Origin of the sequence: Mycobacterium sp. 48b (assembly GCF_048282725.1) — a bacterium.
Classification (GTDB): domain Bacteria; phylum Actinomycetota; class Actinomycetes; order Mycobacteriales; family Mycobacteriaceae; genus Mycobacterium.
Genome location: NZ_JBLVUL010000001.1, coordinates 7,096,068 through 7,153,738, shown reverse-complemented (window position 1 = coordinate 7,153,738; position 57,671 = coordinate 7,096,068). Strand labels below are relative to the sequence as shown.

The 57,671-nt window shown below is 61.9% G+C and carries 48 protein-coding genes (1 of these 48 only partly in view); 22 read left to right on the top strand and 26 right to left on the bottom strand.

The window, feature by feature from the left end; translation table 11 throughout:
- The 5 genes in view from ACNQR1_RS34960 to ACNQR1_RS34940 are tightly spaced (at most 58 nt apart) and all read left to right on the top strand, a layout consistent with a single transcriptional unit that may run on beyond the window.
- Positions 1–319, top strand: the final stretch of a protein-coding gene (locus ACNQR1_RS34960) for an amidohydrolase family protein (protein ID WP_418050067.1). It extends 530 nt beyond the left edge of the window; 319 of the gene's 849 nt are visible here — the last part of the coding sequence; its start codon lies off the left edge, out of view; the stop codon is at positions 317–319.
- A 43-nt stretch (positions 320–362) separates the two neighbouring features.
- Complete coding sequence (locus tag ACNQR1_RS34955; protein WP_418050066.1) at positions 363–2,957, top strand: CoA transferase; 2,595 nt, start codon at positions 363–365, stop codon at positions 2,955–2,957.
- 28 nt (positions 2,958–2,985) lie between these two features.
- Entirely contained in the window at positions 2,986–4,110 is a 1,125-nt protein-coding gene (locus tag ACNQR1_RS34950; protein WP_418050065.1) for a thiolase family protein, read from the top strand.
- Positions 4,107–4,508 (top strand): Zn-ribbon domain-containing OB-fold protein, encoded by a 402-nt coding sequence (locus tag ACNQR1_RS34945; RefSeq protein WP_418050064.1) that lies wholly within the window; start codon positions 4,107–4,109, stop codon positions 4,506–4,508. Before ACNQR1_RS34950 ends, ACNQR1_RS34945 begins: the two co-directional genes overlap by 4 nt.
- 58 nt (positions 4,509–4,566) lie before the next feature.
- Positions 4,567–5,109 carry a nuclear transport factor 2 family protein gene (locus ACNQR1_RS34940; protein ID WP_418050063.1) on the top strand — a complete coding sequence of 181 codons (543 nt, stop codon included), beginning with the start codon at positions 4,567–4,569 and terminating at the stop codon, positions 5,107–5,109.
- Positions 5,110–5,113: 4 nt separating this feature from the next.
- Here ACNQR1_RS34940 and ACNQR1_RS34935 read toward each other — a convergent pair whose 3' ends face one another.
- Genes ACNQR1_RS34935 through ACNQR1_RS34925 form a run of 3 tightly spaced genes read right to left on the bottom strand, consistent with a single transcriptional unit; the run spans position 5,114 to position 8,050 of the window.
- Entirely contained in the window at positions 5,114–5,641 is a 528-nt protein-coding gene (locus tag ACNQR1_RS34935) for an HtaA domain-containing protein (RefSeq protein WP_418050062.1), read from the bottom strand.
- Positions 5,642–5,646: 5 nt separating this feature from the next.
- Positions 5,647–6,840: an acyl-CoA dehydrogenase family protein gene (locus tag ACNQR1_RS34930; RefSeq protein WP_418050061.1), complete on the bottom strand. Its 1,194-nt coding sequence runs from the start codon at positions 6,838–6,840 to the stop codon at positions 5,647–5,649.
- A 7-nt stretch (positions 6,841–6,847) separates the two neighbouring features.
- Complete coding sequence (locus ACNQR1_RS34925) at positions 6,848–8,050, bottom strand: acyl-CoA dehydrogenase family protein (RefSeq protein WP_418050060.1); 1,203 nt, start codon at positions 8,048–8,050, stop codon at positions 6,848–6,850.
- A gap of 234 nt (positions 8,051–8,284) precedes the next feature.
- On the opposite strand from ACNQR1_RS34925, the gene ACNQR1_RS34920 reads away from it, so the two are divergent.
- From ACNQR1_RS34920 to ACNQR1_RS34910, 3 genes are read left to right on the top strand one after another with little or no spacing between them, the layout of a single operon-like run.
- On the top strand, positions 8,285–9,211 hold the full coding sequence (locus ACNQR1_RS34920; protein WP_418050059.1) for a cyclase family protein: 927 nt from the start codon (positions 8,285–8,287) through the stop codon (positions 9,209–9,211).
- A 60-nt stretch (positions 9,212–9,271) separates the two neighbouring features.
- A complete protein-coding gene (locus tag ACNQR1_RS34915; protein ID WP_418050058.1) occupies positions 9,272–10,192 on the top strand; it encodes an enoyl-CoA hydratase in 921 nt (306 codons plus the stop codon).
- Positions 10,182–10,994 carry an SDR family NAD(P)-dependent oxidoreductase gene (locus tag ACNQR1_RS34910; protein WP_418050057.1) on the top strand — a complete coding sequence of 271 codons (813 nt, stop codon included), beginning with the start codon at positions 10,182–10,184 and terminating at the stop codon, positions 10,992–10,994. The genes ACNQR1_RS34915 and ACNQR1_RS34910 overlap by 11 nt, the downstream gene beginning before the upstream one ends.
- Positions 10,995–11,099: 105 nt before the next feature.
- Here the strand turns inward: ACNQR1_RS34910 and ACNQR1_RS34905 are convergent, their stop codons facing one another.
- The 7 genes from ACNQR1_RS34905 to ACNQR1_RS34875 form a co-directional block, all read right to left on the bottom strand.
- Complete coding sequence (locus ACNQR1_RS34905) at positions 11,100–13,562, bottom strand: CaiB/BaiF CoA transferase family protein (RefSeq protein ID WP_418050056.1); 2,463 nt, start codon at positions 13,560–13,562, stop codon at positions 11,100–11,102.
- 243 nt (positions 13,563–13,805) lie between these two features.
- Positions 13,806–15,527 (bottom strand): flavin-containing monooxygenase, encoded by a 1,722-nt coding sequence (locus ACNQR1_RS34900; protein WP_418050055.1) that lies wholly within the window; start codon positions 15,525–15,527, stop codon positions 13,806–13,808.
- Positions 15,528–15,654: 127 nt separating this feature from the next.
- Positions 15,655–17,358, bottom strand: a complete 1,704-nt coding sequence (locus ACNQR1_RS34895; protein WP_418050054.1) for a class I adenylate-forming enzyme family protein — start codon at positions 17,356–17,358, stop codon at positions 15,655–15,657.
- Between the two features lie 98 nt (positions 17,359–17,456).
- Positions 17,457–18,611, bottom strand: a complete 1,155-nt coding sequence (locus ACNQR1_RS34890; RefSeq protein WP_418050053.1) for an acyl-CoA dehydrogenase family protein — start codon at positions 18,609–18,611, stop codon at positions 17,457–17,459.
- A 66-nt stretch (positions 18,612–18,677) separates the two neighbouring features.
- A complete protein-coding gene (locus ACNQR1_RS34885) occupies positions 18,678–19,490 on the bottom strand; it encodes an HpcH/HpaI aldolase/citrate lyase family protein (RefSeq protein WP_418050052.1) in 813 nt (270 codons plus the stop codon).
- Positions 19,487–20,362, bottom strand: coding sequence for a MaoC/PaaZ C-terminal domain-containing protein (locus ACNQR1_RS34880; RefSeq protein WP_418050051.1), 876 nt, complete (start codon positions 20,360–20,362; stop codon positions 19,487–19,489). Before ACNQR1_RS34880 ends, ACNQR1_RS34885 begins: the two co-directional genes overlap by 4 nt.
- 2 nt (positions 20,363–20,364) lie before the next feature.
- Positions 20,365–21,531, bottom strand: coding sequence for a CaiB/BaiF CoA transferase family protein (locus tag ACNQR1_RS34875; RefSeq protein WP_418050050.1), 1,167 nt, complete (start codon positions 21,529–21,531; stop codon positions 20,365–20,367).
- A gap of 117 nt (positions 21,532–21,648) precedes the next feature.
- Here ACNQR1_RS34875 and ACNQR1_RS34870 point away from each other — a divergent pair, with 117 nt between their 5' ends.
- On the top strand, positions 21,649–22,179 hold the full coding sequence (locus tag ACNQR1_RS34870; RefSeq protein ID WP_418050049.1) for an HtaA domain-containing protein: 531 nt from the start codon (positions 21,649–21,651) through the stop codon (positions 22,177–22,179).
- A gap of 2 nt (positions 22,180–22,181) precedes the next feature.
- Here the strand turns inward: ACNQR1_RS34870 and ACNQR1_RS34865 are convergent, their stop codons facing one another.
- On the bottom strand, positions 22,182–23,390 hold the full coding sequence (locus ACNQR1_RS34865) for a cytochrome P450 (protein ID WP_418050048.1): 1,209 nt from the start codon (positions 23,388–23,390) through the stop codon (positions 22,182–22,184).
- 257 nt (positions 23,391–23,647) lie between these two features.
- On the opposite strand from ACNQR1_RS34865, the gene ACNQR1_RS34860 reads away from it, so the two are divergent.
- From ACNQR1_RS34860 to ACNQR1_RS34850, 3 genes are read left to right on the top strand one after another with little or no spacing between them, the layout of a single operon-like run.
- Positions 23,648–25,117, top strand: coding sequence for a carboxylesterase/lipase family protein (locus ACNQR1_RS34860; protein WP_418050047.1), 1,470 nt, complete (start codon positions 23,648–23,650; stop codon positions 25,115–25,117).
- Positions 25,117–26,175 carry an NADP-dependent oxidoreductase gene (locus ACNQR1_RS34855; protein WP_418050046.1) on the top strand — a complete coding sequence of 353 codons (1,059 nt, stop codon included), beginning with the start codon at positions 25,117–25,119 and terminating at the stop codon, positions 26,173–26,175. The genes ACNQR1_RS34860 and ACNQR1_RS34855 overlap by 1 nt, the downstream gene beginning before the upstream one ends.
- Positions 26,175–26,714 carry a nuclear transport factor 2 family protein gene (locus ACNQR1_RS34850; protein ID WP_418050045.1) on the top strand — a complete coding sequence of 180 codons (540 nt, stop codon included), beginning with the start codon at positions 26,175–26,177 and terminating at the stop codon, positions 26,712–26,714. The genes ACNQR1_RS34855 and ACNQR1_RS34850 overlap by 1 nt, the downstream gene beginning before the upstream one ends.
- Positions 26,715–26,730: 16 nt before the next feature.
- Here ACNQR1_RS34850 and ACNQR1_RS34845 read toward each other — a convergent pair whose 3' ends face one another.
- From ACNQR1_RS34845 to ACNQR1_RS34835, 3 genes are all read right to left on the bottom strand, one after another.
- Positions 26,731–26,934, bottom strand: a complete 204-nt coding sequence (locus tag ACNQR1_RS34845) for a ferredoxin (RefSeq protein WP_418050044.1) — start codon at positions 26,932–26,934, stop codon at positions 26,731–26,733.
- Positions 26,931–27,995 carry a cytochrome P450 gene (locus ACNQR1_RS34840; protein ID WP_418050043.1) on the bottom strand — a complete coding sequence of 355 codons (1,065 nt, stop codon included), beginning with the start codon at positions 27,993–27,995 and terminating at the stop codon, positions 26,931–26,933. The genes ACNQR1_RS34845 and ACNQR1_RS34840 overlap by 4 nt, the downstream gene beginning before the upstream one ends.
- 177 nt (positions 27,996–28,172) lie before the next feature.
- The gene (locus tag ACNQR1_RS34835; protein WP_418050042.1) at positions 28,173–29,000 is read right to left on the bottom strand and encodes a mycofactocin-coupled SDR family oxidoreductase; all 828 of its coding nucleotides are present in this window, start codon (positions 28,998–29,000) and stop codon (positions 28,173–28,175) included.
- A 187-nt stretch (positions 29,001–29,187) separates the two neighbouring features.
- Between ACNQR1_RS34835 and ACNQR1_RS34830 the strand changes: the two genes are divergently transcribed.
- Positions 29,188–30,171: an alpha/beta hydrolase gene (locus ACNQR1_RS34830; RefSeq protein ID WP_418050041.1), complete on the top strand. Its 984-nt coding sequence runs from the start codon at positions 29,188–29,190 to the stop codon at positions 30,169–30,171.
- An 18-nt stretch (positions 30,172–30,189) separates the two neighbouring features.
- Here the strand turns inward: ACNQR1_RS34830 and ACNQR1_RS34825 are convergent, their stop codons facing one another.
- From ACNQR1_RS34825 to ACNQR1_RS34815, 3 genes are all read right to left on the bottom strand, one after another.
- Positions 30,190–31,161 carry a PDR/VanB family oxidoreductase gene (locus tag ACNQR1_RS34825; protein ID WP_418050040.1) on the bottom strand — a complete coding sequence of 324 codons (972 nt, stop codon included), beginning with the start codon at positions 31,159–31,161 and terminating at the stop codon, positions 30,190–30,192.
- Positions 31,162–31,248: 87 nt separating this feature from the next.
- Entirely contained in the window at positions 31,249–32,013 is a 765-nt protein-coding gene (locus tag ACNQR1_RS34820; protein ID WP_418050039.1) for an SDR family NAD(P)-dependent oxidoreductase, read from the bottom strand.
- Complete coding sequence (locus tag ACNQR1_RS34815; protein WP_418050038.1) at positions 32,010–33,851, bottom strand: flavin-containing monooxygenase; 1,842 nt, start codon at positions 33,849–33,851, stop codon at positions 32,010–32,012. Before ACNQR1_RS34815 ends, ACNQR1_RS34820 begins: the two co-directional genes overlap by 4 nt.
- A 570-nt stretch (positions 33,852–34,421) precedes the next feature.
- Between ACNQR1_RS34815 and ACNQR1_RS34810 the strand changes: the two genes are divergently transcribed.
- The 4 genes from ACNQR1_RS34810 to ACNQR1_RS34795 are packed head-to-tail and all read left to right on the top strand — an operon-like array spanning position 34,422 to position 37,957.
- Positions 34,422–35,651: a cytochrome P450 gene (locus ACNQR1_RS34810; protein ID WP_418050037.1), complete on the top strand. Its 1,230-nt coding sequence runs from the start codon at positions 34,422–34,424 to the stop codon at positions 35,649–35,651.
- Positions 35,652–35,694: 43 nt separating this feature from the next.
- Positions 35,695–36,579, top strand: a complete 885-nt coding sequence (locus ACNQR1_RS34805; protein WP_418050036.1) for an alpha/beta hydrolase-fold protein — start codon at positions 35,695–35,697, stop codon at positions 36,577–36,579.
- A 59-nt stretch (positions 36,580–36,638) separates the two neighbouring features.
- On the top strand, positions 36,639–36,824 hold the full coding sequence (locus ACNQR1_RS34800) for a fibronectin-binding protein (RefSeq protein ID WP_418050035.1): 186 nt from the start codon (positions 36,639–36,641) through the stop codon (positions 36,822–36,824).
- 35 nt (positions 36,825–36,859) lie between these two features.
- A complete protein-coding gene (locus tag ACNQR1_RS34795; RefSeq protein WP_418050034.1) occupies positions 36,860–37,957 on the top strand; it encodes an ABC transporter ATP-binding protein in 1,098 nt (365 codons plus the stop codon).
- A gap of 552 nt (positions 37,958–38,509) precedes the next feature.
- Here ACNQR1_RS34795 and ACNQR1_RS34790 read toward each other — a convergent pair.
- The 3 genes from ACNQR1_RS34790 to ACNQR1_RS34780 all read right to left on the bottom strand — a co-directional run bounded on the left by ACNQR1_RS34790 (position 38,510) and on the right by ACNQR1_RS34780 (position 41,850).
- Positions 38,510–39,613, bottom strand: coding sequence for an epoxide hydrolase family protein (locus ACNQR1_RS34790; RefSeq protein WP_418050033.1), 1,104 nt, complete (start codon positions 39,611–39,613; stop codon positions 38,510–38,512).
- Between the two features lie 89 nt (positions 39,614–39,702).
- Positions 39,703–40,185: a nuclear transport factor 2 family protein gene (locus ACNQR1_RS34785; RefSeq protein WP_418050032.1), complete on the bottom strand. Its 483-nt coding sequence runs from the start codon at positions 40,183–40,185 to the stop codon at positions 39,703–39,705.
- 48 nt (positions 40,186–40,233) lie between these two features.
- Positions 40,234–41,850 carry a flavin-containing monooxygenase gene (locus ACNQR1_RS34780; protein WP_418050031.1) on the bottom strand — a complete coding sequence of 539 codons (1,617 nt, stop codon included), beginning with the start codon at positions 41,848–41,850 and terminating at the stop codon, positions 40,234–40,236.
- Between the two features lie 199 nt (positions 41,851–42,049).
- On the opposite strand from ACNQR1_RS34780, the gene ACNQR1_RS34775 reads away from it, so the two are divergent.
- Complete coding sequence (locus ACNQR1_RS34775) at positions 42,050–43,687, top strand: GMC family oxidoreductase (RefSeq protein ID WP_418050030.1); 1,638 nt, start codon at positions 42,050–42,052, stop codon at positions 43,685–43,687.
- A 151-nt stretch (positions 43,688–43,838) separates the two neighbouring features.
- Here the strand turns inward: ACNQR1_RS34775 and ACNQR1_RS34770 are convergent, their stop codons facing one another.
- Complete coding sequence (locus ACNQR1_RS34770) at positions 43,839–45,290, bottom strand: NAD-dependent succinate-semialdehyde dehydrogenase (protein ID WP_418050029.1); 1,452 nt, start codon at positions 45,288–45,290, stop codon at positions 43,839–43,841.
- Positions 45,291–45,987: 697 nt separating this feature from the next.
- Here ACNQR1_RS34770 and ACNQR1_RS34765 point away from each other — a divergent pair.
- Together ACNQR1_RS34765 and ACNQR1_RS34760 are read left to right on the top strand one after the other, a co-directional pair.
- Complete coding sequence (locus ACNQR1_RS34765) at positions 45,988–48,999, top strand: protein kinase domain-containing protein (RefSeq protein ID WP_418050618.1); 3,012 nt, start codon at positions 45,988–45,990, stop codon at positions 48,997–48,999.
- Positions 49,000–50,039: 1,040 nt separating this feature from the next.
- Positions 50,040–50,219 (top strand): YegP family protein, encoded by a 180-nt coding sequence (locus ACNQR1_RS34760; protein ID WP_418050028.1) that lies wholly within the window; start codon positions 50,040–50,042, stop codon positions 50,217–50,219.
- Between the two features lie 49 nt (positions 50,220–50,268).
- On the opposite strand, the gene ACNQR1_RS34755 is transcribed toward ACNQR1_RS34760, so the two are convergent.
- Together ACNQR1_RS34755 and ACNQR1_RS34750 are read right to left on the bottom strand one after the other, a co-directional pair.
- Entirely contained in the window at positions 50,269–50,601 is a 333-nt protein-coding gene (locus ACNQR1_RS34755) for a DUF732 domain-containing protein (protein WP_418050027.1), read from the bottom strand.
- Complete coding sequence (locus ACNQR1_RS34750) at positions 50,602–51,039, bottom strand: excalibur calcium-binding domain-containing protein (protein ID WP_418050026.1); 438 nt, start codon at positions 51,037–51,039, stop codon at positions 50,602–50,604. It lies immediately after the preceding gene.
- A 602-nt stretch (positions 51,040–51,641) separates the two neighbouring features.
- Between ACNQR1_RS34750 and ACNQR1_RS34745 the strand changes: the two genes are divergently transcribed.
- Positions 51,642–52,406 (top strand): PASTA domain-containing protein, encoded by a 765-nt coding sequence (locus ACNQR1_RS34745; RefSeq protein ID WP_418050025.1) that lies wholly within the window; start codon positions 51,642–51,644, stop codon positions 52,404–52,406.
- Positions 52,407–52,485: 79 nt separating this feature from the next.
- Here the strand turns inward: ACNQR1_RS34745 and ACNQR1_RS34740 are convergent, their stop codons facing one another.
- The 3 genes from ACNQR1_RS34740 to ACNQR1_RS34730 form a co-directional block, all read right to left on the bottom strand.
- On the bottom strand, positions 52,486–54,294 hold the full coding sequence (locus ACNQR1_RS34740; protein WP_418050024.1) for a serine/threonine-protein kinase PknH/PknJ: 1,809 nt from the start codon (positions 54,292–54,294) through the stop codon (positions 52,486–52,488).
- A 277-nt stretch (positions 54,295–54,571) separates the two neighbouring features.
- Positions 54,572–55,459, bottom strand: a complete 888-nt coding sequence (locus ACNQR1_RS34735) for a hypothetical protein (protein WP_418050023.1) — start codon at positions 55,457–55,459, stop codon at positions 54,572–54,574.
- Positions 55,443–56,951: a serine/threonine-protein kinase gene (locus ACNQR1_RS34730; RefSeq protein ID WP_418050022.1), complete on the bottom strand. Its 1,509-nt coding sequence runs from the start codon at positions 56,949–56,951 to the stop codon at positions 55,443–55,445. The genes ACNQR1_RS34735 and ACNQR1_RS34730 overlap by 17 nt, the downstream gene beginning before the upstream one ends.
- A 382-nt stretch (positions 56,952–57,333) precedes the next feature.
- Between ACNQR1_RS34730 and ACNQR1_RS34725 the strand changes: the two genes are divergently transcribed.
- Positions 57,334–57,633 carry a WXG100 family type VII secretion target gene (locus ACNQR1_RS34725; protein WP_418050021.1) on the top strand — a complete coding sequence of 100 codons (300 nt, stop codon included), beginning with the start codon at positions 57,334–57,336 and terminating at the stop codon, positions 57,631–57,633.
- Positions 57,634–57,671: the final 38 nt, after the last annotated feature.

Genomic DNA, 57,671 nt, shown 5'->3' with positions numbered 1-57,671 from the left:
GAGCGAAGCGATCGCCCCGCTGCTGGCTTTGGCGAAGCATCCTGGGATCGCGGTGAAGGCATCGGCGCTTCCTTGTTTCGTGGATGAGTCGTATCCCTTCCCGTCGATCTCGGAGGCGGTGTACCGACTGGTGGAGGCTTTCGGTGCGCAACGAGTCTTCTGGGGATCGGACCTGTCTCGGCTGCCGATCCCATATCGGCAACTTGTGGACATATTCGTCAACCACACAACAGAACTCACCGATGAGGAACGAAGGCTGGTGCTCGGCGAGGGCCTCGCGCGATGGCTCGGCTGGACCGCGGTCCTTGACGCCGAATGAAGCCATCGCAATCCAGCGACGTAATGAAGGACATGGAGGCGAAATGACGTCGAGCGAAGTCATCGAGGAACGGCAAGGCTCGTTGGCCGGTGTACGTGTCATCGAGATCGGCGACCAGCAGGGCGAATACTGTGGGCTGGCTTTGGCGGGGTTGGGAGCCGAGGTCATCAAGGTGGAGCCGCCCGGCGGGTGCGACAGCCGCCGGCTGGGGCCGTTCGTCGATGACATCCCCGACCCGGAGAAGTCACTGCACTTCTGGGCCTACAACCGTGGCAAGCGCTCGATCGTCGTCGACTTGGATGCCGATGCGGGCCAAGCGGAGTTCGCTGAACTACTCAAGACCGCGGACGTTCTGCTCGATTCGACACCGCTGGACTACTTGCGGGAGCGTGGATTCGTTGCCGATGCACTCCGGCAGGCAGACTCCCGGTTGATCATCGCGCGGATCACCCCGTTCGGCGAGCAGGGTCCTTATCGGGATTTCAAGGCCTCCGATCTGGTACACCTGGCGCTCGGCGGTGTCGTCATGAATAACGGCTACGACCCGGATCCGAAACTACGCTACGACACTCCGCCGGTGGCACCGCAACTCGGGCACTCCTATGCCATCGCCGGTGAGCAGGTGGCCTTCACGATCGTGGCCGCACTGAGTACTCGCAACCGGACGGGTTGCGGACAGTACCTATCGTGTGCGATCCACGAAGCGGTGGCGAAGAACACCGAGGGCGACCTGATGTCGTGGGTCGCGCTGCGTACACCGTTCAACCGCCAAACCTGCCGGCACTCGGCGCCCAATGTGTCGCGGCATAGGTCGATCTTCAACTCGAAAGACGGCCGTTGGTACCTGGCCATGACGAGGAATGCCAAGCTGCTGGGCCCCTTCCTCGATGAGTGGGGAATCGGTGGTCGCATCAGCGACGGCAGCGACGAGTTGGAGAAGGACTCACGCGTGCTGCCGGGCATGGAGGGTGGCGCGGCCAGCAACATGGACGTCGTCGAACAAACGATGCGCCGGTACTTGTTCGACGATGTACCGTGGCGGGAGGCACAGGAAGCCGGTTTGATGTGGGTGCCGGTGCGCAAGCCCCACGAGAATGCCGATGACGAGCACTGGCTGCGCCGGGGCTCCTACACCGATGTCGAGCACCCAGAACTCGACCGCAGCTTGCGCTACCCGACTAGTAAATGGATCACCCAGGGCGCCGAGAGCAGCGGCGGAACTCAGTGGCTCAAGGGCCGGCGGGCACCGTTGCTCGATGAAGACCGCGACGCTGTCCGCAAGGCGATCTCCCCTCGCGCTGTTGAGACTCCGGTGTACCTGCCGCAGACCAGCACCGAGCGGCTGACGCCCTTCGGGACACCATTCCCGCTGCAAGGTGTCCGCATTCTCGACTTCACTTGGATGCTGGCTTCTGCCGGCGCGACGCGGTTCCTTGCGGCGCTGGGCGCTGACGTGATCAAGGTCGAGTGGCACAAGAATCTCGACCCTCGCCGTGGTGGCGCTCCCGTTGGCGGCCGGGAGGCTCGTGAACTCGCGACCGGACCGGTGCCATCGCGATGGCCTGCTGACCAGGGCGGACCTGTTGGCGCGCAATACAACAACAAGAATCCCGGAAAGCGCGGCATCTCGCTCAACGTGAAGGATCCCCGGGGTCTGGAACTGGCCAAGCAGATGGTGGCACAGTCCTCATTGGTCACCGAAGGATTCTCGCCCGGCGTGATGGAGGCATGGGGGCTGGGTTATGACGTGCTGCGCGAGATCAACCCCCAAATCATCTACGCCAAGCAATCGGGGATGGGCAGCCAGGGGATATACGGACGCTTTCGCACCGTCGGCCCGGTGGCGCAAGCATTCTCCGGCCTGTCTGAGATGAGCGGACTTGCCGAGCCGTTCCCGCCGGCCGGTTGGGGCTACTCCTACCTCGACTGGTACGGCGCATATAGCTTCGCTCTGGCTCTACTGGCAGCTATCTACCACCGCGAGATGACCGGCGAAGGTCAGTGGATCGACGCATCGCAGAGCGAGGTGGGTCTCTACCTCACGGCGGTGCCGCTGCTGGACCACCAGGTCAACGGCCGGGTGTTCCAGCGTGCTGGGAACCGTTCACCGTATTCTGCGGCCGCGCCCGAGGGCATCTATCGTTGCGACGGCGACGATCGATGGATCGCCATCACCTGCCGCAGCGACCACGAATGGGCGATGCTGGCCAAGGCCGCCGGCCATCCAGAGTGGTTGGATCGGCCAGAGTTCGCCACCGAGTCGGCACGAGGAGCCCATCGTGGCGAACTGGACCGCCTGGTGGAGTCGTGGACATCCGGCTGCGAACCATTCGCCCTGATGCAGAGACTGCAGGAGGCGGGCGTCGCGGCGGGTGTCGCGCAGACCGCACAGGACCGCTTCGAGTTCGATCCACAGCTCAAAGAGCGCAACTGGCTGACTGAACTCGAAGCCACCGACTTCGGGCGCTGGCCGGTGGCGGCACCCTCGGTGACCATGAGCGAGACGCCACAGTTCGCGGGCGGTCTCGTGGGCCGCGCAGCACCTACCTACGGTGAGCACAACCATGAGGTCTACCGAGAAGTGCTCGGCTTGAGCGCCGACGAGGTGGACGCGCTGGCCGAGGAAGGGGTGATCTGAGGTGGGGAGCTCGCAGAAACTCGGCTCCGTGGATGGCAAGGTTGCGATCGCTGCCGTCGGAAACACGCTTCAGGGCGAGATCCCCGGCATTTCGGCAGACGAACTTGCCGTCGAGGCACTGCGCGTGACCTTGGCCGAGTCGCACATCGACAAGAGCCAGATTGACGGCCTGATCACGTGTAAATCATTCGGCGGGTTCGGAATTGACACCGAGATCGGTCGCCTGGCCGGTCTGAATCCCGCCTACAGCGCCACCCTCGATTACGGCACCTGCAATTTCTCGTTGCACCTCGCCTGCGCGGCGATTCAGGCCGGTCTGGCAAGCGTCGTCGCAATCACCTACGGGACGGTGCAGCGCAGTGCCGGCAACCGGTTCACCGCGCCGCTGGGCCGACAGGACGAAGCGTCGGTCTACGGCTTTCTCAACGTTGCCGGCCCGGCGGGAATGGCGTTTCGCAGGCACCAGAAGCTTTACGGCACCACCGAGGCCGACCTCGGGGAAATTGCCGTATCGCAGCGCAAGTACGCGATGTCCAACCCGCTGGCCATCTTCCAGAAGCCCTTGACGATCGAGGATTATTTGAATGCCCCCTACCTGGTGGAGCCGCTCCGCCGGGCTGACCTGTGCATGATTTCCGATGGCGGGGCATGCCTGATCGTCGCTGATGCGGAAAAGGCGCGCGAGTTGTCCGATCGTCCGGTCTATGTGAGAGGGATTGCGCAGCAGACCGGCCTTCGCGACCGGCAGAACGCAGATCAATGGTTGCGGCCTTGGATCGAACGTGTCGCCCAACGGATTTATCCCGCCGCAGGTATCGAGCGTGACGCCATCGATGCGCTCTACATCCAGGACCCCACCAGCGTGTGGGTGCTGCAGATGCTCGAGTGGTACGGGTTCGTCCAACACGGTGGGGTGGGGGAGGCATTCCGCAATGGTGATATCGGGTACGGCGGGCGGCTGCCACTGAACACCAATGGCGGTCAACTGTCGGAGGCCTACATGTGGGGATTCCTGCACCTGTGTGAGCTGGTCCGGCAGATGCGTGGTGAGGCGGGGGACCGGCAGCTCGACAAGATTGAAACAGCACAGTACTGCTCGACATTCGGCATGATGAAGGCCGCCAGCACGATTTTCACCGCGGAGGCAGCATGACCGCGACCTTCCCCTATGGCGAGACCCAAGGTGACGAGCACTTCTGGGACGGCGCGCGAGCGGGATCCTTGACCTTCCAGAAATGCGACGATTGCGAATTCATCCGATGGCCGGCGGCCGGAGTGTGCCCCGAGTGTCTGTCGCGCTCTTCCACATGGGTTCCGGCCGAGGGGCGTGGGACGTTGTGGAGCAATGTGGTGTACCACCGGGCATATTCATCCTCGCTCAAAGGTGAGATTCCCTACCCGGTCGGATTGGTTGAACTCGATTGCGGGGTGCGGCTACTCACCCGTCTGGTGGATGTTCAGACGGGTGTTGACGCCGTCGGCGCACGAGTCTCGGTGCGGTTCATCGAACTCGGGGAACACGGGACTGTGCCCGCCTTTGGCCCCGCATGACGAATACGCGTAGAGGACGGGCAGGCTGAGCAGATGACGAAGGGATGAAGTTCACACGATGACGACAACCACGACCGGCACGCTGCAATTGCTGAGTGACAAACAGGAATTGACCGAACTTGTCGCGCGCATCGCGCGAGCCGTAGACCGCAAAGACCGAGAAGGTATTCTCGCTTGTTACGCGGAGCGATCGTTCGACGATCACGGCAGGTTTCGGGGCTCGGGTGCCGAGTTCGCCGACTTCATCTGCGATCCAGAGGGGTTCACCTCGGTCTCTCCGTTCGTCTTCCATCTGATGGGACAGTCGTTGTTCGACGTCGACGGCGATGAAGCGTTCGGGGAGACCTACTTCGCGTTCTGGATGCAGGCCAAGCCGGACAAGCTGAACGAGTCGATCGGACGGTACGCCGACTATTTCGAGCGGATCGATGGTGCCTGGCGCCTTGTGTATCGACGCGTCGTGATCGATTGGGATGGAACGGTTCCGGCTGACAACGCGGCTCCGGGGGGTCACTTCCGTGGCTCCCGTGACGAGCTGGATCCCACGCTCCGGCGCCTCAAATGGCCGGAGCACCCCGAGCACAAGACGTCGATCGGGTGAAGCCTCAGCGAGGTGGCGGTATCTGGATGTGCAGCGGTGCCATGAGTTCTCCGGCTGAATAGACGTCCCCGAACACCGCCACCCCGTCGGCCGATAGTCGGACATCAGTGGCTTCCCAAGTGGTGTCGGGTGCGCCGGGCTCGCGTGCACCCACGGTGAAGGTGACCAGTTCGACGCGAGCTGGCTGACCATCGTCATCTGTGGTGGTGATCGTGACGTTCCCCGCATCACCGACGACCGTGACGACGGGATCGGTGATGGCGACATGAAGGAGTCCACCGTGGGCGATGTATCGCACCTCGCCGCGAAACCCGTATACGCGCTGGCCGGTTTGCGCGTGGTCCTCTGAATACTCGCCGGCCGGAGGGAATATCACCTCGCTGGCCGCGTTCGCGGTGACACCGCCGGCGACGTAGGCTCGGCCGTCCGGCGTACGGGCGACGTATTCCAGAAAGCTCCGCTTCACCGCCCAGCGAAGGCCAACGGCCGAGGTGTCGCGAGGGCTTGATGTATCTTCCTGCGGCTCACTCATGGTCATCAGCCTTGGCCGTCGTTGTCGATGGCCACCGCGGCGACCAACTCGACGTGGTCCTCGACGGTTCCGAGGATCAATCCGTCTGTGGTTGCCCGCTTGAAATACAGATGCGGCAGACCTTCCCAGGTGAACCCGAGTCCGCCGTGCAACTGGATAGCGCTGGTGCTGATCCAGAGGTAAGCCTCGGATGCCACCACACGAGCGAGGCTGGTGGCCAGTTGCGGGTCGTCGGTGCCATCATCTAACGCCCACGCCGCGTGGTAGGCCGCCGAGCGGGCTTGTTCGAGCGCGACGAGCATGTTTGCGCAGCGGTGTTTGACCGCTTGGAAGGCCCCGACCGGCTGGCCGAACTGAAGCCGCGATCCCACATGCTCGACAGTGGCCTCGAGCATCTTTTGCGATCCACCGACCTGTTCGGCTGCCAGCAGCGTGCACGCGGTCAATAGCGCGCGTGTGCACACCTGGGGTGCCTCTGGCTCCGGGGCCAGCAGGTCGGCGCGGCATTCCTTGAAGGAGACTCGGGCTTGTCGGCGCGTGAGATCGAGCGTCGACAGCGGAGTCCGTTCGAGCCCATCGGCGCCGCGGTCGACAGCGAAGAGCGCGGTCCCCGCCGCGGTCCTGGCCGCGACCAGAACGATGTCTGCGGCGGCACCGTCGACGACCTGCTCCACCGTGCCGTCCAGCACCCACCCCGTGTCGGTTGGTCGGGCAGATACCGTGAGCTTGTCGGCGTCGAAGGTGCCGTTGGACGTGGTGATCGCCAGCGTGGCCACGCGTTCACCGCTGATCAGACTCGGCAGGTACCGATCACGTACGTCGGCGTCTGGCAGCGCAGTCAAGGCGGGGATGGCAAGGCACAGCGTGCCCAGTACCGGTCCGCACAGCAGCGCAGCGCCGAGTTCTTCGACGACAGCCGCGGTGAACACCAATCCGGCTCCCTCACCGCCGTATTCGGCAGGAACGGCCAATCCGAGCACGCCGAGCTCCGTGCCCAGCCGCTGCCACAGTCCCCTGTCGTAACCCTCGGGGGAGGTCATGGTGTTGCGGATGACCTCTTCTGGCGAGACGTCGGCGCAGAAATCCTTCAACATCGCCTTCAGTTCGAGAAAGTCATCGGTGAACGCGAATTCTTGCGACACAGTGGGCAACTGCCTCTCGATTTCGTCCTGCGTGGATCTCGTGGGTGCGATGGTCATGGGCGGTTCACCGCGGAATCTCGCGCCAGGGCACGTTTTTGTCCCTGCGCAGCTCTTGCGGGAGCTTGAGGACGCGCTCGCCGATCACATTTCGCTGAATCTCTGACGTACCGCCCTCGATCGTCGTTGCACGTGAGCGCAGATACTTCCGTTGGATGGCGGTCGGCCCGCTCGTGTCGTCAGGGGCGTCCGGCGAGTAGGTGTCGATGAGGGTCCCCTCGGCACCCAGTAATTCCATGCAGAACTCATAGACGTTCTGGGTGAGCTCGGATCCGACGAGCTTGGTGATCGCACTCTCCGGTCCCGGTGCCTCGCGGGTTGCTGCGGCGACGCGCACCCGGTCGGAGGTCAGCCGATGCGTCTCGGCCCGGATCCACAGCCGGGTCAGTTTTTCCCGCAGCGCCGGTGTCCGACGATCCGGGCGGGTCTGCCATAGTTCGACCGCGTCACCGATGGCACCGCCACCACGGGCAGGGACGCGATCGCCCAACGATGTGCGCTCGTCGCCGAGCGTGCTGTTGGCGACGATCCACCCAGCGCCGACCTCGCCGAGCCGGTAGGTATCTGGAATGTAGACATCTTCGAGAAAAACCTCGTTGAAGTGGGCGCGCCCGGTGATCTGACGCAGAGGGCGGACGTCGACGCCGGCGGACTTCATGTCCACGATGAAATATGTGATTCCCTTGTGCTTGACCGCATCCGGGTCTGTGCGGGCCAGCAGTACGCCCCAACGCGCGATGTGTGCAAGGCTGTTCCACACCTTCTGGCCGGTCACCCGCCAGCCGTCGCCGTCTCGAACAGCGCGCGTGGCCAGCCCGGCCAGGTCGGAACCGGCGCCCGGTTCGCTGAACAGCTGGCACCACTTCTCTTCACCGGTGGCAAGCGGGCGTAGCAAGCGAGCGGCCAGATCAGGCGTTGCGTAGCGGCGGATGGTGCCGGCCACGATGCCGTACCCGATGGTGTTGACCGTGCGGGGCTCAGGGCCTCCGGCGGCTTGAATGATCTTGTTCGCGATCGGCTGCAGGCTGCGAGGCGCGTCCAGCCCACCGAGGCCGACCGGGAAGTGGACCCAGCTCAGTCCAGCGTCGTACCACGCGCCCATAAGGACTTCTTGCGGCGTTTCTCCCGGCGGATTCGCCGCCACCACGTCACGAGCGAGTCGCTCGATGGACGTGGAGTCGAAACGAGTGGTCGAATCGGGGGTAGTCATTGGCGCCGTCCCTATGGTCTCGAAGTCTCCCGCAGAGCCTCTAATCACGGTATAGCATAATTAGAAGCTCACGAAATCGTTCGTTTCATCATATGGCACCATAAGTGTGTACCCGATGAAGTCACCGCGAAACGCTGGTGGCGACCGTGCCGTAAGGGACAGAGGAGGCATCTCATCGAGCGTTCCAACGGCGTCTCGCCGCGCCGCCAATACACACGGCAGGACGTCGTGGCCATGGCTGAGAAGTACCGGACGTGGGGACGGTGGGGGTCCGACGACGAACGCGGGTCGACGAACTACATCACCCGAGACAAGGTGCGGGCGGCGGCCGGACTGATCCGGACCGGGCAGGTCTTCGCACTGGGAGCTCCGCTGGATCGCTCGGGTCCCAACCGGGGACGCGCGGGAAGCGCCAGGGTCAATCCTCAGCACATGATGTACAAACATGGTGGCGACATGCTTGCCGATTGGCCGAATGCCAGCCAGGGCATGCAGTCGACCGACGATGGCATCTATATGCCGCTGCAGGCCGGCACCCAGTGGGATGCGTTCTGCCACGTGTTCTTCGACGGGCAGACGTACAACGGACATGGGCCGCAATCGGTCACCAGCGCCGGCGCGACGCGAAACAGTATTACTGAGGTGTCCGAGACCACCACTGGCCGAGGCGTTCTGCTCGACTTTCCCCGGTTCTACGGCATCGACTGGCTCGAACCGGAACAGGCAATCCAGGACGTCGACGTCGCTGCATGCGCCGACCATCAAGGCGTCGACATCGGCGAGGGCGACGTGGTGCTGGTCCGCACCGGACACATGCTCCGACGTCGCGCCGAGGAGTTCTGGGGCGACTACGCGGGAGGCCCCGCGCCGGGACTCGGACTGAGTGCCTGTGACTATCTCCTGCCCCGCAACATCTCCGGAATAGCCTCCGACACATGGGGTTTAGAAGTGGTTCCGGCAGAATCACTGCCCGAGGTCAAGTTCGGCATGCACGTGGTGTTGCTGGTCAATGCCGGCGTGTTGATCGGCGAGATCTGGGACCTGGAGGCACTGGCCGCCGAGTGCGCCGCCGACGGCAACTACGAGTTCTTTCTCACGGCCGCCCCGCTGAAGGTGACCGGCGCCGTGGGGTCGCCGCTGAACCCCATCGCCATCAAATAACCAAGGCATCCCCGGATCTGAGAATTCGGCCTGATCCGGCGGCCCCATAAGGAGACCGGCATGAGCGATTACGATTACATCACTTACGAGACCTTGGACGATGGACTTATCGCCCGGATCACCCTCGATCGGCCCCGGTATCGAAATGCTCAATCCAGAAGCCTCCTTGTCGAACTGGACGCCGCGCTCCTGCGTGCCGAGGCAGACGACGATGTCCGCGTGGTCATTCTCGCGGGCGCAGGAGCGGTGTTCTCCTCGGGCCACGATCTCGGAACCCCTGATCGTCGCGCTGAACGCGAACCGGGACCGGGCCAACACCCGACATTCCGGGCTGACGGGGGAACCCGGCTTGCCGCAGAGAAACGCATGCTGCAGGAATGGCACTACTACTACCAGAACTCGCTGCGCTGGCGCGATCTTCGTAAGATCACTGTCGCTCAGGTTCAGGGCGAGGTGATCGCCGCCGGTCTCACTCTCGCTTGGGCCTGCGACTTGATCGTAGGAGCCGAAGGCACCTCCTTCGTCGACCCTGTCGGCACTCGGCTCGGCATGTGTGGCGTCGAGTATTTCGCTCACCCATGGGAGTTCGGAGCGCGCCGTACCAAGGAACTGATGTTGACCGGCGGCTCGGTCGGCATCGAAGAAGCGCATCGTCTCGGTATGGTGAGCCAGATCTTTGCCGCCGACGAACTCGCCGAGCGCACTCACGAATACGCCCGCGAACTGGCCAAGCGCCCGACCATGACAGCGCTGCTGATCAAAGAATCTGTCAACCAGACCCAGGACATCCAAGGCTTCCGTAACGCTCTGCAGGCAGCGTTCTCGATTCATCAGATCAACCATGCGCACTGGGCCGAGGTACACGACGGCGAGGTCGCGCACGCGCTGGAAAGTGACGGCGCGATTCCCTGGGGCCGCCGACAGGGACCTGCTGTGACATCCGCGGCAGTCGACACGAAGGAAGAGCAAAATGCCAACTGAGCCCGATGCCAACGTCATTCCCGACTACGCGTCGCTGATGCGGCTCAATGATCAGGTCCATGTCGTGCTCGGGGCCGGACAGGGGATCGGGCACCAGACTGCCCATGCCCTGGCGGCATTCGGCGCCACCGTCGTCTGTGTCGACCGCGACGGGGAGCGAGCAGGGCAGGTGGCCGCCGAGGTCGGGGGAACTGCCCTGGTCGCCGAGATCACTGAGCGGGACTCCGTGACCGCCCTGTTCAACCAGGTGGAGAACGATTTCGGCCGGCTAGATGGCGTCGCTGACATCGTGGGCCTCGCTCGCTACAAGCCGATGGTCGAACTCACCGACGACGACTGGACGTTCCATTTCGACATCGTGCTCAAGCACGCCGTCCTGGCCTTGGAGAACGCCGCCCGGATTTGGGAGCGGACAGGTACCGGCGGATCGATCGCATTCGTGGCATCCGTTGCAGGCCTGCAGAGTTCACCGAACCTGGCGGCATACGGCGCCATGAAGTCTGCCCTGATGTCCCTGGTACGGACCGCCGCCGTTGAACTCGGACCACTGGGAGTCCGTGTCAACGCCGTTGCTCCGGGCACCGTACGTACCCCTCGCGCACAAGCGAATCCCAAGTGGACGCAAGACCTTCTGGATGCCAACATCAAGAAGACCCCGACGGGCAGGCTGTCCTACCCGGCCGATGTGGCGTCCGCGCTGCTGTACTTGCTGTCACCGTTGTCGCGGCAGGTGACGGGGACGTCATTGGTGGTCGACGGCGGCAACATGATCTTGTTCAACGTGGACACACCGACGCCGTAGTGCCGCGGGAAGCCGGCGTCAGACGCCGGCTTCCCGCTGTCGGCACAAAAGGGGGCGTAGGTTGCATCTGCAACCTACGCCCCCTTTTTACGCTGGGCGCACGGCTCAGCTATACCTCACACCGTCGTGGCTGAGCGACTTGACGATCTCGGCAGTGTTCTCGCCAGGGCTCGGGGCATTCAACGACGACGCAATACGAGAGCTGGAGAATTTCAGAGCGGAATTTGCCACCTCGATGCCGCCGGGCACACCGGCATCGGTCAGGGTGACTGCCATCGTCCTCGCGATCGCCTGCGGGTGACGGAATGCATCACCGATTGTCAGCACGCTGGCACCGGGGAGTCTCATTCGGAAGTAAATGTCCTGCCACTCCTGGGCAGTCCGCTCAAGGAAGACTGGCCGCACATTGTCATAGAGGTCGACTTCGTTGTCTCGGCGCAGAGGTTCGGTTCGGAACCGCGGGTCGTTCTCCCATTCCGGATGCCCCGACGCCACACAGAAGTCGTGCCAGAACTGTGGCGTGATGCAGATGACGAACCATCCGCCTCCGGCGGTCGGGAAAGCGCCGAACGGGAGAGACCCGCTGCCTCCGCGGTAAGGCTCCGGCAGAAAACGCCGACCAACTGTGACCGCTTGCGGCACACGGTAGGACAACAGGGCGACCTGTGAGTCCAGCAGACTGACGTCGAGGGCGCTGCCTTCATCGGTGAGCAGCTGAAGGCGAATCGAGGCCAGGGTTCCGAGTGCCGCGAACATGGCACCGGTCAGCCCGCCGATCGGATTCCCCCAGCGCACCGGGGTATCAGGGGTCTGAGGATCGACGGTGATGCTCATTCCTCCGCCGAGCGCTTGAATTGCATTGTCGAAGGCGGGGAATGAACTCCACGGACCGGTGTGGCCGAAACCCGTGATCGACGTCGAGATAATTCGGGGATTGATCTCTCGCAGGCTGGCATTGTCGATGCCCAGTCGCTTGAGAACTCCCGGGCGATAGTTGTCCAACACCACATCGGCGCGATTGACGAGCGCCCTGAAGAGAGCTTTGCCGTCATCGGTCTTGAGGTCGGCGATCACACTGCGCTTGCCGCGGTTCAAACCGGCGCGAAAGGACGCTTCACGCTGTTCGTTCGGATAGGGCTCGATGACCTGCCCGACTGGCCTGTCGACTCGAATGACGTCGGCACCGAGGTCTGCCAGCAACTGGGCGGCGAAACACTTGCTGGGTTCGTCACCGTTGAGTTCGAGCACGCTCACCCCGGTCAGAGGCGCCTGGTCCACCTTGTTCGGCTCATCAGGTGTGACGAATCGTGAGTGCGGGCGCAGAGGCGCGACATCATCGATGCCGACCCCGGCGAAGACAACGCCACTCTTGTGGAGCGCCGAGATGTCTTCGTGCGCCATCCCGAGTAATTCCTGCAGCACCAAGTCGGTATCCGCGCCGATTGGGCTGGGCGCGCACCACGTGTCGGGTTGAGCAAACCCGAGCGGATCGCCTGCGACCGTGGCGCTTCGTCCCCCGGCGTCCTGGATTTCCACGGCCATTCCGCGCGCCAGAACCTGTGGGTGCTGGAACACTTCGGCGACGTCGGTTACCTTCCCGCAGACCACACCGGCATTCATCAGATCGCGCTGCCAGTCGTCGGCGGTGCGCTCCAGGAAGATCGTCTGCAAGAGTGCGATCAACTCCTCGCGATTGGCGTACCGCGCCGCTCCGGTACTGAACCGCTCGTCCTCAGCGAGTTCGGGCCGCTTGAACACCTCGCATGCGGACTTCCACATGCGCTGACTGATGCATGTGGCGATCCATCCTGTGCTGCACTGGAAATTGCCGAATGGGACTGTGCCCTGGCCACCTTCGAACGGTGCGGGAACTGGCTCCTCATCGAATGTGAGTGCCTGTGGGACACGGTAGGTGTTCAACGCCAGCATGACGTCGAGCATCGCCACGTCCACATGCTGCCCGGTTCCGGTGCGGTCACGGTGGATTGTGGCGGCCACGATGCCGATGGCCGTGAAGATTCCGGCGAACAGGTCGCCGATCGGGATGCCCCAGCGGACCGGCGATCCGGATGGTGACAGCCGGGTGTAATTCATGGTCCCACACATCGCCTGCACGATGGGGTCGTATGCGGGCATGCTCGCCCACGGCCCGTCCGCCCCGAAACCGGTCAGCGAACAGGTGATGATCGACGGGTTGTGAACTGCCAGTGAGTCCCGGTCGATCTTCAGGCGATGCGTTACACCAGGACGAAAGTTGTCGCATACGACGTCTGCTTCGGCGACCAAACGGTGGAAGATGTCCCGGCCGGCCTCGCTCTTCAGATCGATCGCGATGGACCGCTTGTTTCGGTTCAAACCCCAACTGAACGCTTCATCGGTGGCGATCTCTCCGGTTGGCGGGGTCGGCGGGTTTGCGGCATTGGGAACTGACTCGACACGTATGACCTCGGCACCGAGGTCTGCCAACAGGAGTGAGCCGAACGGGCCGGACACGACACGGCACAGGTCCAGAACTCGGAGGCCACGTAGAGGCGCAGCCTCACTTCGGGCAGAAAACGGTTCACCCATGTCAATCATGGTAGTCCTTACTATTGAACAAACACAACTGGATCATGCTTAAAGCAACATGGCTGTGATTGCCGGAACGAAGTGTGGCGGATTGCTGGTTCTGTCAGGGAAGCAACACTTTCCAACTCATCGCGAGGTCAGTTGGGGAGAACTGCAATCGAGTTTCAATCACCTTGCGTTCAGTGCGCGGGTGACGATCTTGTGGAGAAGAGTGCCAACAAGCGAATAACCGCCGGCGCAATCTCACTTGGTGATGATGAACCCCGGATATCCCGACTTCGCGAGGTCCTGCAACCGCTTGACGTATTCGGACAGCGCACCGACGTACGCGACGTACACGCGCTTGCGCGTCTTCGTGCTGGGGTCGTGATCGTCTTCGAGGTTGTCACCGAAGAAAATGGACTTGGCCGTGGCCATCAGGCCCCCGAGGGCGCGCTGCTGCACTTCCTCGGTCCATTCGGCCTCAGCCCGGGGATCTGCCTCCACCCGGGTGATGTGCTCATCGAAGATGTACTGGGTGAACTCAGCCATCCATTCTTGGACCTTCTCCGCGCATCGAGGCCCGTTGCCATGACCACCCTTGCCATGCGGACCACCCATGATGAACAGATTGGGAAATCCGGATACCTGAACCCCGAGGAAAGTGACAGGACCGTCGGCCCAAGTTTCAGCAAGCTTCTTTCCAGAGAGACCGGTGATGTCGATGCGCTTGAGAGCACCGGTAAATGCCTCGAATCCGGTGGCGTAGACGATCATGTCGACTTCGATGGTGCCCTGCGCCGTTCGAATGGCGGTCTCAGTGATCTCTTCGATCGGGTTGTCGCGGATCGAAATCAGATCGACATTATCGCGGTTGTACGTCTCGTAGTAGCCAGTCTCACAGGGGACCCGCTTGGAACCGAAGTAATGATCATTGGGAATCAGCAGCTCGGCGGTGCGCGGATCGTCGACCCGGCCGCGGATCTTCGCGCTCAGGAAATCCGACCATTTCTTGTTGGCTACCTCGTCGGTGGCGATGTCGTTTGGCAGCCCGATCCACTTGCTGAATCCGCGTCCGCGGTAGGCGGTCTCGAAACGTTCCTGCAGGGCGGCATCATCGTGGTCAGTGGTCGGCGTCGGGTCCCAATCGTGAAGGAAGCCACTGAAGGTGTTCTGCAGCCGGTCAAACATTTCCGGGTAGCCGGCTCGAATGGTGGCCATCTCGTCGGCGGAGATTGGTGCGTTGTTCAACGGCACGGCCCAGTTTGCGGTGCGCTGGAACACGGTGAGATGGCCTGCGGTCTTCCCGATTTCAGTGATCGCCTGGACTCCGGTGGAGCCAGTGCCGATGACGGCGACACGCTTGCCTGCGAAGCTGACTGCCTTGTCTCGCGGCCATAACCCGGTGTGGTACGACTCGCCCTGAAATCGATCGATTCCTGGAATCCGCGGGTATATCGGCGCTGACAGCACACCGGTGGCGGTGATGACGATGTGAGCAGTGCGTCGGGTTCCGTCCTCGGTGACTACTGCCCAGTCGTTGGTGTCCGGATCGAAGTCCATACTGGTTACGCGCGAGTCGAACTCGATGTCCTTCCGCAGGTCGTAGCGATCGGCGACCTCGTGGAAATAGCGTTCCAGCTCGGGCTGGCCGGCAAACTGCTCGCTCCAGTCCCACTCTGCCAGTAAATCTTTGGTAAAGGCGTACTGATAGCTATAGGTCTCGGAGTCCAGTCTGGCGCCGGGGTATCGATTCCAGTACCAGGTGCCACCGACATCACTGCCGGCTTCGAGTACCCGAACGGAGAGACCCGCTCCGCGTAAGAGGTGTAACTGGTACATGCCCGAGATGCCGGAGCCGATGATGATGACGTCGAAATGACCGGTCGCGGGCGACGATTCGGGTGTCGTGGCGTCAAGTTCTACTTGGGTCATTGCTTTGATCATCCTTTGGTCTGGGACGGGAGCAGCACCGACCGGAGCCAAACTGAGAGCAGTTCGCGTACCGGGCAGCGCGAGCGAGTCGTCTCCCTTTCTGACTGTAACATTATTAAAGTGAATAGCACCACCATTAAGGGGTCAGCGCTTCCTTCGATTGAGTGGCCGACGGTGGTCAATTGGCAGTCAGTGGATCGACGAGCCACTGCAAGCCCAGGTCTGTCACGAGATCCCGCTTGATGACCTTGCCGCTGGGGGTGCGGGGGAGCGGTTTGTCGACCAGGGCGATTCGGACCGGCACCTTGAACGAGGCCAGATAGTCGGCTGCGAAAGTCTGCAGATCAGCTGCCGTGACCGATCCGCCCTCGCCGGTGACCGACGCGACCGCGACAATTTCCTCGCCCAGGCTCGGGTGAGGAGCACCGAACGCTGCCGCCTCTGCCACGTGCGGATGCAGTTCCAGCGCGTTCTCGACCTCCCGGCACGAGATGTTTTCACCGCCTCTGATGACTACGTCCTTGATACGACCGACGAGATAGATGAACCCGTCGTCGTCCCGGCGCCCGAGGTCCCCAGTGAGAAACCATCCATCCTGGAAACTGTCGCCGGAAACGCCGCCTTGGTAGCCGTCGATCACCTGGGGCCCGCGCACCGCGACCTGTCCCTCTTGGCCGGGGCGTACCGGGGAGAGGTCAGGTCCGAGGATGGCGATGTCGACGGTCGGCAACGCCCGACCGACGCTGGTCGGGCGTTTGCGCAGATCATCGCCTGAGATGGCGACGATCCCCGACGTCGTCTCGGTCATCCCGTAGCCGGTGCGCGGCGTTACTCTGCCGCCGAAGACATCGTCGATTGCCGCGATCAACTGGCGCGGGGCGGCACCGCCTCCCATACCGAGTGACCGCAAGGTCCGCAGATTCCTGTCTGTCTTCGTGGCCTCGGCGAGGAAGGTCTGAACAACGAAGGGTGCCCCCGATATCTCAGTGACGCCTTCGGCCTCGACGAGACGTGCGGCCTCCTCTGCCCCCCACTTGTACATCAGGACCAGCGTCTGCCCTGAGTACAAGGTGTTGTAGAGGGTATTGATACCCGCGATGTGGAAGAAGGGGAAAGTCACCAATTTGCATGCTGGGGGAGGCGGCGAGACCAACGGCCTGTCGCTGCCCTCGGGAACCTCAACCTGGACTGCGCGGATGAGCTTGTTCAGCAGAGAGGCGGAATGGTTGCGGTGGCTGTGCACAGCCGCCTTGGGGCGAGCGGTTGTGCCAGAGGTGAACAGAATCGTTGCCGGGTCATCGGGTAGCACGACAACGTCGGGGACAACCGGTGCTGCGGTGCGATCTCCGTTGACCAGTGCCTCGTAGTCGTCGACACCGTCTGGTGTAGTACTGCAGCGAACGCCGACGACCGGTGCGCTGACGGCTCCGTGGACGAATTGTGCTCGTGTTTCGTCGGCGAACAAGACTTTCAGGGCCGCCTCTTCGAGCAGCTCGGTCAGTTCATGTGGTTTGAGCCAGGCGTTCAGCGGCACCGCAACGGCTCCGAGCAGCTGACTTGCCGCGAGGACGAAGACAAACTCGGGATAATTGCGCATGGCGATCCCGACCCGATCACCTTTGGCGATGCCATATTTGTTGGTGAGCAGGTCGGCAACGCGCGCTGTCTCTGCTGCGACGTCTTCGAAGGTCCATCGGTTGTCCTGATATACCAGCGCCACGCGGTCGCCGAACTGTGCCAGGGCCAGGAATGCGTCTCGGAGTGTGTACGGTTCGCGGTCGAACACTGCGATGTCGCGGCCGGCATGTCGGTGCGGGCGCAAGGGGAACGTGCCTTGCGGACCGGTGAGCAGTGCCAGACGTTGTTCGTCACCAAGTGCCATGCGTCGACCTTCCGAATTCTGATTGCTGCATTTGTTGTACGGGATTCGCGCTGACAGATCGTCGTGATCCGTCTACCTGGTTACCAAGGCTGCGGGACTCAGACGTCGATCCCACCGCGCTTGACGAGTTGTTTGGCGATAACGCCCTTCTGAATCTCGTTGGTCCCCTCGCCGACGATCATCAACGGCGCATCGCGGAAGTAGCGTTCGACGTCATACTCGGTCGAGTATCCGTAGCCACCGTGCACCCGAACGGCGTCGAGCGCAATGTCCATGGCTGCTTCCGAGGCGAACAATTTGGCCATACCGGCCTCCATGTCGCACCTTTCACCGGAATCGAATTTCTCTGCGGCACTGAGCAATAGGGCGCGAGCAGCGGAGAGTTTGGTACCCATGTCGGCGAGCATGTTGCCTACGGACTGGTGCTGCCAGATCTGCTTGCCGAAGGACTCGCGGTCCTGCGCGTACTGCAGGGCGTCATCGAACGCCGCTCGGGCGACTCCCGTGGCGCGCGCGGCGACCTGCAGCCGACCTACCTCCAGGCCCTTCATCATCTGCGCGAAGCCGACACCTTCGACGGTGCCCAGCAGTGCGTCGGCGTGGACCCGGCAGTCGGTGAAATTGAGTTCACAACTCTCGACTCCCTTGTAGCCGAGTTTTGGGAGGTCCTTCGAGATGGTGAAGCCGGGAACCTTTTCGACCAGCAGGATCGACACTCCCTTGTGAGCCGGCTGCGCGTCGGGATCGGTCTTACACAACAGTGCGATCAGATCCGAACGTCGGGCATTGGAGATCCAGGTCTTGCTTCCGTTGATGATGTAGCCGTCCGCGTCGGAACGCGCCACCGTGCGCATTGCCTGCAGATCCGATCCGCCGCCAGGCTCGGTCAGCGCCATGGTTGCCCGCAGCTCACCGGTGGCCATACGCGGCAGATATTTCTGCTTCTGTTCCTCCGTGCCGAACAGCAGGAGCAACTTGGAGACGACGGTGTGCCCGCCCATCGCTCCCGCCAGGCTCATCCAGCCGCGCGCCAGCTCTTCGGCGACCTGGACATAGCAGGGCATCGACACTGCGCCGAAACCGTATGGCTCGGGAATTGACAGGCCAAAGATGCCGATCGATTTCATCGTCTCGATCAGTTCTTCGGGGTAGGTATTGCTGTGCTCAAGATCCCGCGCCGCGGGACGCACCTGCTTGTCGACGAAATCACGGACCGTCTTGACGATCGCTTGCTCTTCAGCGGAAATTGTCACTGCTCTCCTCGGTCCGTTCGCGGCTCGTGTGGGGTAATGCGCTGACGTGCTTGCCTATTGGAGGAATCACTTGCGTTGTGCATCTGCGAGGATCCGGCGCGCCCTCGCTAGAACGGGCGCATCAACCATGTGACCATCGACAGACGTGGCCGCTTCGTCCGAAGCTGTTCCGGCGAGAATGCGTCGCGCCCAGTCGACATCAGCGGTGTTGGGCGCCAGACTGTTGTGCACCACGCCTACCTGCGACGGGTGGATGCACAGCTTGGCGGTCAATCCCAGCCGGCGGCCATGTTCAACGTCTTGACGGAGCACCGATTCGTCGTTGAGAGCCGTCGTGACCCCGTCGATCGGACCGGCCAATTCCGCCGCCGCCGAGGCCACAACCAGGGAACTCCTCGCCGCCAGCAGCGCCTCACGATCGGTTGGATCGATCCCGAGCTCGGCCGCGAAGTCGATACTGCCGAAGGCCAATCGGCTGACGCCCGGAACGTCGGCAAGCGCGCGAGCATTGAGCACTCCGACGGCGGTCTCGACCAGGGCGACGATTTCGATATCCCGGTCGTCGGTGAGGGTGGCGAGAATGTCAGGATTCTCGGCTTTGGGCACCATCATCGATGCACCCAGCGTTGTCACCATCGCCAGATCCTCTTCGTACCAACTGGTTCCGTATCCGTTGATGCGAACCATCGCGGTGTTGCCAGCCGCGAGCCAGTCGGCGGCGTGGGCCCGGGCGGCGTTCTTTTCATTCGGGCCGACGGCGTCTTCGAGATCGATGACCACCACGTCGGCCCCGGCTCCAGTTGCCTTGGCGAAGCGTTCAGGGCGGTTGCCGGGCACGAAAAGCAGTGAGCGAGCCAGGGCGATCAGGTTGGTTGTCATCGGTATGTGACCGTGGCTGTGGCGTGCTGTACGCCGTCACCGGTAGCGACCGCCAACACGGCGGCACCCTCGGTCGAGGTCCCCTGGACGGCGAAAGGATCTCCGAGGAACACAGGTTTACGAAGACGGAATTCGAAACGGTCTACCGACGCTTCGACACCGTTCGTCCGCAGCAAGCCGGCCATGTAGATCGCAAGAAGCGGCCCGTGCACAACGAGATCGGGAAACCCCTCCGTCCCAGTGGCGTAGCGGTGGTCGTAGTGGATGCGGTGGGTGTTGTGTGTCAGTGCGCTGAACCGGAACAACAGCGCTGGGTCGACGTGTGGCCGGAGCTGCCACGGAGCGTCGGGCACGTCGAGGTTTTCGCTCGCGCGTTCGAAGGTGGTGGAGTTTCCGGCGTCGCTGCGATAGACCAGGTCCCGCTCCTCGATGAGCACGGTCTGGCCTGACTGAAGGAACGTTTGACGGACGGTCACGAACAGCATTTCGCCGGTGCGTCCCTGCTTCACGACTGCTGAAACGAGTTCAGAACGCCGCTGTGTCAGTTCGCCGAGGAGCATCGGCGCGACAACGGTGACGCGCCCGCCGGCGAACATACGACGCCGATTCGGCATCGGAGGCATGAACCGGCCGGCCTCGGGATGACCGTCCTCGCCGAGCCGGGCTGTGGGAGGCCAATCAGCGAAATAGATCCAGTGCCACAGGAGTGGGAGCGGGACACCGGCGGAGAATGCATCGCGGAGATCCAGGGTCGCGGCGAGCCGTTGAGCTTGCCCCGGGGCGAGATTGTCGGTGATGGACACCGGGTTGGGGCGCCAGTCAGCGACCAAAGCCTCTAACGGAACGTGAGACTCTGCGATTTCGACGGCCAATGTCAACTCCTCTGCTTTGCGGGGACCGAGGCCGGCGCGTAACCGAGTTCCGCCAACACGGCCTCCGTGTGTTGTCCCAGTGCGGGCACCGGTCCCATCATCGGCTCGACTCCGAAGTCGATGGGGGGCAACAATGCTCGTATCGGGCCTCTCTCGGTGTCGACCTGACGCCATCGGTCTCTGGCTGCCAACACCGGGTGATCTAGAAACTCGGCGACGGTATTTACTCCCGCAAACGCGATCCGGACCTCCTTGAGGTCGTGCTCAAGGTCCGCGCTGCTGCGCGTGGCGAACACTGACGAAACCGCATCGTTCAGTTCGTCGCGGTGGGCGACGCGTGCGGTGTTGGACGAGAATCTCGGATCGTCGGCGAGGTCGGAACGCCGCAACACGTCACTGCACAGTCGGCGCCACTCTGGCTCGTTTTGAATGGCGAAGAGGATGGTGTGACCGTCGGCAGCGACGTATGGACCATAGGGTGCGATGGTCGCGTGTTGGGCGCCGAAGCGGCCGGGTTGGCGGCCGGCGCCGGCGGTGTAATGCGCGGGTTGGCCAACCCATTCTGCCAGCGCTTCGAACAGCGAAACTTCGATCGTCGCGCCCTGTCCGTTGGCTTCGCGACGGTACAACGCAGCAAGCGTGGCGCTGAACGCATACATCCCTGCGGCGATGTCAGCGATTGACACGCCCACCTTTGCCACCTCGTCCGGGGTTCCGGTCAACGACACCAAGCCGGTCTCGCACTGGACCAGCAGGTCGTAGGCCTTGCGGTCAGCCCATGGCCCGCTGCTACCCCAACCTGTTATCCCGACGACGATCTTGCTCGGATCGTTATCGCGTATCGCGTTGGCAGACAACCCGAGTCGATCTGCCGCGCCGGGGCCAAGGTTCTGTACAACAACGTCGGATCGTCGGACAAGTTCGTGCAATTGCGCGTGCCCCTGAGCCGACTTCAGGTCAAGTGCCACCGATTCCTTGGATCGATTCAGCCATACGAAATAGCTTGAGAGACCGTTGACCGACTCGTCGTACTGTCTGGCGAAGTCTCCGGTAACCGGCCGTTCGATCTTGATCACCCGGGCACCGAGATCGGCCAGCTGGCGTGTGGCGAAAGGGGCGGCGACGGCGTGTTCCAGAGACAGCACGGTCACACCCGTGAGTGGGAGCAATGTTCCTCCATTAGGTGTTCCTAATCGCGCAGATTACGCTCTAATGATCAAAGTACACAACTTGCAGGATTATTGCTGTGCCGTGCCCGTCGTGCCGGAACAAGATCGAGGAAGGTGATGATGCGGCCCGTCGAGAGCGTTTCACCGACTCACGAAGCTCACCCGCTCATTGCAGCGAGCGGGTCCGGCCACGTCGTCCCCGGCCTGTACTGGGGCATCAAGAGAAGCTTTGTGTCGTACGTTGCGCGGATGCCAGACGGACGGGCGACCGCTGGTTTGGGGGCCCAACCGCTGCCTAATGGAGATTTTCTGTTCCTGCCGGACACCACGCATGACTCAGACGAGTTCCGGTTTCGCGGCGATGTGCGCTTCTCAGGGCATATGGGCATGTTGTGGGTTCGCATCGCCGATCCGTGGATCGACGTTGAAACAAACCAGGGTGAACTGTCGATCGCCTCGCCGGCCGATAGCGAATCTCGGCTCCGGCTCGCCTCTGTCACATTCGATGACCACATCGATGACCGTGGACACGTCGTACTGCATGCTTCGGTAGTTCGGTTGCTCGGTGAGTCCCTATCGATCTTCAATGATGTGTACGAGGAAGGTCAGCTGTTGGAACCGTTGACCGTGGTCCTGCGACACGGCTGATATCAGCCGTGTGTGGTCTTGCGCGCTGGAACACGTTCGTGGGTATATCCGGTGCCCATTGCGTCTGAAGTCTTGACCCGATCCTCGATGATCTCGTATCCGGGAAACGTGCCGAGCACCTCTTCTACTTCGATGCGAAGCATCAATCGTGCCAAATGGAATCCCAGGCAGCGATGGACGCCCCAGCCGAAGGTCAATGTACGAGAGTTGTTACGACTGAAGTCAACTTGGCGCGGGTCAGCGTACTTGCGGGGGTCGTTGTTCGCCGCGGCGATGAGCATCAGCACAGAATCGCCCTCGTCCATCTGCTCCCCGTGTAGATCAACAGGCTTCGTTACTGTTCGGGCGAAGCCCGTGGCCGGCGGATAGATACGGATCAACTCATCGACGGCACCCGGGATCAGCGAGGGATTCTCAATGAGCTGCTGACGTTGATCGTGGTGGCGCCCGAGATGGGCGAAGATCGCTGCCGCACCAGCGTTCGTGGTGTGAAATCCCGCGAGCAGCAGCAGCATCGTCGTGTCGATGAGTTCATCGTCGGTGTAGCGGTGGCCGTCCTCCAATGTGCCTGTAGCCAACACCGTCATCAGGTCTTCGCTCGGCTCCGTTCGTCGATTCTCCGCCTCGGCGAGTATCTGCTGGTGCATCCATTCGGCGTCCCTGCGGATTTCGGCGAGCATGTCTGGATCGGTTGTGCCCTGATTCTCCATTCCGCGACGCATGGCCTCCAGGAACGTCAGTTGCCGTTCAGGTTCGAATCCGAGCAGGGTCAAGATCACGGTGCCGGGCACTCGTTCACTGAGGTCTTTGACGAAGTCGAACTCGTCTTGCGCGCGCATGTTCTCGACGAAACCGCGGATGATGCGGCGCACGTCGGGCTCCCATTGCTCGATCGATGCCTTGCTGAACCACGGGTTGAGCATGTGGCGGTGCATCGTGTGCAGGGGCGGATCGAGGGTAACCGGAATATGGTTACGGCCGAATGGCATCCGCGGCAATGCAACGCCGGAGGCTGACGAGAATGTTTCGAAATCGCGGTACCCGGTCGCCACGTCCTCATACCGAGTCAGTACCCAGAACCCGTCGTGCGCCGTTGACCAGTGCACGGCGGCTGTCTCGGTCAACGTCGCCAACGTGTTCACCGGGTCTCTGGCGAACTCGACTGAGTGATGATCGAAGGAGGTTATCGGTGTCGCGTCGGTCTTTGCCATGCTGCCAACCTCCTGGGGTGTGAAAGCTCTCGGCCGCGGGCCAGTCGAGTTGTGGTTACCACCCTGCTATATCGGGAGCCGGCATGTCATGAGAACAATTAGAATCGGTCGAATCGACAGATCTGTCGTCTCGACCGCGAGCCAGCAGTCTGCGGCTGGCCGACCTGTCATCATAGTAAGATTATTGCAACATGGGAAAGTGGTATCAAGGGTTACTGGTGACGTGGTGACCTTGGGGGCGACTAAGGAGAGCTTGAGTGGAGATCGCCACCGCACAGGGCCGGTATCGCGGAGTGGACTCGGGGGGTGTGTGGTCCTTCAAGGGCATCCCCTACGCGGCTGCCCCCGTGGGTGCCCGCCGCTTCGATGCACCTCAGCCGCCACCCGTGCACGACGGCCTCCGCGATGCTGTCGCTTACGGTGCGACAGCGGACGCGCCTCCGCAGCGATCCGCCACCGTTGAGCGACTGTTGCCCGACCCGGTCCGTGCCGGTGACAATCCGCTCAACCTCAACGTGTGGTCCCCGGATATCGGTGCCAGGCTGCCGGTGCTGGTCTGGATCCATGGCGGCGGTTTCGTCACCGGGACCGGATCGACCACCGTTTTTGACGGGACTGCTTTCGCGCGAAGCGGCATTGTGGTGGTCACCATCAACTACCGCCTTGGCGTTGAAGGCTTTCTCGATCTACCTGACGCACCATCCAATCGCGGGTTGCGTGACCAACTCGCCGCGCTTCGGTGGGTCAGAGAGAACATTTCGGCGTTCGGTGGTGACCCAGATTTGATCACTATCGCCGGACAGTCCGCAGGTGCCATGAGTGTCCTGACACTGACGTCGTCGCCGCATTCCAAAGGCCTGTTCAGAAGGGCAATTTCGCAGAGCGGTGACGGTCACCACGTTCACACTCCGGCGGCCGCTCGGATCTTTACCGCCGAGCTGTGTGCGCGCCTGGGAGTTCCCGAAACCACTGCAGGGATTGCGAGCGTCAACCGAGTCGATCTGCACCGCGTCACCAACGAAGTGATCGCGTTGGCCACCAGCGGCACCGACGAGCGTTTCCTCGATTACCGACGTCTGGCGTTCCAGCCGGTGATCGATGGCGACATGGTGCCCGATCATCCGGTCACCTGTGTGCTGGCCGGAGCATCGCGAGACGTGGAACTCCTGCTGGGGACAAATCGTGAGGAGTACGGCCTGTTTGTCGCGCCCACCGGTTTGGGCATGCACCTCACGCTGGAAAAGCTGCGCACTGGGATAGCGCGCTTGGTCGATGCACCTGATCGGATCATCGACCACTACCAGCGCGCGATGCCGACGGCCTCGGCTGCAGACTTGTTCGTGGCGATCCAGTCCGACTGGTTCTGCGTCGCGCCGACCATCGCCTTCGCCGACGCTCGGCTCGCGGCCGGTGCTGACTGCTACATGTACCAGTTCATCTGGCGCCCAGGAACTTTCGATGGGCACCTTGGCGCATGCCACACCTTGGAGATTCCATTCACGTTCGACACGCTTGACGACCCATGGGGAAGCGAGCTCCGGGGGAGCGATGCTCCGCACACACTGGCGCGCGAAATGCACCGCGCCTGGACGGACTTCATCGCCACCGGCCGACCTGGCTGGCAACCCTATGGAGCAGCGCGCGCCGTGCAACGATTCGACGTTCACAGTGATGTCGTCCTGGATCCGGAGCCGTTCCGGCGACACGCCTGGGCAGGCCTCGTCTGATGAGCCCGAGAGGAGGGACGTCCATGCTGAATACGCGAGTGGTGCTCAACGCACGGCCGCGCGGAGTTCCGGTCTTGACCGACTTCCTGGTCGAGCAGGCAGAGATGCCGGAGCCGGCCGAAGGCGAGGTACTTCTACGGAGCATTTACCTATCGCTGGATCCCTACATCCGGGGGCGTATCGGTGGTGGCGTGCTGGGGCGGGCACGACCCAAAGTCCCACTGGGCGGGGTGGTCGAAGGCGGCACGGTGGCTGAAGTCGTGCGCTCACGCCACCCCGCCTACCAGACAGGTGACATTGTGTTGGGCGCCATCGGGTGGCAGCAATATGGCGTGCAAGCGGGAGCGACGCTGAGCAAGATCGACCCTGCCGGTGCGCCGCTTTCGGCCTATCTCGGTGTGCTGGGGATGCCCGGTTTCACCGCCTACGTCGGTCTGAACGTGATCGGCCGCCCCCAACCGGGCGAAACGGTCGCTGTCGCCGCGGCATCCGGACCGGTGGGTTCCATGGTGGGGCAGTTGGCCAGGATCGCCGGAGCCCGGGTGGTGGGCATCGCCGGTGGTGCCGCCAAGCGAGAATGGTTGCAGCGGGCGGGATTCGACGCTGCAATCGACCATCGCAGTGACCATTTCGCCGATGAGTTGGCCGAAGCGACACCGCATGGGATCGACGTGTACTTCGAAAACGTCGGCGGTGCGGTGTTCAACGAGGTGCTTCCGAGACTCAATCCCCACGCCCGCGTTCCAGTCTGTGGTCTCGCCGCCCACTACAACGAAGAACCGATGCACGAGTCGGCTGGCTCGGTGGCTTTGCTGCCGGCGATCCTGTCAAAGTTCTTGCGCGTTCAAGGCTTCGCCTACCTCGACTACGTCGACACCCATGCAGACGAATTCCGCACTCGCGCTACGGAGTGGCTCGCCGACGGACGTATTCATTACCTGGAGGACGTCGAGGTAGGGATCGAAAACGCGCCGCGCGCCTTTGCCAGGCTCATGAGCGGTCGCAACTTCGGCAAGTCGCTCGTCCGCGTGACGCGCGACCCGACGGCCGCACAATGATGACCGAGGACGACCGCGTTTTCGCGGGCCGACTTCAACGGCTTCTGGACCGGCAGGACATCGCGGATTGCGTACACCGCTATTGCCGTGGCGTCGACAGGCTCGACGAGTCGATCGTCAGGTCGGCCTACCACCCAGACGCGATAGACGACCACGGAATCTTCCGCGGTACCGTCGACGAGTTCATCAAGTGGGCCTTTGCGTTTCATCGTGAGCGTCACCACGGTCACCAGCATTACGTGACCAACCATGCGGCGGAGATCGAAGGCGAGGTCGCGCGTAGCGAGACGTATTTCTTGATGGTCGCCCAGAACCGTCAGGGCACCGCAGTGACTCTGCATGGGGGCCGCTACATCGACCGGTTCGAGCGCCGACAAGGACACTGGCGCATCGCCCATCGGGTATCGATGGTCGAATGGGTAGGGGGTTTGCAAGCGCCTGACCTACCGAAGGTGGTGCGCACTCCCAACGGCATAATCGCCAGAGATCGTACCGATTCATCCTATGACGAAAGCTTCCTTCGTCCGGACACCCACTGAACCGCGCACGTGGTCCTCAGGCACTGCCACTGTCGATGAGAAACACAGCTGCTCGGGGACATCCGTCGACGGCCATGCGTGTGGGGTCTTCCTGAGAGGCTTCCAACGTCTCGACGACGGTGATGGCAAGGCCCTGTTCGTCGAGATCAAACACACCGGGGGCGAGTGCCACACAAACCGCGTTGCTTTCACATAGCGTGCGGTGGATGCCCGGCTTCATCGCGCGGCCGAACGAGCCGGAACCGCGTCGTGCACGAAGCCGATGCCCATCGCTTCTGAGACAACGGTATTGTCGAGATCAACTACGTAGTCGGGTATCAGCTCCAGTACCGTCTCGACTTCTATGCGCAGGATAGCTTTCGCCAGGTGCTGGCCCAGGCAGCGATGGACACCCCATCCGAAAGAGATCGCGCGGCGATTGTCCCGCGTGAAGTCGACTTCGAATGGATTCTCAAACTTTCGCGGATCTTTGTTGGCCGCAGCGATGTTCAGCAAAACCATGTCTCCTGCGCTGAGGGTCTCGCCACCCAGCTCGACATCCGATGTCACATAGCGACCCTCTGCAGTGGCCGGCGAGTAGACACGAATGATCTCCTCGATCGCGGCCGGGATACGGCTGAAATCCTCACGCAGCCAATCGCGCTGATCCGGATGTGTGGAAAGGTGCACCATCATGGCGGCGAATGCCGCGCTGGTGGTGTGGAACCCGGCCAGCACGAGGAGCATCCCGATTCCTACCATCTGGGCATCCGTGAGCTCGGTACCGTTGCCGAGGGGATCATTGGCCAGCACTGACATCAAGTCGTCTTCAGGATGCTCGCGTCGTGCACGCATGAGCGTCAGGATCTCGTTGTCGATCCACGCCTTGTCTCGCTCGATCTGCGTGACTATCTCCGGCTTTGTCGCAGCCTGATTCGACATCGCCAGTTCCATCCGCGCCAGGAACTCCGCCCGGCGTTCCGCACCGAATCCCACGATCCCGAGGATCACCGAACCTGGCACGACGTTGGCCACGTCGGACACGAAATCCCACTGCCCGGTCTCAGCGAGAGGTGCGACGACACTGCGGATGAAGGCGCGGATGGAATCTTGGCGTTCCGCGATCGCCTCGGCGGTGAACCACGGGTTCAACACCTTGCGATACTGGGCATGTTCGGGAGGATCCATCGACACCGGGATGTGATCGCCCCCGAGATTCAGAACTGGAATTGCCGCACCGCGTTGCGAACTGAACGTCCGGTAGTCGCGGAACGCAGCGGTGACGTCGTCGAACCGGTTCACAACCCAGAAGCCGTCGTGCTTCGTGGACCAGGCCACCGGTTCGTCTTCGAGCAACCTGCGGATCGTCGTGAACGGTTCGCGTGCGAATGACCGGTCGTGATGGCTGAAGTCGGTGATGCGGGTTCTTGGGTTCGGAGGCATGGGATCGCTTGTCGCCCGTATAGGTCGGGATCGTCGCTAAAGGGTGCCGCCGGCATCGATGCTGTGGGTGTTTCCCGTGACGAACCGGCCGTCATCGGACACCAGATAGAGGATCGCGTTTGAGACATCGACTGCGTCGATCATGGGTGTGTCCAGTGCGTTGAGCTTCGACGCCACTTCCTCGAAGTCTGCGCGTGTCGGGTGGTCCAATTCGGGTCGGAAGAGCCGAAACGTTGCATCGTTCAAGATCATGTCTGTGGATACCGTCGTGGGATGCACAGTGTTCACCCGGATTTGGTGCGGTGCAAGCTCCTTGGCGAGTACTCGGCTCAATCCGATCAGGCCTGTTTTCGCAGCGGTGTAGTGGGCGGAGTTCTCGTGTGGCGCGAACGTCGCCATCGAGCTGGTAATGACCACAGAGCCGCCGCGCTTCCCATTGATGATGTGCGGGACGGCGGCTCTGATGGTCTTCCATACGCCGGTCAGGTTGACATCGATCATCGTCTGCCAGGTATCGTCGTCCATCTCGAGGGCCGGACCGTTCGAAAAGATGCCGGCATTGGCCAAAACGATGTCGACACGTCCGAACGCCCGGGCGCCCTCCTCGGCGGCGTGCTGAAGGGCGGCCGAATCGCGAACGTCTGCGTCGAACACGAGGACCTGGCGGTCCAGAGCCTTGACCTGGCGGGCGGTCTCCTCGAGGTCTTCACGCGACGCGGTTGGGTACGGAACGGTCGCAACCTGCGAAGGTACGTCGATAGCAATGATGTCGGCGCCCTCGGCCGCCAGCCGAAGGGCATGACTGCGCCCCTGCCCGCGCGCCGCACCGGTGATGAAGGCGACCTTCCCATCGAGCTTTCCCATAGATGTTCTCCTCACTCCTCAGGTGCGCCTGTGTCCAAATGTCAGGCTCAATCGATTCTAATACTGTTGCATCCTTCCTATGTGCATAACTATCGTAGCTTGTACTGCTGGTGCAATCTTGCCGGAAGCTGTTTCAGCCGTCATGGTGCGCCGCGCGCCTAACGGTCGACAGATCTCAGGAGACTCGATGAGCACATCGTTGAACTGGCGGGATCGGGTGGCAGGGGAGCTCGCCGCGACAGCTGAACAGCTGTGCGGTGTTGACATCAGTGCCCCGGGATTCCGAGAACGGTCACGTGCGGCGGCCGCAGCGAAGGCCGCCGAGACAGACCTGACGGGAATCGACGTGCGGGACAAAGCGGTAAGCCGGTCGGTCGCCCCGGATCTTCCGGTGCGGATTTACACGCCGCGCGGCGGATCCGCTCGGAAGCCCGTGATTTTGCACTTCCACGGCGGCGGCTTCGTCAGCGGGGGTTTGGATACCGGACATCAACGACTTGCCGACCTCAGTCGACAGATTGACGCTGTAGTGGCTTCCGTCGACTACAGACTGGCTCCCGAGCATCGGTACCCCGCGGCATTCGAAGATGGGCGAGATGCTCTGTTGTGGTTGCACGAAAACGCCGACCTATACGATCTCGATCCAGCACGAGTCGTGCTCCATGGGATCAGCGCAGGCGGTGGCATTGCGGCCGCGGTAGCACTGGCAGCGCGCGAACTGCCCATACCGGCACCGAGGCTTCAATACTTGTCGATGGCCGTTCTCGACGACAAGCAGTCGACCTACAGCGCAAGGACATTCGTTGACACTCCGGTGTGGAATCGGGCTAACGCACTCCACGCTTGGTCTGCATATCTCGGCCCCTGTGCCGATGCTGGAGAGCTGTTCGCAGCGCCTGGGCGAGCGGCGATCAAAGACCTGGCCGGTGTCGCGCCGGCACACATCGCCGTACTGGAGCTCGACCCCACTCGTGATGAAGGCATCGAATACGCGCAGCGCCTCCTGGCAGCAGGTAACTCGGTGGGACTTGCTCTGTGGGCCGGGACCTTTCACGCGTTCATGTCGATGGCGGCCGACACCGAGGTAGCCCGGCGCCATGACGCAGAGGAGGCCCGCATCCTGTCGGCAGCCTTGTTGGAGGAGAAGGAGCGGGTCACCGGAAACCGGTGACCCAACCTTTGAGGTTGCTCACAGATCGAGCACCAGTCGTGGGGTCTGTGAACGAGACACGCAGACCATCATGGTCTCGTTGGTCTCTTGTTCCTCCGGGCTCAGCACCGAATCACGATGATCCGGCACGCCATCAAGAACGACGGCTTCACAAGTGCCGCAGGTGCCGTCACGACATGAGCTGGCCACCGGCATGTCTTCGTCGTCGAGGATGTCGAGGATCGAACGGTTTGCCGGGATGGTCAGCACCCTCCCTGTAGTCGCGAGTTCAACTTCGAACTCGCGATCCTCACCGTTGGTGATCGCCTTGGCGGCGAACCGCTCGATGTGCAGGGATCCTTTCGGCCATGCGGAGCATTTCTCCTCGACCGCGTCGAGAAGCGGTCCGGGGCCACAGCAGTACACGACGGTGTTTTCCCTGGGAGCGCCGAGCAAACCGTCGAGATCGATGAGGCCGGCCTCATCTTGAGGAATCAACGTGATAGCCGCGTCTGCAAATCGGGCGACGAGTTCTTCACGAAATGCCATGGTATTTCGAGACCGGCCACCGTAGTGCAGTTCCCATTCGATGCCAGCTTCAGTGGCCTGGCCCATCATCGGTATCAGGGGTGTGATGCCGATACCGCCACCGATGAACACGACCCGCTGCGCCGGCGCGAAGGTGAAGTGATTCCGGGGCCCACGAATGACGACCTTGTCGCCTTCCCTCATCGATTGATGAATGTAGCTCGATCCCCCTCGGCTCTGCGGCTCCAGGAACACCGCGACCGTGTAACTCAATCGGTCGGCTGGATCACCGCACAGGGAGTACTGGCGAATCAACTCGTTCGGCAGCACCAGATCGATGTGTGCTCCCGGTGCCCATTCAGGAAGTTCACCGCCCCCGGGGTGGGCAAATTCAAGAAGGACGACCTCATCGGTCAAAGTTGCCCGCCGAGTGACTTCGAGGGTGAGTTCGGTATCGGCGGCGCCGTCGCGCAGTCCACTCATGTACAGCTCGATTTCTCCTTGACACTTTTGTGTTAAAGCATAATAGCGAATAGGCGAGAATCTACAACACTGGCTGTCGACCTGCGATCAGATCGACAGCCCGCCGTCTGCCACCAAGACCTGCCCGGTGATGAACGAAGCCTCGTCAGACAGCATGAAAGCTACGATGCCAGCCATCTCTTCCGGCTCTGCGACTCGACCGAGCGGGATCCGCTCACGTAGGCGCAGCTCGCCGTTGCCGTCCAGGCTGCGGTCGATCATTGGCGTGCGGACGTGTCCCGGTGCGACAGCGTTGATACGAAGCCCACTGCGGGCATAATCACGCGCCGCAGACTTTGTCAGACCTAGCACTCCCCATTTGGCGCTTGCGTAGGGGCTGATCCCGGGGATTTGAACGGTCGTCGCGGTGTAGGACGCGACGTTGACGATTGCACCAGATGCGGCCGGGGCCATGGCTCTGATCTGGGCCCGCATACACCGGAACATTGCCGTGAGGTCGAGATCGAGTGTTGTTTGCCATGTTTCATCGGTGACCTCTGCCAGCACTTGCGCCGGGGGACTCACGCCTGCACTGTTCACGGCGCCGTCGAGGCGTCCGAACCGGTCGAGCACGGTGTCGACCGCGTCGTCAGCGAAGGAGGGATCAAGTAGATCGCCGGCTACCGCGATAGCATGGCCGCCGGCTGCTGCGACCGCCGTGGCGACCTCGCTGCAACGCGCGGCATTCCGTCCAACCACACCGATAGTCGCGCCTTCGACTGCGAGTCGAATAGCGCACGCCCGGCCCACACCACTGGTGGCCCCGGTAACGAGGATGACCTTCTGGTCGAACCGGGCGTGGTGACCCCTCACTTCGTTGCGTCGTCGCGCGAATCTGGCTCGGGGGACTTCTTCTGAACACTGATCTGTGGGTCGAGGAGGCCTTCATCGATCGCTTTGATCATGATAGCTACCGGTTTACCGAGGTAGCGGCCGATCCGTAAGCCGTTTGCGACGAACCAGAGCTTCTCGTGTCCGGAATGACGCATCGACGTCCGTACCTCACCGCGCTCATCGATGTTCCATACCGTCGCCAGACTGTCGGTAACAGTGTCGCCCAAGATCGGGCGAACGGACTCTCGAACGTTGGTGTAACCGGTGCAGAGGACGACGATGTCGGCCTTCTCTTCAGACCCGTCGGAGTAGATGACGCTGTCGGAGGTGAACCGGCTGATCTCGCCCTGTTGTATGCGAATCTTCTTGTCGATGATCAGCCGGGAGGCACCCTTGTCGATGTAGTAGGAGCCGCCGGTGGTCGCGATAGGAATCAATCCGGCGTCACCCGGTCCCAAGGTGGTCCGGAAACCGGCATCCTCGAGCTCGCGGATCAGGTCGGCATCAGCTTCGGCGATTTTGCGTGTCACGATCGGGCCCTGCTTCAGCGACAGTGCGGTCGGGTTCACGCTGGCGAGCAGATCGGCGTCTTCGATCGGCATGTGGTCGTGGCTGTAGTACTTGCCGAACTGTATTGGGACTCCGCGGTTCTGGGAAACGATATAGGTGGGACTGCGCTGCACCATCGTCACCGATGCCGCCTCGTTTTCGTAGGCGTCCTGGGCGACGTCGTGTCCGCTGGATCCAGCCCCGACTACCACCACTCGCTTGCCGGCGGCAGACTTCCCGCCCGCGTATGCCGACGAATGTACGACCTGCCCGTGGAAATCAGACATTCCGTCAATCGTCGGGAGCTTCGGCAGACCGTTCAGACCCGTCGCGACCACCAGATGGTTGGGGTGCAGTGTCCGGGCGTCTCCATCGCGGTCGAGGTGAACGGTCCAGCGACCCTCTTCCTCGTCGTAGACGGCATTGTTGACCGTGGTGCTGGTCCATAGGTTCAGCTGCATGTTGGTGACATACTGCTCCAGCCAGTCAGCCAGGTAGTCCTTCGACAAGAAGACCGGCCAGCTGGGAGGGAATGCCATGTACGGGAACTGCACCGCCCACTTCAGGTCGTGCAGTGCCAGTCCGCTGTAGCGCTTTCGCCAGTTGTCACCAGCACGGGCGAACTGATCGATGAGCAGTGTGGGAACGCCCAGACGTTCCAGATAGGCGGCCAAGAACATGCCCGAATGGCCGGCGCCGATGATTAGCACGCTCGGCTCGCTTGTCGTGAACGAGCATCGCTCGGCGGCAATGTCGGGAGTACTCTTCCGCTGACCAGGCTCGGCGGCGAAGTTGAATTCAGGTAGCTCCACATCGTCCATCGTCACGGTGTGGAATGGGAAGTCCTTCAAGCCATCCAGAAGCGTGGAAATCTGAATCGCCTTCCAGCCTTGCTCGTCAGGCGCAAGGCGGACCACTCCGCGTCCGACGGCGCTGTCGGTCGTGAAGGTGTACATCGCCTCGATGTACGAGTCATTCTGAAATTCAACCGGGTAGCGCTCGTCAAGTGCTACATCGCCCATACCGACGTCCTCTAGGGCCGTGGACAATACGGCCGCAATGTCGTCACGACCATGCATACCTGTCAGGTCCCAGGTCAAGGCATACAGATCTCGCCACCACGGGTCCTCGCCGAATAGCGAGACGACACGCTGAACGTCATCGGCTTCGAGCGCGTCGCTGAAATCACTCAGCCAGGTGATCGCGATCGCACGGTAATCGCGTGAATCACCTTGCGGTTTGGTCGCGTTGGGCAGGAGATCCGTCATGTAGGTAATGCCCTTCTCGTTCGGCGGTCTGCAGCGGGACGGCAGTGGTGGTTACGCTCGACACACGTGCAACCTCGGTCGCTAATGTGACCGCTGGCTCTCAGGTATCGGCCGGTGGTCCGATGGCATCACGCCGACACCGTTGTTATGTTATAACACGTTTAGAGATCTGGGTCGAGGCGCGGTGAATTGGCTCGTCACAGTCGATTTTCATGCGGGCAACGTACAGGGCAGACCTGCTACCGCCTATTCCAATATTGACGCAACGGTTGCAGACGTCATGCTCTCGCGTTTCAACTGGTATTGACCTGCTGCAACGCAAAGGAATCTGCCGCGAGTCGCGCAGCGGTCGAAAGGGTGTTGGTAGCACACCTATTCGCGAAGTGCAGGGGAGGACTGCAGCTGCAGTGCCCTGGTTCGGTGCTACATGGGCGGCGGCGCGCAGGAACTTTTAGTTCAAGGGTGATCTGCACCACCTAATTATGCTATAACCTTGTTTTGGGGGGAGAGAAGCGGGGCCGCTGCGCCCGTCGGCCGTCAGCCCGCCTACAACATCAAGGACGGATTCCTGTGCACATTGACTTGCAGAACCCCGAACTGTTTCGAGCTGGTCCGCCCTATGAGGTCTACCGGTACCTCCGTGAAACAGACCCCGTGCACTGGCAGGAAGAGGCAAACGGTCCGGGCTATTGGGCGTTGATGCGCTATGAGGACATCAAGCGCGTCGAACTCGATGCCGAGACGTTCTCGAACGAGCCGACCGTTCTCATTTCCGACGAGGGGACTGCTCTCGGCGACGACACTCGCAAACACCTCATCTTCTCCGATGCGCCGCACCACACCGAACACCGCCAGCTCCTCGGCAAGGAGATCGGCCTTGGACGGATACGGAGGGCACGTGAAGGTATGGAGCGGTTGGTCGATTCGATCATCGACCTTGTGATCGAGGAGGGTGAGGCTGACCTTGTCGCGGACTTGTCCTGCAAGATGGCGAGTTTTGCCATTGCTGACCTGATGGGTCTGGATCGTGCCGAGTCCCTAGAGATGTTTCACGCTGCGGAGATCCTCACGCGCAATATCCCGCTCACCGAGGGGATCGGGCTGGAAGCTGCGACGACTATTCATGAGCACGCGACCCAGGCGTGGACGGAGAGGTCGGCGAATCCCCGCGATGACACGCTGAGCCGCATCGCGCAGAGTGCCATCATGGGCGTTCCGGTCGATGAATTCCAGTTCCAACTGGACTACCAACTCTTGGTGAGTGCCGGCAGCGACACCTCGCGAAATGTGTTGTCGACAGGCATGATCACGTTGTTCGACCATCCAGAGGCCCGACGGGAGCTCCTCGATGATCCAGCACTGATGCCGAAGGCGCTCGAAGAAATTCTTCGGTACAACCCACCGATCATGGCAATGCGCCGGACTGCTACCCGAGACACCGAGATTGGTGGGAAGAAGGTCAGCAGAGGTCAGAAAGTAGTGATGTACTACGGTGCGGCCAATCGCGATCCCGAGGTTTTCGACAAGCCCGATACCTTCGATATCAAGCGCAAGGTCAACCCGCATCTGACGTTCGGCGGGGGGCGTCACCATTGTCTGGGGGCTCATCTGGCGCGTCTGGAACTCACGACGATGTTCTCGGCAATGCTGCAAAGAATGCCAGACATGGAGGCGGCGGGGCCGGTGGACTGGCCCGAGCTGGGGGAGCCGCCGATGGTCAGCGGACCGGCCGGACTCCGCGTCAAATTCACGCCAGGACATCCCGTCGTCAGATCGAGTGTCGAGCCGATCTTCGCCTGACCAGAGTCGACAATCCATACCACCGGAAGTGCAGGCCCTTTAGATGAAGATCGCCATTGTGCTGCTTCGCTCAGCGTTCGCCGTCGTACTGGGCCTGAGTCTGTGGAACGCCGCAGTCGCAAGGGCTGCCGGCGTGGAGTATCTGATGGTGCCCTCGGCAGCGATGGGTCGCGATATACCCGTGGCCTTCCAAGGGGGCGGCCCGCACGCAGTCATCCTGCTTGACGCCTTCAATGCCGCACCCGACGTCAGCAACTGGGTGACGGCCGGCGACGCGATGAATACCCTTGCAGGAAAGGGAATTTCGGTTGCCGCCCCCGCCGGAGGTGCTTTCAGTCTCTACACCAATTGGGAACAAGACGGCGGCAAGCAATGGGAGACATTCCTGTCTCAGGAACTGCCAGACTGGCTCGCGGTGAACAAAGGGCTAGCACGTGGCGGGCACGCCGCGGTGGGCGCGGCCCAAGGAGGAACGGCCGCGCTGGCATTGGCGGAGTTCTATCCCGACCGGTTCCGCTACGCCGGCTCGATGTCAGGGTTCCTCACACCATCACGGACGGAACTCAACGGTGCGATCACTGCGGGTATGGCGCAGTTCGGTGGGGTGAACACCCAGGACATGTGGGGTCCGGCACAGTTCGGTCGCTGGAAATGGCACGATCCAGATGTACATATGCAATTGCTGATAGACAACAAGACGCGACTCTGGATCTTTAGCCCATCGACGCTCACCTGTAGCGATCCCGCAGCGATGATCGGATATTGCGATCAGGCGCAGGGGAGCAACAAGATCTTCTACTCGCATTATCGCAGCAGCTTCGGGGACAACGCGACGATATCCTTTCCGGCTGGCGGCCAGCATGATTGGTCGAGTTGGGGCCCGCAGCTTGCAGCCATGTCGGGCGACATCGCCGCGAGTCTGAAATGACGGGAAGCGTTCGCCGGAGGACAAAGTTGCGGGTGATCGCCGCGGGGATGGTTACTTTCATGCTTGCAGTAGCCTTCCCCACAGGAGTGGGAAAGGCTGAGAACCCGTGTCAGCTGGCGGCGACGTTCGTGTGCCAGTTCGTTCCGATCCTCCCCGATTTGGACGGCGACGTCGATCTCACCAAACAGGCGCCCCAATCCACATTGGACGTGCTGCCCGAGCCATCGCCGACCACGGCACCGTGACCACACCAGTACAAACCGAAGGCTGAGGGAATCGAATGGGCGTTCAGATCGATGTGACGGGGCTGACGAAATCGTTTGGGTCGTCAAAGATTTGGGAAGACGTCACATTGACGGTTCCCGAGGGCGAGGTCAGCGTGTTGCTGGGCCCGTCGGGTACCGGTAAATCGGTGTTCCTGAAGTCCCTGATCGGCCTGTTGCGTCCCGAGCGCGGCTCGATCGTTATCGATGGCACCAACATCTTGGAGTGCTCGGCCAAGGAGCTCTACGAGATCCGCACCCTGTTCGGTGTGTTGTTCCAGGACGGCGCGCTGTTCGGCTCGATGAACATCTATGACAACACCGCCTTCCCGTTGCGTGAGCACACGAAGAAGAGTGAGAGCGAAATCCGCAATATCGTCATGGAGAAGCTCGACCTGGTCGGTATGCCCAATGACGGTCATAAGTTCCCCGGTGAGATCTCCGGTGGTATGCGCAAGCGCGCCGGCCTGGCCCGGGCCCTGGTGCTCGACCCCAAGATCATTCTGTGCGACGAGCCGGACTCGGGTCTGGACCCTGTGCGTACCGCTTACCTGTCGCAGTTGCTGATCGACATCAACGCCCAGATCGATGCCACGGTGCTGATCGTGACGCACAACATCAACATCGCCCGGACCGTGCCTGACAACATCGGCATGCTGTTCCGCAAGCAGTTGGTCATGTTCGGGCCGCGTGAGGTGTTGCTGACCAGTGAGGAGCCGGTGGTCAAGCAGTTCCTCAATGGTCGTCGTATCGGGCCGATCGGTATGTCGGAGGAGAAGGACGAGGCGACTGCGGCCGCTGAGCGGGCCATGATCGAGGCCGGTCAGCATGACGGTGGTGTCGAGGAGATCGAGGGTGTGCCGCCGCAGCTGATGGCCACTCCGGGTATGCCCGAGCGCAAGGCGGTGGGCCGGCGCCAGGCCCGGGTGCGCGAGATCCTGCACACTCTGCCGCCGGCTGCGCAGGCCGCGATCCTCGACGACCTGGAGGGCACGCACAAGTTGCCGGTGCACCAGTTCGGTGACGAGCCGACCGCGCGCCACCGCCTACCAGCCGACCAGGAGGCCCCGACTGCCGAAATACATGCCCTCGATCCCGGTGTGCACGTTCAATAGTGATGCAGCGGTGAAGGTTACCTCGATCGATAAATCGGCAGGATGGAAAGCGATGACCCTAGTTGCGAGGAGGCGCGCCGCGCGAGCGTTGGGGCGCGGCGATGCTGTTCGAGCAGAGGTATCCGATCGTCAACGTGTCCGGCGTGTGGAGTCCATCGGCCCGATCGCGGTTCGTGGAGGTGGTGGTGCGCGGCAGAACGTTGCCGCTACTCCTAGTGGGAACCCCAGGGTGCTGATGACTCGTGCTGACCAGGTGTCACTCGCGTGGGCGTTGTTCGATGCAACGAGCAAGGTCATCGATGCCGACACGCGGGTGTGGGTGTGTACGAATATCGGTGCAGGCGATGAGGACAGCGCAATTTGCGACTTGCTCAACGGTGTTGCTCGCAGCGGTCAAACGATCCCCGGGGACCTTCTGCCGGCCGTGCGGCGTTGGATGTTGTGCTTTCCAGACAAATTGACAGAGCCACACCTGCGGCGGTATTTGCGCTGAATTCTGGAAGAAAGCGTCGAATCTCCTTCTGGCGTAAGCGGCGCCGCCGGGTGCATCGGCTAGCGGAAGTCGGCGAAGAATTGACTTACGTCCTCAACGAACAGTTCAGGTTGTTCGAATGCGGGGAAATGCCCTCCCCGTGGCATCGTGGTCCATCGGGTGATGTTGTAGTTGGGCTCACACCAGGTACGTACGTTGCGTAGGGTCTCTTTCGGGAACGATGCCACTCCAGTGGGCAGGGTCACCGCGCTCCCTTCGGCGAATGTGGCGAGGCTCTCCCAGTAGAGTCGCGCAGATGATGCGCCGGTGCCGGTTGCCCAATAAAGCATGACATTGTCGAGCAACTCGTCTTTGGTGAGGATGTTTTCTGGATGGCCGTCGCAGTCCATCCATGAGTAGAACTTCTCCACAATCCAAGCTAGCTGCGCTACTGGTGAATCGACCAGTCCGTAGCCCAGTGTCTGCGGCCGTGTCGCCTGCTGCTTGGAATAGCCTGATCCCCAACGATAATGGTCGTCGAGACTTTCGAGGGCTGCCCGCTCGTCATCGGTTGGTGCCTGCAGATCTTCTGGCGGCCGGCCCAGCGGCATATTGGTGTGAATTGCCACGCAGTGTTCGATATTGCGGCCGATTTGGGTGGTGACCGCGGCCCCCCAGTCACCGCCTTGCGCGCCGTAGCGGTCGTAGCCAAGCCGCACCATCAATTGGTCCCACGCCCTTGCGATTCGCCTTATGCCCCATCCGGTAGTCGCGGGTTTGCCGGAGAAGCCGAAACCGGGCAGCGACGGGCAGACGACATCGAATCCCGCGCGGGTCAGTGGTCCGATCACCTTGTGAAACTCGACGATCGAGCCCGGCCATCCGTGAGTGATGATCAGCGGGAAGGCATCCTCGCGGGCCGATCGCTGGTGGATGAAGTGGATATCAAGACCGTCGATCGCGGTGGTGTAGTGATCGAACTGGTTGAGAGATGCTTCCCTTGCCCGCCAGTCATACTGGTTGGCCCAGTAGTCGGCAAGTTCCCGGGTGTAGGACAGCGGGATACCCTGACTCCAATCGGCGACGCACTCCGCTTCGGGCCATCTGGTGCGCTGTAACCGGAGATTCAGATCAGCGAGGTCGGCGTCCGAGATACAAATACGGAACGGGCGGATCTCAGGCACGAAACAGTCTCGCATTCAGGTGGGAAGGCTAGGGGTGTTCGCTGGTCTGAAAGCGCGCATTGCGTGGAACGCGGGCGCCAGCTCGTCGCTTAGCTCGATTGCTCACCGCGGAATGTGCGTTGTACACCGAGTTCGTCGACCACGGTCTCCGTTCTCTTCCACTTGAGATACACCTTTCGCTCGGTGATGCGCCAGCCGTGCGGCGTTCGGATTAACGCGTCGCGGTAGCTCCCGCCGCCCGACGTCCGGATGATGCGGCCTTCGCCGGCTTCTGCGCTTTGACGGCCGGTCTCGAGGCCGTAGTCGGAGAACGCCGTGGCAGAGTCGTCCGAAAGATCGATCACCGTGTTGTACAACGGATGCTGGGCGAACAACCAGTTGGCGTCGGTTGCTGAGAGCCGCTCACTCATCTGCCCTGGCCGCTCGCGCTTTCCGCCCATCGGAGTGAAGTCGATGATGGCGTCCTCGGTGAACACATCTGCCCACAAGTCGAAGCGCCGCTCGTCAAGACCCATCGCATACTTGCGCAACGTCGATTCGATAGCTAGTCGGTCCTCGAATTCGCTTGGCATATCAGTTGCCTACTGTGGTGTCGACGGCGGTGCGTTGGGTGGCTTCATTTACTTGCTGGTGAATGTGAAGCCCCGGTAATCGTTTTGTTCGACCTCGGAGATCTTCTCCCTGTACAGAGGTAGACCTCCGGCGTAGAGGCGGTAAGCGCGGGCACTACCGGGAACGTTGGAGCCAAACGCCCAACTTTCCGCTTTCTCTAGGAGTGACCCAACCAATCCGCTATGCACGTGGTCGATCCATTCGTCCTCAGCGCTGACTGTTGTGTCAACCGACGCTGCGCCCTGTTCTTGCATCCAGTTGATCAACCGCATGACCCAGTCAACCTGCGGTTCGGTGGCACGCGGAATGTTGCCAGTGGTGCTTTGCGCCCCGCCGACCATGAAGAGGTTGGGGAAGCCGGCCGACTGAATGCCGAGATGGGTTCTGGGCCCGTTGGCCCAATGTTCTTTCAGCGATCGGGTGGTGCCGACGATGTCGATGAGATTGTATGAGCCTACGACTGAATCGAACCCCGTGGCGAACACAATCATGTCAAACGTGTAGTCACCAGATGCCGTGCGCAGCCCCGTCTCGGTGAATCTCTCGATTGGCTCCTCTTCGGTGGAGATCAGGCTGACGTTGTGACGGTTGAAGGCTTCGTAGTAGCCGTTCTCCAACGGAGGGCGCTTCTGTCCGTAGTGGTGGTCGGTAGGGATGAGTTTTGCGGCGACGGAGGGATCGTTGACGCGGGTACGGATCCTGTCTGCGAGATAGTCCGTCACGACAGCGTTGGCCTCAGCGTTGATCGCGACGTCTCGGAAGTTGGCAAGGACCATCGAAAGCCCTGGCGCGCCATAAAGCCGGTCCAGATGTGCGCGCTGTTCTTCGGGGGTGAGGTCGAGAAGCGCCCCGGGTTCTGTGCGATACATCCCGCCGGCAGCACTCTCTTGGGTGGCCCGATAGATCTCGGACATGCTCAGCCGGAGTTCAGCGGCCCGCTTCGCATCGATGGGTTTGTTGTTGATCGGCGTGCACCAGTTGGGTGTGCGCTGAAAGACCGTTAGCTGTGCCGCGGTCTCAGCTACGAAGGGCACGATCTGGACGCCGCTGCTTCCCGTCCCGATGACGGCGACTCGCTTGCCGGTGAAGTCGATATCACGATCCGGCCAAACACCTGTGTGGTAGGCCTCGCCCTGATAGGTGCCGATCCCGGGAGCGCTGGGAAACTGAGGCGCAGACAAGATGCCCAGTGCTGTGATGAGAAATTGTGCGCGGTATCGGACACCTTGTTCGGTCTCGACTTCCCACACCGAGTTCGCTGCGTTCCACACTGCAGACCGGACGCGTGCGTCGAAGTCGATGAACTCGCGCAGTGCGAACTTGTCAACGACAAAGTTGAGGTAGCGCTCGGTCTCGGGCTGGGACGCGAACTCCTCGCTCCACGTCCATTCGTCGAGCAGCTCCTCGGAGAAGAAGTAGCCGTACGTGTAACTCTCCGAGTCGAATCGGGCACCGGGATATCGATTCCAGTACCAGGTCCCACCGACTCCGGATCCGGCCTCAAGAAGGCGGGCATTGTGTCCTTGTTCGCGCAGGCGGTACAGCTGGTATATCCCGGTGACGCCAGCACCCACCACGATGGTGTCCGCTTCGATTACCTCGGTGGGGGCTACCGCACTGCTCACAGCTACTCGCTCTCGTAATCGTCCGCGGCTATTAGCGTGGTTACGCTGCCACTCTATGGTGTTAAGTGTCACGGTAACATGATTAAATCGAGCTTGGGCGAGTGGCGTCGACACCCTGAGTGATAGCTGTCCTGGTAGTTGGCGTACTGGCGGCTTGGATCGCGTCAGATCCTCGGCTCGCCTTTGATAGCGTCAAGTTGTGAAGCTCCTCTCGAACCATCATTACGACTTCATCATCGTTGGTGCCGGTGCAGCAGGCTGCATCCTTGCGAACAAACTCAGTTCGGATCGGTCCTTGCAGGTGCTGCTCATCGAGGTCGGCGGTAGAGATGGCCACCCCATCCACCTCGTTCCTAAGGGCTTCTACTTCACCCTTGCCGATGCGCGGTATGCGAAGTCGTTTTCGACAGACCCCGAATGCGCCAGTGGAAGCGAGACGTATAAGCGGGGCCGGGTGATAGGCGGATCCACAACGATCAACGGCATGGTCTGGAACCGGGGCGCGGCGGACTTTTACACCGCGTGGGAGTCCGCGGGGAATCCTGGCTGGGGTTGGAACGAGTTCCTGGGCGCATTCCGCGCTATGGAAAATCATGAACTGGGGCCAAGTTCTATGCGTGGAGGCTCGGGAGCAGTCGATATCTCCATCGCTGGTCCGCGCGAGGTAGCGTGCGACGCATTCTTGGCGTCCATGGCTGCAAACGGGATCCGGACTGTCGCGGATATGAACAGCATGGGTGAAGAACGAGGTTCGTACGTCGCGTCGAACATTCGGCGCGGATTTCGAGTCAGTGCGGCGCGTGCCTACCTCGCACCGATCAGAAGCAGGCCGAACCTCACGATTGCGACGCACACCGAGGCAGAGCGCATAGTGTTCGATGGAACCCGCGCGGTCGGCGTGACCTGTCGGGGCCGAGGTGAGCATTCGACGTTCTTGGCGCGCGAAGAAGTGATTGTGGCCGGCGGCGCGTTCGACTCCCCTCTGCTGCTGGAGCGTTCGGGGATCGGCGCGAAGGATGTGCTCGCTGCCGCCGGTGTATCGCTTGTCGTGGAGAACCCGGGCGTAGGCGAGAACTTCTCCGAGCACCGAGGTATCCAAATGCAGCACCGGCTCAGAGGTGTGCGGGGATACAACGCAATGGCCTCAAGCGTTGCGCGCTATATGTGGAGTGGGTTCAAATACCTGCTGTCCCGCGACGGTGTGATCGCCCACGGTGGCTACGCAGTGAGTGGCATCTACCGTTCCGATCCGGCTGCACCGCACCCTGACACTCAGACCTTCTTCACGCCCATCTCAACGAGTGCGGCAAATCCGATGTCTGGCAGACTGATTGTCGACGACCAGCCGGGCTCGCGTCTGGTGACCCTACCCATGTATCCGACGAGTCGCGGCTCACTGCACATCACCGGCCCTGGTCTCGACGACCAGCCACGCCTGCGACCGAACTACCTAAGCACTGAGTACGACCGAGCCATGCTGCCGCTGGCATACCGAAAAGCTCGCGCTCTCATCGCCACCGAACCGTTCACGAAGTTTGTCGCGAGTGAGTTGGAGCCAGGTATCGACCTCGATGACGATGACGCAATCGTCGACTACGGAATTACCAAAGGTGTTGCGGGTGCCCACGGGCTAGGGACTTGCAAGATGGGACCTGAGGACACCGACGTGGTGGACAGCTCCCTTCGAGTTCGCGGCACGAAGGGACTCCGCGTGATTGACGCCTCGGTGTTTCCCGGTCAGCCCTCGGGCAACAACAACGCTCCGACAATGGCTCTTGCGTGGCTCGCCGGCGATCGGATTCTGGGGGAGGCTCGTCGCTCGCGGAGTGCGTTCTGAATGACGCCTGCGGTGCGGTGTGTGATCTAAGCCCAGCCCGGCGGACGGTGATGAAGATGCAGGGCTATGGCGATGTCATGCCGTTCAGCGGGAGGCCGATCAGTTAGGCACGCCCGGCCCCTCGGCGCGTGCCTAACTGATCGCAGCCCCGTCATTCGTCGATGCTGAAGTACTGCGTCTCTAGGAACTCGTGAAGCCCGATACGGGCTCCCTCGCGGCCGAGCCCGCTCTGTTTGGTCCCGCCGAATGGTGCGGAGGGATCGGAGACGACGCCTCGGTTGACGCCGACCATGCCGGCATCGATCTGCTCGGCGACTCTTAGCGCGTCTTGCAGACGGCCGGAGTACACGTACGCGGCCAAACCGTATTCGGTGTTGTTTATCTGCGAGAGAAGCTCGTCCTCGTCGTCCCATGCCACCACTGGGGCGACCGGACCAAAGATTTCCTCTGTCAAGATCGCGGCGTTCGGTTGAACATCGGCCAGCAACGTAGGCGACAAAAAGAAGCCGCGGTCCGGAATCGGAGCCGACGCGGCGATGTTCGCACCTTCTGCCACTGCGTCATTGATCAATCGTTGGATTGTGTCTACGGCGCGAGCGTTGATCAGCGGACCGACCTGTGAACCGGGATCGGTCGCAGGGCCGACTCGTAACGAGTTGATGGCGCCGCCGAACTTCTCGACAAACTGGTCGACGACTGCGGCATGCACGTAGAACCGGTTGGCTGCGGTACAGGCTTGTCCGCTGCCACGGAATTTGGCAATCATCGCGCCGTCAACTGCCGCTGCAATGTCGGCGTCCGCGCTCACCACGAATGGGGCGTTCCCGCCGAGTTCCATACTGGCGTTGACTACTCGATCAGCTGCCTGGCGCAGGAGGGCGCGTCCGACTTGGGTTGACCCAGTGAACGAGACTTTCCGAACCCGCTCATCGGAAAGCCATGTTCCCACGATATCCGAGGAGTTGGTGGTGGGAACGACGTTGACCACGCCGTGCGGCACGCCAGCGCGTGCCAAAATATCAGCGATTGCCAGCGCTGTCAGCGGTGTTTCTCGGGCAGGCTTGAGAACTACGGTGCACCCGGCAGCCAGAGCAGGAGCGATCTTGCGAGTCGCCATCGCGGCGGGAAAGTTCCAAGGGGTGATCAACGCCGCGACACCAACCGGGCGATGCGTCACCACAGTACGGGCCGCCCCGGCGGGACTGACACCGTAGCTGCCGTCCGTACGGACGGCCTCCTCACTAAACCACCGGAAAAACTCTGCGGCGTAGCCGACTTCGGCGCGCGCATCTGACTGTGGCTTCCCGTTCTCGGCACAGATCAGTGTGGTCAGCATGTCGGCATTGCTGATCATCAACTCGTACGCCGCGCGCAAGATTTCGGAGCGCACACGTGGCGCGGTAGACCGCCATGAGGTGAACGCGGAGGCTGCAGAATCGACGGCAGCAGCCGCTAGTTCAGCGCCGGCGCTGCTTACGTGGGCGAGCGTCTTTGCGGTTGCCGGGTCGGTGACCGCAAAGGTTTCGTCCGTTCCGACGGCTTGTCCACCTATGCGGACGCCGTGTTCGGGATCTATTGCTGCGACGAGAGTTTCGATGTCCACGGCTACGGCTCCTCCTACGCCGACGGAACGTCGGCTTGACGGTATGTCTTGGCCAGGCGATGTCGCGCGGGCAAGGACAGATCAACGAATTTCTATTTGTGAAACTAGAATATAACGAACACGATAGTGGTTTCGTTCGATCAGTTTGGTGCGCGGTCAACCCAGCTGTGTCTCTGTACGAATACTCCCAAGGCCGGCCTTGTCGTCCGTCAGTACCGCCGCGTACCCCCAGAGCTTCATGCAGCTGATACCGATCGGCATCGCATGATAAGGACCATCCGTCCCATCGCTAGAACGGTCGGCGCACTCGAATTCTTGGAGCGAGTGGCCCGCATCGGGCATGGATTAGCTCGGTTGTCGCCGCCTGCACGCCGTGCGCGTCTATCAAATCCACCGCCCTCCCGCGTTGCCGCCAGATGCGGTGGTTACGTGTTTCTATTTCGTCGATGGAGCAGCGTGTCGCTATCCGTCGGTGCTTCGCTCCAAGATTCCTCGGATCGATCTGCCGGAACGCCGGCGCGGGAAAGTTGACTGCTCCGAGCCTGGGCATGGCGAACCCGCCGGACAGTCACAGTTGGATCAGCGCGGTCAGATCAAGGGAATCTTTCGTTCGGCTCGGCGCATCGCAAAGTCTGTCACTGCATCGGGGCCGATCGTTGTTGGACGTTCGAGCCGGGGCGGCTTCGGCGGCGCTACCATGAACTGGTCAATAGGACTCCGATATGGACAGCGATCGATATCAGACGCAGCGCGACAACACAGACCCGTCTGTTGTCGCGGAGCTTCGTGCAGTCGGGTTGACGATGTCGTAGAGATCGGACGTGGCGGTTTCGGGGTGGTCTACAAGTGCAGGCAACCCGCTCTCGAGCGCACAGTGGCGGTCAAGGTGCTCACAGCCGCGCTCGACGATAGCCGAGAACGATTCCTTCGTGAGCAACGCGCCATGGGTCGTCTCACCGGGCACCCGAACATCGTCGGCGTACTCCACGTAGGCGAAACCGAGACTGGCTACCCATATTTGGTGATGCACTACCACAAGTTGGGCTCTCTGGCGGATCTGATCCGCAGGCGTGGATCGCTCGCCTTGAATGATGTTCTGCGACTGGGGGTGAAGATGGCAGGTGCGTTGGAGACAGCGCACGACCTTGAAATACTGCATCGGGACATCAAGCCGGCGAACATTCTTCTCACCGACTACGGCGAGCCGGCGTTGAGCGATTTTGGACTTGCTCATATTTCAAGCGGGTTTACGACAGCATCTGGTGTCTACACGGGTACCCCGGCATTCACGGCTCCCGAAATAATCGGCGGTATGGCGCCGAGCCGAGCTTCCGATGTGTACGGACTAGGTTCCACGTTGTTCTGCGCACTCACCGGCCACGCTGCGTTTGAGCGCCGTACTGGAGAGCAGTTGGTAGCGCAGTTCCTGCGCATCGCGAGCGAGTCGGTACCAGACCTACGTGATGGCGGTATCTCCGACGACATCACAGCGATCATCGAGCAAGCGATGTCCCGAGACCCGCAGAACCGGCCTGGCGCCGCGGACCTGGGGGTTGAGATTCAGCAGGTTCAGTATCGGCGAGGACTTGAAGTCGACCAGATGGCACTACAACTCTCTCCGAGAGCCCAGCAGTCTCTGGCCGGTGCGCGAAAGGCCAGAAGCCTAGGAAATTTGCCGCTTCAGTTGACCAGTTTCGTCGGTCGCCGGAATGACGTAGCGGAAGTCCGACATCTTGTGACAACTCAGCGCTTGGTGACTCTGACCGGAATTGGGGGCGTGGGCAAGACACGGCTCGCACTTCGGGTCGCGGCCGACATCGCACCCGATTTCACAGATGGAGTGTGGCTCGTCGAGCTCGGTGAGCTGCATGATTCTTCGCTGTTGACTGACGTCGTGGCGGCCGCAGTTGGACTGCGCGACCAGTCGGTGACGCCGTTGCCTGACGCGCTGGGGCGGTTCCTGTCATCACGAAAGATGTTGCTAATACTGGACAACTGCGAGCACCTGGTGGATGCGGCGGCCAAGTTGGCGGAGAATCTACTGCAGACATGCCCCTATCTGACCATCCTGGCGACGAGCCGTGAAGCACTGAGTATCGGAGGAGAGTCGGTATGGCTCGTGCCTCCGCTCATGTTGTCTGCAGCAGACAGTGCGGAAGTCGAACCAATCCGTGTGTATGACAACGACGCGATGGCGCTCTTCGCAATTCGCGCAGCCGCCGCCCTTCACGGTTTCGAAATAACCGAGCAGAACAAGGCTACGGTCGCGCGTATCTGCTCTCGTGTGGATGGGTTACCGCTGGCGCTTGAACTGGCTGCGGCCCGACTAAAAGCGATGTCACTAGACCAGATCGAACAGCGGCTATCCGACCGATTCTTGTTGTTGAGTCATGGTACCCGCGGAGCACCGACACGTCAGCAAGCACTGGAATGGAGCATTGATTGGAGCTACGACCTTTGCACATCGGCTGAACAGGAGTTGTGGGCGAGGCTATCGGTGTTCGCGGGCAACATCGAGCTTGAGGCTGCAGAAGCAATTTGCGCGGGCGGTCAACTACCTGTTGATCTCGTTGATCTTGTGTCTTCGTTGGTGGACAAGTCGATCCTGATTCGAATCAGCTCTGGAGGTGTGGTCCGATTTCGAATGCTAGAGACACTGCGTCACTACGGCCGCCAGAAGATGAGTCGAAGCCAACAGTACGCGGAACTGCTTCGGCGGCACCTACATTGGTGCCAGCAGTTGGCGATAGGTGCATGGTCAGAATGGGCCAGCGAGCGCCAGGTCTACTGGATCAGGCGTATTGAGCGGGAGATGCCGAACATCCGCGAAGCGCTGGAGCTGAGCTTGTTGGACGCTCCCGCCGTCGCTCTGAGTATTGCTGCCTCCTTGCATCCATTTTGGCTAGCACACGGAATGCTCAGCGAGGGCCGCCGGTGGCTAGAACGAGCGCTCGCCGCAGTGTTGGCTGAACCGACAGTCGACAGGGTCAATGCGCTCTACGGAGCTTCGACGTTCGCAGGACTCCAAGGTGATCTGACGGCTCAGGCGGCCTTGGTGGATCAGGCAAGAGAACTGATTGGACAGATCGATGATCCATTGGCGCATGGGATCTTTGGGCTTGCCGATGGCCTCAATTCTGTGTTCCACAACGAAATCGCGAGCGCTTGCGCGCGGCTCGAAGGCGTCGTTGATGTGACCGATGACCCCATTGTGCAGATACCGGCAATGGCCTTGCTCGGGTGGGCACTTCAGTTCCGTGCTGACAACGCAGGTGCGGTCGACTGGCATGAACGCGCCTTGGCGCTCTCGGAGGAACATGGCGAATCGGTCTACAGGAGCTACGTTCTTTGGTCGCTGGGGGTCGCGCACTGGCAGACGCACGACATCGATCGAGCCGCCGCGCTGCTCCGAGAGGGACTGCAATGGGCACAGGGTGTCGATGATGCACGCACGGCCGCCTCGTGCATCGAGGCGTTGGCGTGGATTACCGATGAGCCCGAACGTGCAGCAGTTTTGATGGGCGCCGCGCAGACGCTCGGCTTTGCCGCCGGCAGCTCGACCATCGTGTTCCCGAGGCTTGCTGTCTACCATGAGCAGTGCGAGCGACGCACTAGTGAAGCACTTGGAGACGATCATTATGCGGCCGTCAGCCAAGAGGGCGCCGCCATGAGCGTCGATGACGCGGTTGACTATGCGCTTCGCAACTGACTGACTGAGCACTTCCAGCATCAGGACCGAATGGCGAGCCCCTTGGTCAGGGATTCGCTTCTGACAGCCCCGCGTGGGAGACGGCATCGACCATCGCCGCAGCCGCCGCAGTTAGCTGATATACCGCCAGGTGCTCATCACGATTGGCCATTGTTCCAGCCGAGTGCCTGGTTACCGCGCAGCAGGCAGATGCCAATTCGGTGGCCCACGGCAGCCTCGTGGCTGTGACCGGACCGCGCTCACCATGCACACGGTCGAACAACTAGCGTCTGCTGGCAGGCGCCAGCCGGAAACTGCACTCTCAACATGGCCGTACGAGTCCGAAAACGACGGGATGGAGAGGTGCCAAGCAACTCCTGGCTTCGCGGCGAAATCGAGCCGTCGCTGACAGATAGCGGGATTTGTCGGCGTGCCACCAGACCTATGATGAGGAACGGGGGCGGAACCAGCAAAAGGGGACAGATGTCGACACCGCCGTCGCTGAACCCTCCGAGAGTCGGAGATCCCATCGCCGATGACCAGTGCCACTACGTCAAACGAGCCAGCGCCGTGTATCTGGTTGCTACGTGGAATCAAGTGCTTCGACGACGATCCGGTCTTCGGACCGGACTCTGTTCTGGCAGTCGGCGTTTCGCCGATCTGTGATTTTGGGGGACTATACCCACTGGTTTGGGTGCGGCCATGATCCGTAGACCGGCTCCCGGAAACCTCGCGGGGCTGGCCCACGAAGTCAGGCCAGCCGCGGAAAGCTCGACGACATAGTCGGGCGCTGTCGGCGTGGTGAAAGCGTGGGGCCTCGCACCTGCCTACTGACCTCGTCTCCGCGCGTTCGCAATTCGCCTCTGGCGCGATCGCCTTGAAAAGGATCGAGTTACGGCGCAGTCGTGGATCGCCGGCTCGGTTACTCACTAGGTAAGGTGATTTGGCCGCCGCTCTCGACACTGCTCTTCCGATCCTCAGGCAGCTGAATTCGCGCCCCGCGCCAAGGAGGACCGATAGGCTGACTGCCGTTGAACCAGGTTTCTAGAGAAGGGCATTCAGTGGCAGGAAAATTCGAGCTCTACAAAGATGCGCGCGGAGAGTACCGGTTCAGGCTTAAGGCGGGAAACGGTGAGGTGATTGCCACCGGCGAAGGTTATACCTCAAAGGCAGGTGCTATCAACGGTATTGAGTCGGTGCAGAGGAACGCTCCTGGCGCTCCGATTGTGGATCAGACCTAACTTGAGGGTTTAACAATGCCCCGGACGCGAGCGGCCGGGGCATTGTTGTTTAGCCGAGATACTCTGGGCAGTACGCCACCGTGGCGGCCGCCGCGATGGTCGACGCCGTTTCCCAAGGGTAGGGTCCGTCGGCCATCAGCTGGTAGACCGCGTCCAGGTCCTCCACCCCGTTATCCATGTATTGACACACCATGAGACCTTGGGTACGCATCAACGATGGGTTCGTCACAGTGATGAAGAACCCGTCGTCGTCTGGGGTGGTCAGGAGCCTGAAGTAGGTGGCGTCCTGTGTGGACGTGCCAGCAGGGTCGGCGTTCGCTGTGCCCGCCGTCATTGCGCAGGCTGCCAGAGCGAGAGCGCCGACGGTGATGAGCGGATTCATTTATGAGTCACAGGCGTAGCCGTCGCCGTCGCGGTCGCCGCCAGACCAGTAGGCCGGATCGTCCTGTGGGATGTCATATCGACCGTCCTGGTGGGCCTCTGTGCAATTCTTGTACGGTCGTTCGGCTGCTGTTGCTGCCGGCGCCAAGCCGACCGCACTGACACCAATGGCTACCGCGATGAGCAGAACACGAACCATCCCCGACTCCTTGATCTTGATATTGACGCTGACGAAAGTTAGCGCAGCGTAATCCAAGCAAGCCATCAGTCGGTGGCGTTTGGCGAAAATTGTCGTTGGCGGCTGGCGTTGCTCTCCAGGCGTTCGTCTAGCAGCGGCATCGACCAGGTCAATCGATCGTTTACCGTCATGCTCCGCGGCGTGACGGCCTACAGCAGTCTGCGGCAGACGGTCCCGATCGATGGCCTCGGTATCGCGCATCGGTCCACCGCATGTTCAATAGCTGTACCTGCGGCGCACCGATTTGGACGGGGCGGGGAAGCGCCGACGAAGTCGCACAGCTGATCTACGAGGATCGCCTGTTCTGCGGATAATAAGGCGGTACGGGCACCGGTAGCATTGAGCGAATGGAAGCCGCAAAGCGACCTACTTCCAGCGACCAAGGTCCACGCCGATTCGGCCAACTACCTGGCCTGCGCGTTCCAGAAGACTTCGATGCACCTCTGCCAACCGCGGAGGAAGCTGAATGGGAATGCAACCCGACCGAGTCGCCCGACAAGTAACGTCTGGCCCATTTTTTCGGCTCTGGCGAGGCCGTGTTCATTGCGCCGTTCGGAGTCATATTGGGCGCTTGCGCACTGCAAGTGTGCTCGGACTGGTAACGAGGTCATTCCGCCGCGGTGTGCGGCAGAACGCCGTACCGTCACGTCGTGCGGTTGGGGATTGGCGGTGGTGCGTTTGGCGTCAGGGGTGGTATTTCGACGCGCGGGATCGGGGTCGGCGTCGGCCCGTTCTCGGCGGGGACGTCCTGGCGAAGTGGGGGTTCAGGCGGTGGGGGACTGCTTGCTTGGTTGGTGCTGGGGGTGGCGTTCTTTGTTGTTGTTGCGTGGCCATACCTGCTGGGCACCTATATCGCGGTTCAATGCGGTGCATGGAACCCGTCGACCGAGCGGTTTGCGGTGGGGTGGCTGTTCGAAGTCATCTACATCGCAGCGTTGGTCGGATGGGTTGTGCTCGCACGGGCCAGTCATGGGCGGCGTGCGGCCATAAAAGCTCACCAATTCGCGGTCTTGAGAGCGTCCGGTGCGGTGTATGAAACCCAATCTGGCCGGTCGGTGGTTTATCGGCACGGCACCTGCACCGTGAACCATCGCTCGGCTGAGACCGCGGCACGCTGTACACGATCCACGCACGAGACGCTGCCGCAGATAGCTGATGCCCAATCAGCGCCAGAGGCCGTCGCCACGCTTGAACGCGGTGCCATCGGTGTTGCGGTTCGGTGGTCTGCGGGTGTTCTCGTCGTCGGGTTGGCAGTCGGGCTCGCTGTACTCGTCGCGGACCCCATCCACTCAGCGGCCGGCGACGCTCGATCGAAACCCTGTCCCAGCCTGATCACCGTTGGTGCGAGCCCGCACGTCGTGAGCATGCCCGACCTGGTTGGCCAAAACGCCGGTGGCGTCGAAGCTCAACTCAAGCGCCTGGGGCTCAACAACGTCGAGTTATCGTCGGCTAACCCGGAATACAAGTCCGTGTGGGTGGCATCAAACTGGACGGTGGTCAGCACCGACCCGGCGCCGGGATGCGACATCAACGCCGTCCAACAGGTAGTCATCTACGTCACCAAGTAGTCGCGCCTTGGCTGACGCCTGCACCCGCCCACAGGCTAAATGATGCGAGCTATCCGGCCGCCGCTGACATTGCGGGGCTTCAAGACTGAATGTTCTCAAGCATTGCGGTGGCGACGCGTTCGGCATCAGGTTCCGCCCATCGTGGATCCTTGGGAAAACCAGCCGACGGATCGAATGCCGTTGAAACCTTGGGGGCCTCGCATGTGCGCGCCTCAACGACCACGTTCTCCCGGACGCCGAGCGCCTGCTGACAGGCATCCGGACCGTTCAATCCGTCGTTCTTGGCCATCGCCACGGTGATGAGATCACCTTGGCGCTCAACGCTTCCCACTGTGTAGTCGGCACCATTCTCGTAGCCGAGAATCGCCTGGACTTGACCGGGCGCGCAGGAATTCCACTGCGCCAGTGACTTTTCTAGGAACGCGCGAGCTTCCTCGATGCTGGGGAAGACGGCCGCGGTCTGCTGGACTAGGTGAGGGCCGTCCGCACCGCCATAGAGACTCCCGAAGCTTTGAGTCTTGAGCGCAGGCGGACCCGCAGTGTTATAGACCTCGTGTTCGCCGGTATACACCACCCCGACGCAAGATTGGGGAGTGACCTGGCTTGCGTGATCGCTGGTGCCGTACGACGACGCGTCGATCGCCAACGCATTTGGCCCACTTGAAGGATTGTCCGTGACGTCGACACCGAGAATCTTGCTCAGTTGGCTGGGACTGAGCAGTACCTGATCGACCGCGCTGGCAGGGAAGGTCGACGGAGGTGGAGGCGGCACCGGTGGGAGCGTTGGTGATGGCTGGGCCGCTACGGACGGCGATGGGGCCGGCACCGCCGCCGGCGGTGGTTGTTGCTGCCACGGGCGCAATATGAGCGCGACAACGCCGCCGAGGAGAAGAAGTCCAGCGGTGGCAGCCATCAGAGCGATTGCGGCTGTGGACCGTCGGCGCGGCGCATTCTGCACAGTCGGCGTTGCGACGGTGACAGCTTGTGCACTACGGGCTTTGGGAATGCTGGCAGGCGCGGTCGGCGCTGAGGCGGGTATGCCGGTCGTGCCGATCGCCTCGGCTAGTGCGCGGGCAAAATCTGAGCACCGTGCGAAGCGATCCTCAGGGCGTTTCGCGAGCCCGGCGGCGAGAACCGGTTCAAGCTCGGCGAGATCGGGGCGTGATTCGCCCAGCGATGGCGGCGGTGTGTTCAGGTGGCGGCTGATCACGACCGCAGGGTTAGAGTTCGAAAAAAGCGGTGACCCAGTCAGAAGATGGTGCGCTGTCGCGGCGAGAGCGTACTGGTCGGCCCGGCCGTCGAGTTCTTCGCCCAGCAATTGTTCGGGTGCGCAATACGCGACTGTGCCGACAGCGGTGTTCGTAGCCGTTAAGCCGCTGATGTCGTTGACGTTGCGCGCAATCCCAAAGTCAGTCAACAAAATTCGCTGCTCACCATCATCATCAGTGTGTGTGAGCATGATGTTGGCTGGCTTCACGTCTCGGTGCAGCAGGCCTTGCTTGTGCGCAGCATCCAGCGCGCTCGCCACCGCTGTCACGATCTGTGCGACGTTGGACGCTGGCATGCCCGCGGGATACCGGGCCGCCAAAAGTCGTGCAGCGTCAAGTCCATCGACGAAGTCCATCGAGATCCACAGCTGACCGTCGTGCTCGCCGCGGTCATGAACGCCGACGATGTGGGGGTGCCAAAGTGTTGAGGCCAGATCGGCTTCCCGGTTGAAACGGGCGCGGTACTCGGCATCGGCCGACCAGTCGGGGGGAAGTAACTTGAGAGCATCGCGTCGCGGCAGCCTCGGATGCTGGGCGAGGTAGATCTCACCCATTCCCCCAGAACCCAGCAGGCGAATGATCGTGTACCCGGCGAAGGTCTGGCCGCTTGTCAACGGCATGGACTGCATAGTAAACACACCGGCCCCGAGCGTGTGTGAAAGACGGTTAAGCAAGTTAAGTCGTCCCCGCGCTGCGACCCTGGCGCACCTTAGTTCCGGGGCATCTTGCGACGGCGAGGCACGCCCGGCACTGAAAACATCGCTCAGACGAAGGCGCGGCACTTCAGTAGTCAGCGGTCGTGCCCAACGCATGAGTAGTAGCCGGGATTGTTTTCTGCGCCGACACGAGTCTGACCGTCGTTGACGGCAACACCGTGAACATCGAGAAGCAGTGGATCTACCCTTCGGCGCACTGCTGAGCGGGGAAGCCGGTGGTGTTCTTGGTGACCCAGTTAGCGAGGCTGTTCAGTAGTGCGGTGGCGGTGGTGAAGGTGCCGTCATCAGGTGTGGTGGCGATGGCAACGCCGAGGGTGCCGGTTTCGGTGTGGATGATCCCGATTTGGCGGGCGAGGTAGTTGCCGTCGGGGTCGGGTCCCCAGCCGCCTTTGGCGGCGGTGTTGTCGGTGGCGGCCAGTCCCCATTGCTGGTCGGGGGTGATGTTGTGCATCTGGGCTAGGACTAGTTCGGCGTCGGGGATGCACGGGAGTGCCCAGGCGAATCGGGCGGCATCGGCTTGGGACCAAATGGTTTGGCCGTAGGGGCTATAGGGCGGCCGAATCTGGTCGGCTTGCACCTGCACGTCCGGATTCGCGCCGTCGACAAGGACCTGGTTCACGGCGGCGGCCGCGGCGGCAGGTTCGCCGAGGAAGGCCCACAGTTGGTCGGCGGCGGCGTTGTCCGAGGCGGTGATGGCACGTTCGATCAGCGGTGCGCTGGTAGTGAGGTCGTGGCGGGCCGCCGCGATCGCCAGTGGGACTTTGATGGTGGACCAGGCGGGCCCGGTGCTCCAGGTGCCAAACGACATGGTGTCGTTGCCGTCGAAGATGGCGACACCGACTTGGCCGGGTATCTGTTGGGCCAGGGCGGTGAAGCTGGGGGTGAGCGCGTCGGGGTTCAGCTTCACGGCCGCCGGTGGCGGTTCGACGGGCGCGGGTGTGGTGGGCGCGGCGGCGGCGGGTGCCGGTGGTGGTTCGGGGACGGGTTTGATGGTGGCCGGCGCAAACGTGCAGCCCGCGACCAGTAATGGAACCGCCAGTGCTGCAAGGGGTTTAGTAGATGTAGACACGTGCGTCTACGCCCCCGGTGCAGGTGATCCAGCCTTGGCCGAGGTCTTGGCAGTCCATGACGAACTGCTCGCCCAGGCATTGGGCCTTGTTGGGGTTACACGGCACCGCGCCGTAGGCGTTGACGATGCGCAGGTACTTGTTGGGTGGTCCCATGCGCCAGTATTCGGTGAGCACGTTGTAGGCGAACAGGCAGCTGGTGGCGGTGCTGCCGCGGCCGGCGTGGCTTCCCGGCCCGCTCTGGTTGGGATGGCTGATCCCGGTGTCGCAGCGGCGGCGGCTGGCGTCGGGACCGGTGACCAGCGGGGGCGGTGTGGCGGCCCAGCTGGCGGTGGGCTCGGCGACCGCGGTCGTGGTTGGCCGCAGCAGCGGTGTGTAGCTGGACAGCGGTGGCTGGGCAGACGGTGCGCTCGGGGCGGAGCGGTTCGACGACATCACACCGATCACCAGCCCGATCGCGAGCACGAGGGCGACAACCGCGAATCCGCCGACGCCGATGACCAGCCAGTTGGGGCCTGAAGCGGCGGGTGCGGGAGCAGGGCTTGGGGTCGGTGGCGTGGGCGGCTGGGGTGGGGCGACCCGGGTGTGAACATCGGTGGCCGCCAGCACGACTGGGCCGGCCAAGGTTTCCAGCTGATCGGCTGGTAGCGGTGCGGCGGGTGTAGCGGTCAGGGCGCGGCCGGCGGCGCGGGCCAGGGCGCCGGCGGTGCCGTAGCGTTCGTCGGGCTCTTTGGCCATGCCGCGGGCAATGACGGGGTCGAACGCGGCGGGCAGTTTCGGGTTGGTCCGCGAGGGCTGTGGGGGCTCGCTGGTCAGGTGCGCGTTGAGCAGGTGTTGCATGCTGATGGTGCCGAATGGACGGTCACCGGTGAGGGCTTCATACAGCACGCAAGCCAGGGCGTAGACGTCGGAGGCGGCGGCGGTGGGTTCTCCGTTGAGTCGTTCGGGAGCCATGTAGGCCATCGACCCGACGGTCATCCCGACCTTGGTGATGTGGTCTTCGCCGACCCGTTCGGCGATGCCGAAGTCGAGCAGGTAGGCGAAGTCGGATTCCCCTGTGACGATGATGTTCTCCGGCTTGATGTCGCGGTGAAACAACCCGGCCTTGTGGGCGTCGTCGAGGGCGTCAGCGACCTGGCCGACGATGTGGACCGCACGCTGGGGATCCAAAGGTCCGGTGGCGAGCAGCTCGCGCAGGGTCGCGCCGCGGACCAGGCGCATATCGATGTAGAGGGAACCGTCGATCTCACCCCAGTCGTGGATGGGGATGATGTGGGGCTCTTGCAGCTCGGCGGCGGCGTGGGCTTCCCGGGTAAAGCGGGTGCGGTACTCGGGATCTTGGGAGTATTCGTCGGCGAGGATCTTCAACGCGACGAGGCGCTTCTTTTTGGTGTCGCGGGCCTCGTAGACCGATCCCATGCCACCTTTGCCCAGCAAGGTGATGATCTCGTAGACGCCGAACTGTGTGCCGACGCGTTTGTCCAGCGCACCCATCATTTCCCCCGAATACTCTGTTGATCTTGCGCGGGATTGTACGACTTTGCACGGCAGGCGCGAGGGCGTGTGGGCGATGTTTGACCGCGCTCAGTATTTGCGCCGGTGCCTCGATCCGCCACCTCCGAAATTCTCTGCACCTTCAGCACTTTCACTTCGACGGGCCTCTAGGTGGACTGTGGATTCACCGCCGCCGGATGTGGGCTACCGATGTCACGGACCCGTGAGGCGAATACGCGTTGGGCATTTACATGTCGAGGGGTCTGGGCCGTCGGCAACAAAACTGGTGTCGTAATAGCTGTTGTAGCGGTTGTATCGTGAAAAGGCGCATTCACAGGGTTGCTGGCGGATGTGTGATCGTAATGTTGGAGGGGGTTAGGTGATGGGGGACCACCTGGGGGTCGATCCGGTCGACCTGCACATGTCGTCAGATCACATGGACATGCACCATGCTGAGTTGTCGACGGCTCACGCGGCCGCTGATGCTGATATCGAGGCCGCGCAGTCGGGGTGGGTCGGGGCTTCCGCTGCGGCATTACGCGCGAAGTTTGCCGAGTGGCAGGCTGCATCGCAGCAGCTGCAGGCCGACGTCGCAGCTCACGGGACAGCGTTTCGCGCCGCCGCCCAGGGCTACACGACCGTAGATGTCGAAAGCTCAGAAGCCATTGAAAACCAGCTCTGATGGCATTGACGCTTGCCGATATTGAACGTTGGGATGCC

Coding starts and splice junctions, on each gene's coding strand:
- ACNQR1_RS34815 (WP_418050038.1), bottom strand. CDS start 33,851: ATGACGGATCTCCTGCCCAACGCGACCAAACCGCAAGGTGATTCACGC.
- ACNQR1_RS34905 (WP_418050056.1), bottom strand. CDS start 13,562: ATGGGTGAACCGTTTTCTGCCCGAAGTGAGGCTGCGCCTCTACGTGGC.
- ACNQR1_RS34740 (WP_418050024.1), bottom strand. CDS start 54,294: ATGCCGTTGACAAGCGGCCAGACCTTCGCCGGGTACACGATCATTCGC.
- ACNQR1_RS34830 (WP_418050041.1), top strand. CDS start 29,188: ATGAGCACATCGTTGAACTGGCGGGATCGGGTGGCAGGGGAGCTCGCC.
- ACNQR1_RS34870 (WP_418050049.1), top strand. CDS start 21,649: ATGATGCGGCCCGTCGAGAGCGTTTCACCGACTCACGAAGCTCACCCG.
- ACNQR1_RS34915 (WP_418050058.1), top strand. CDS start 9,272: ATGAGCGATTACGATTACATCACTTACGAGACCTTGGACGATGGACTT.
- ACNQR1_RS34800 (WP_418050035.1), top strand. CDS start 36,639: ATGCTTGCAGTAGCCTTCCCCACAGGAGTGGGAAAGGCTGAGAACCCG.
- ACNQR1_RS34765 (WP_418050618.1), top strand. CDS start 45,988: ATGAACTGGTCAATAGGACTCCGATATGGACAGCGATCGATATCAGAC.
- ACNQR1_RS34825 (WP_418050040.1), bottom strand. CDS start 31,161: ATGAGTGGACTGCGCGACGGCGCCGCCGATACCGAACTCACCCTCGAA.
- ACNQR1_RS34725 (WP_418050021.1), top strand. CDS start 57,334: ATGGGGGACCACCTGGGGGTCGATCCGGTCGACCTGCACATGTCGTCA.
- ACNQR1_RS34910 (WP_418050057.1), top strand. CDS start 10,182: ATGCCAACTGAGCCCGATGCCAACGTCATTCCCGACTACGCGTCGCTG.
- ACNQR1_RS34930 (WP_418050061.1), bottom strand. CDS start 6,840: ATGACCATCGCACCCACGAGATCCACGCAGGACGAAATCGAGAGGCAG.
- ACNQR1_RS34795 (WP_418050034.1), top strand. CDS start 36,860: ATGGGCGTTCAGATCGATGTGACGGGGCTGACGAAATCGTTTGGGTCG.
- ACNQR1_RS34940 (WP_418050063.1), top strand. CDS start 4,567: ATGACGACAACCACGACCGGCACGCTGCAATTGCTGAGTGACAAACAG.
- ACNQR1_RS34850 (WP_418050045.1), top strand. CDS start 26,175: ATGACCGAGGACGACCGCGTTTTCGCGGGCCGACTTCAACGGCTTCTG.
- ACNQR1_RS34920 (WP_418050059.1), top strand. CDS start 8,285: ATGGCTGAGAAGTACCGGACGTGGGGACGGTGGGGGTCCGACGACGAA.
- ACNQR1_RS34785 (WP_418050032.1), bottom strand. CDS start 40,185: ATGCCAAGCGAATTCGAGGACCGACTAGCTATCGAATCGACGTTGCGC.
- ACNQR1_RS34730 (WP_418050022.1), bottom strand. CDS start 56,951: ATGGGTGCGCTGGACAAACGCGTCGGCACACAGTTCGGCGTCTACGAG.
- ACNQR1_RS34955 (WP_418050066.1), top strand. CDS start 363: ATGACGTCGAGCGAAGTCATCGAGGAACGGCAAGGCTCGTTGGCCGGT.
- ACNQR1_RS34925 (WP_418050060.1), bottom strand. CDS start 8,050: ATGACTACCCCCGATTCGACCACTCGTTTCGACTCCACGTCCATCGAG.
- ACNQR1_RS34755 (WP_418050027.1), bottom strand. CDS start 50,601: ATGAATCCGCTCATCACCGTCGGCGCTCTCGCTCTGGCAGCCTGCGCA.
- ACNQR1_RS34945 (WP_418050064.1), top strand. CDS start 4,107: ATGACCGCGACCTTCCCCTATGGCGAGACCCAAGGTGACGAGCACTTC.
- ACNQR1_RS34835 (WP_418050042.1), bottom strand. CDS start 29,000: ATGGGAAAGCTCGATGGGAAGGTCGCCTTCATCACCGGTGCGGCGCGC.
- ACNQR1_RS34935 (WP_418050062.1), bottom strand. CDS start 5,641: ATGAGTGAGCCGCAGGAAGATACATCAAGCCCTCGCGACACCTCGGCC.
- ACNQR1_RS34885 (WP_418050052.1), bottom strand. CDS start 19,490: ATGACAACCAACCTGATCGCCCTGGCTCGCTCACTGCTTTTCGTGCCC.
- ACNQR1_RS34845 (WP_418050044.1), bottom strand. CDS start 26,934: ATGAAGCCGGGCATCCACCGCACGCTATGTGAAAGCAACGCGGTTTGT.
- ACNQR1_RS34895 (WP_418050054.1), bottom strand. CDS start 17,358: ATGGCACTTGGTGACGAACAACGTCTGGCACTGCTCACCGGTCCGCAA.
- ACNQR1_RS34865 (WP_418050048.1), bottom strand. CDS start 23,390: ATGGCAAAGACCGACGCGACACCGATAACCTCCTTCGATCATCACTCA.
- ACNQR1_RS34750 (WP_418050026.1), bottom strand. CDS start 51,039: ATGCGCGATACCGAGGCCATCGATCGGGACCGTCTGCCGCAGACTGCT.
- ACNQR1_RS34855 (WP_418050046.1), top strand. CDS start 25,117: ATGAGCCCGAGAGGAGGGACGTCCATGCTGAATACGCGAGTGGTGCTC.
- ACNQR1_RS34805 (WP_418050036.1), top strand. CDS start 35,695: ATGAAGATCGCCATTGTGCTGCTTCGCTCAGCGTTCGCCGTCGTACTG.